The 42,277-nt window shown below is 70.2% G+C and carries 36 protein-coding genes and 1 tRNA gene; 15 read left to right on the forward strand and 22 right to left on the reverse strand.

The genetic code is table 11. The features are described from left to right. On the reverse strand, positions 1 to 1,088 hold a 1,088-nt coding region (locus KGQ19_RS21555), incomplete at its 3' end, for a TerB family tellurite resistance protein (RefSeq protein WP_212011013.1). Positions 1,089 to 1,152: 64 nt separating this feature from the next. Next, positions 1,153 to 2,886 carry a 2-isopropylmalate synthase gene (gene leuA / locus KGQ19_RS21560; RefSeq protein ID WP_212011014.1) on the reverse strand — a complete coding sequence of 578 codons (1,734 nt, stop codon included), beginning with the start codon at positions 2,884 to 2,886 and terminating at the stop codon, positions 1,153 to 1,155. Between the two features lie 306 nt (positions 2,887 to 3,192). On the opposite strand from leuA, the gene KGQ19_RS21565 reads away from it, so the two are divergent. From KGQ19_RS21565 to KGQ19_RS21580, 4 genes are all read left to right on the forward strand, one after another. Next, positions 3,193 to 4,278, forward strand: coding sequence for a M4 family metallopeptidase (locus tag KGQ19_RS21565; protein WP_212011015.1), 1,086 nt, complete (start codon positions 3,193 to 3,195; stop codon positions 4,276 to 4,278). Between the two features lie 124 nt (positions 4,279 to 4,402). Next, complete coding sequence (locus KGQ19_RS21570; RefSeq protein WP_212011016.1) at positions 4,403 to 4,846, forward strand: HIT family protein; 444 nt, start codon at positions 4,403 to 4,405, stop codon at positions 4,844 to 4,846. 193 nt (positions 4,847 to 5,039) lie between these two features. Further along, positions 5,040 to 6,020, forward strand: a complete 981-nt coding sequence (locus tag KGQ19_RS21575) for a GNAT family N-acetyltransferase (RefSeq protein ID WP_212011017.1) — start codon at positions 5,040 to 5,042, stop codon at positions 6,018 to 6,020. Between the two features lie 58 nt (positions 6,021 to 6,078). Beyond that, positions 6,079 to 7,683 carry an AbeC-like domain-containing protein gene (locus KGQ19_RS21580; RefSeq protein WP_212011018.1) on the forward strand — a complete coding sequence of 535 codons (1,605 nt, stop codon included), beginning with the start codon at positions 6,079 to 6,081 and terminating at the stop codon, positions 7,681 to 7,683. On the opposite strand, the gene KGQ19_RS21585 is transcribed toward KGQ19_RS21580, so the two are convergent. The 7 genes from KGQ19_RS21585 to KGQ19_RS21615 all read right to left on the reverse strand — a co-directional run bounded on the left by KGQ19_RS21585 (position 7,655) and on the right by KGQ19_RS21615 (position 14,688). Next, complete coding sequence (locus tag KGQ19_RS21585; RefSeq protein ID WP_212011019.1) at positions 7,655 to 9,616, reverse strand: hypothetical protein; 1,962 nt, start codon at positions 9,614 to 9,616, stop codon at positions 7,655 to 7,657. The genes KGQ19_RS21580 and KGQ19_RS21585 overlap by 29 nt on opposite strands. Before the next feature lie 262 nt (positions 9,617 to 9,878). Then, on the reverse strand, positions 9,879 to 11,006 hold the full coding sequence (gene era, locus KGQ19_RS21590; RefSeq protein ID WP_212011020.1) for a GTPase Era: 1,128 nt from the start codon (positions 11,004 to 11,006) through the stop codon (positions 9,879 to 9,881). A 27-nt stretch (positions 11,007 to 11,033) separates the two neighbouring features. Then, positions 11,034 to 11,363 carry a cytidine deaminase-like protein gene (locus tag KGQ19_RS21595; RefSeq protein ID WP_212011021.1) on the reverse strand — a complete coding sequence of 110 codons (330 nt, stop codon included), beginning with the start codon at positions 11,361 to 11,363 and terminating at the stop codon, positions 11,034 to 11,036. A gap of 63 nt (positions 11,364 to 11,426) precedes the next feature. Next, positions 11,427 to 11,499 (reverse strand) — tRNA-Gly (locus KGQ19_RS21600). Between the two features lie 189 nt (positions 11,500 to 11,688). Beyond that, positions 11,689 to 12,966 carry a hemolysin family protein gene (locus KGQ19_RS21605; protein WP_212011022.1) on the reverse strand — a complete coding sequence of 426 codons (1,278 nt, stop codon included), beginning with the start codon at positions 12,964 to 12,966 and terminating at the stop codon, positions 11,689 to 11,691. A gap of 49 nt (positions 12,967 to 13,015) precedes the next feature. After that, positions 13,016 to 13,495 (reverse strand): rRNA maturation RNase YbeY, encoded by a 480-nt coding sequence (gene ybeY, locus KGQ19_RS21610; RefSeq protein ID WP_194897457.1) that lies wholly within the window; start codon positions 13,493 to 13,495, stop codon positions 13,016 to 13,018. A 5-nt stretch (positions 13,496 to 13,500) separates the two neighbouring features. Further along, positions 13,501 to 14,688 carry a PhoH family protein gene (locus tag KGQ19_RS21615; protein ID WP_212011023.1) on the reverse strand — a complete coding sequence of 396 codons (1,188 nt, stop codon included), beginning with the start codon at positions 14,686 to 14,688 and terminating at the stop codon, positions 13,501 to 13,503. Between the two features lie 189 nt (positions 14,689 to 14,877). Here KGQ19_RS21615 and KGQ19_RS21620 point away from each other — a divergent pair, with 189 nt between their 5' ends. From KGQ19_RS21620 to KGQ19_RS21630, 3 genes are all read left to right on the forward strand, one after another. Beyond that, on the forward strand, positions 14,878 to 16,053 hold the full coding sequence (locus KGQ19_RS21620) for a hypothetical protein (RefSeq protein ID WP_212011044.1): 1,176 nt from the start codon (positions 14,878 to 14,880) through the stop codon (positions 16,051 to 16,053). 30 nt (positions 16,054 to 16,083) lie between these two features. Continuing rightward, on the forward strand, positions 16,084 to 17,439 hold the full coding sequence (locus KGQ19_RS21625; protein WP_230419113.1) for an adenylosuccinate synthetase: 1,356 nt from the start codon (positions 16,084 to 16,086) through the stop codon (positions 17,437 to 17,439). A 1,042-nt stretch (positions 17,440 to 18,481) separates the two neighbouring features. Then, entirely contained in the window at positions 18,482 to 18,931 is a 450-nt protein-coding gene (locus KGQ19_RS21630) for a GNAT family N-acetyltransferase (protein WP_212011025.1), read from the forward strand. A gap of 608 nt (positions 18,932 to 19,539) precedes the next feature. Here the strand turns inward: KGQ19_RS21630 and KGQ19_RS21635 are convergent. Beyond that, positions 19,540 to 20,097 carry a hypothetical protein gene (locus tag KGQ19_RS21635; RefSeq protein ID WP_212011026.1) on the reverse strand — a complete coding sequence of 186 codons (558 nt, stop codon included), beginning with the start codon at positions 20,095 to 20,097 and terminating at the stop codon, positions 19,540 to 19,542. Between the two features lie 118 nt (positions 20,098 to 20,215). Next, on the reverse strand, positions 20,216 to 20,578 hold the full coding sequence (locus tag KGQ19_RS21640; RefSeq protein ID WP_212011027.1) for an HIT domain-containing protein: 363 nt from the start codon (positions 20,576 to 20,578) through the stop codon (positions 20,216 to 20,218). Positions 20,579 to 20,634: 56 nt separating this feature from the next. Here KGQ19_RS21640 and KGQ19_RS21645 point away from each other — a divergent pair, with 56 nt between their 5' ends. Both KGQ19_RS21645 and KGQ19_RS21650 read left to right on the forward strand, forming a co-directional pair. Next, positions 20,635 to 22,179: a N,N-dimethylformamidase beta subunit family domain-containing protein gene (locus tag KGQ19_RS21645; RefSeq protein WP_212011028.1), complete on the forward strand. Its 1,545-nt coding sequence runs from the start codon at positions 20,635 to 20,637 to the stop codon at positions 22,177 to 22,179. After that, positions 22,176 to 22,667 (forward strand): GNAT family N-acetyltransferase, encoded by a 492-nt coding sequence (locus tag KGQ19_RS21650; protein WP_212011029.1) that lies wholly within the window; start codon positions 22,176 to 22,178, stop codon positions 22,665 to 22,667. The genes KGQ19_RS21645 and KGQ19_RS21650 overlap by 4 nt, the downstream gene beginning before the upstream one ends. A gap of 10 nt (positions 22,668 to 22,677) precedes the next feature. Here the strand turns inward: KGQ19_RS21650 and KGQ19_RS21655 are convergent, their stop codons facing one another. From KGQ19_RS21655 to hrcA, 4 genes are all read right to left on the reverse strand, one after another. Next, complete coding sequence (locus KGQ19_RS21655; protein WP_212011030.1) at positions 22,678 to 23,001, reverse strand: hypothetical protein; 324 nt, start codon at positions 22,999 to 23,001, stop codon at positions 22,678 to 22,680. Between the two features lie 113 nt (positions 23,002 to 23,114). Then, on the reverse strand, positions 23,115 to 23,858 hold the full coding sequence (locus KGQ19_RS21660) for a 16S rRNA (uracil(1498)-N(3))-methyltransferase (RefSeq protein ID WP_212011031.1): 744 nt from the start codon (positions 23,856 to 23,858) through the stop codon (positions 23,115 to 23,117). A 171-nt stretch (positions 23,859 to 24,029) separates the two neighbouring features. Then, positions 24,030 to 25,151 carry a molecular chaperone DnaJ gene (gene dnaJ, locus KGQ19_RS21665; RefSeq protein ID WP_212011045.1) on the reverse strand — a complete coding sequence of 374 codons (1,122 nt, stop codon included), beginning with the start codon at positions 25,149 to 25,151 and terminating at the stop codon, positions 24,030 to 24,032. Between the two features lie 68 nt (positions 25,152 to 25,219). Beyond that, complete coding sequence (hrcA, locus tag KGQ19_RS21670; protein ID WP_212011032.1) at positions 25,220 to 26,251, reverse strand: heat-inducible transcriptional repressor HrcA; 1,032 nt, start codon at positions 26,249 to 26,251, stop codon at positions 25,220 to 25,222. Between the two features lie 243 nt (positions 26,252 to 26,494). On the opposite strand from hrcA, the gene KGQ19_RS21675 reads away from it, so the two are divergent. Both KGQ19_RS21675 and KGQ19_RS21680 read left to right on the forward strand, forming a co-directional pair. Then, positions 26,495 to 27,349, forward strand: coding sequence for an MBL fold metallo-hydrolase (locus tag KGQ19_RS21675; RefSeq protein ID WP_212011033.1), 855 nt, complete (start codon positions 26,495 to 26,497; stop codon positions 27,347 to 27,349). A gap of 20 nt (positions 27,350 to 27,369) precedes the next feature. Then, positions 27,370 to 28,206 (forward strand): DUF3097 domain-containing protein, encoded by an 837-nt coding sequence (locus tag KGQ19_RS21680; protein ID WP_368862136.1) that lies wholly within the window; start codon positions 27,370 to 27,372, stop codon positions 28,204 to 28,206. A 73-nt stretch (positions 28,207 to 28,279) separates the two neighbouring features. Here KGQ19_RS21680 and KGQ19_RS21685 read toward each other — a convergent pair whose 3' ends face one another. The 5 genes from KGQ19_RS21685 to KGQ19_RS21705 form a co-directional block, all read right to left on the reverse strand. Further along, positions 28,280 to 28,807 (reverse strand): DUF4232 domain-containing protein, encoded by a 528-nt coding sequence (locus tag KGQ19_RS21685; RefSeq protein WP_212011035.1) that lies wholly within the window; start codon positions 28,805 to 28,807, stop codon positions 28,280 to 28,282. A 24-nt stretch (positions 28,808 to 28,831) separates the two neighbouring features. Continuing rightward, positions 28,832 to 29,518: an MOSC domain-containing protein gene (locus KGQ19_RS21690; protein ID WP_212011036.1), complete on the reverse strand. Its 687-nt coding sequence runs from the start codon at positions 29,516 to 29,518 to the stop codon at positions 28,832 to 28,834. A gap of 13 nt (positions 29,519 to 29,531) precedes the next feature. After that, positions 29,532 to 30,758, reverse strand: coding sequence for a radical SAM family heme chaperone HemW (gene hemW / locus KGQ19_RS21695; protein WP_212011037.1), 1,227 nt, complete (start codon positions 30,756 to 30,758; stop codon positions 29,532 to 29,534). Positions 30,759 to 30,779: 21 nt separating this feature from the next. Continuing rightward, positions 30,780 to 31,640: an SDR family NAD(P)-dependent oxidoreductase gene (locus tag KGQ19_RS21700; RefSeq protein ID WP_368862135.1), complete on the reverse strand. Its 861-nt coding sequence runs from the start codon at positions 31,638 to 31,640 to the stop codon at positions 30,780 to 30,782. 110 nt (positions 31,641 to 31,750) lie between these two features. Continuing rightward, complete coding sequence (locus tag KGQ19_RS21705) at positions 31,751 to 32,977, reverse strand: MFS transporter (RefSeq protein ID WP_307856471.1); 1,227 nt, start codon at positions 32,975 to 32,977, stop codon at positions 31,751 to 31,753. A 173-nt stretch (positions 32,978 to 33,150) separates the two neighbouring features. On the opposite strand from KGQ19_RS21705, the gene KGQ19_RS21710 reads away from it, so the two are divergent. Together KGQ19_RS21710 and KGQ19_RS21715 are read left to right on the forward strand one after the other, a co-directional pair. After that, positions 33,151 to 34,911, forward strand: coding sequence for an RNA ligase family protein (locus KGQ19_RS21710; protein ID WP_212011039.1), 1,761 nt, complete (start codon positions 33,151 to 33,153; stop codon positions 34,909 to 34,911). 6 nt (positions 34,912 to 34,917) lie between these two features. Next, positions 34,918 to 37,908 carry an RNA repair domain-containing protein gene (locus tag KGQ19_RS21715; protein ID WP_212011040.1) on the forward strand — a complete coding sequence of 997 codons (2,991 nt, stop codon included), beginning with the start codon at positions 34,918 to 34,920 and terminating at the stop codon, positions 37,906 to 37,908. 71 nt (positions 37,909 to 37,979) lie between these two features. On the opposite strand, the gene KGQ19_RS21720 is transcribed toward KGQ19_RS21715, so the two are convergent. Then, positions 37,980 to 38,687: a PhzF family phenazine biosynthesis protein gene (locus KGQ19_RS21720; protein WP_212011041.1), complete on the reverse strand. Its 708-nt coding sequence runs from the start codon at positions 38,685 to 38,687 to the stop codon at positions 37,980 to 37,982. 102 nt (positions 38,688 to 38,789) lie between these two features. Further along, a complete protein-coding gene (gene lepA, locus KGQ19_RS21725; RefSeq protein ID WP_307856472.1) occupies positions 38,790 to 40,643 on the reverse strand; it encodes a translation elongation factor 4 in 1,854 nt (617 codons plus the stop codon). Positions 40,644 to 40,939: 296 nt separating this feature from the next. Here lepA and rpsT point away from each other — a divergent pair, with 296 nt between their 5' ends. Continuing rightward, entirely contained in the window at positions 40,940 to 41,206 is a 267-nt protein-coding gene (gene rpsT / locus KGQ19_RS51140) for a 30S ribosomal protein S20 (protein WP_212011042.1), read from the forward strand. 205 nt (positions 41,207 to 41,411) lie between these two features. After that, on the forward strand, positions 41,412 to 42,277 hold an 866-nt coding region (locus KGQ19_RS21735; protein ID WP_212011043.1), incomplete at its 3' end, for a serine/threonine-protein kinase.

Consider the following 42,277-nt stretch of genomic DNA (forward strand, 5'->3'; position numbering starts at 1 on the left):
GGCTGGGGCTGCTGGGTGGGAGCCGGGGGCTGCGCCGGAATGAGCATGGTCTCCATGGAGGACGGGTGCTGGGGCGCGACATCCTCGGCGGCGGCCGGCGAGGCGGGCTGCGGCGTTTGGATCAGCATCGTTTCCATGCCAGAGCCCGCGTTCGGCGGCACAGCATCCTGTGCGCCGGTAGCCGCTGCAGGCTGCGGCGCTTGGATCAGCATGGTCTCCATGCCGGAGCCAGCCTTCGGCGGCACAGCATCTTGCGCACCAGTTGCCGCGGCAGGCTGCGGAGCCTGGATCAGCATCGTCTCCATGCCAGAACCAGCCTTCGCCGGCACAGCGTCCTGCGCACCAGTAGCCGGGGCAGGCTGCGGCGCCTGAATCAGCATCGTCTCCCCACCCGCAGCAGCCGCCGCACTCCCCCAAACCGGAGCCTGCGCCTGCGCCTGCGGTTGTGCCTGCGGTTGTGCCTGCGCCTGCGCCTGCGCCGCGCCCTGCCCCGGCGCCACCGCCGCGACAATCCCCGCCACATGCGGCTGGCTCAGTCCCAGCGAGGCGCCGACGGCGTCGATGATCGCGCGCTCGGCCGGCTGGATCGGGCCGTCGGCGGCGGCGACCCGGGTGGCGCCGGTGACCATGGCCTCGCGGCCGGTGTCCGGGAGCTGCTGGGCCAGGGCGGCCAGCATCTGGGACAGGTCGTCGGGGACCACCTGCATGTCCTGGGCCAGGTTGGGTTCGGCGTAGCCGACCGCGCCGGCGGTGACGATCTCCTGGACGGCGGTCGCGCGCGCCGCCGGGTGGTCCCAGCCGCCGCGTCGCAGGACGTTGACCATCACGCCGCGGACCGAGTTCTGCAGCAGGTCTGTGAACTGGGCCGCGGTGGGGCGGCTCAGGACCGAGGCTTGGAAGTCGTTCTTGCAGTAGGTGCAGCGGACGAACTCGCCGACCACCTTCAGCGGGATCAGGGGGATGAAGAACAGCGTGAAGAAGCGCTGTGCCTTCCGGCGTTCGTAGTTCCGGTCCGCGCCGCACGCCGGGCAGGAGAACACCCCGCTGCCGATGACCCGGAAGACGGTTTTCCAGCCCCAGATGATCATTGGTACTAATCCCCTCCGTTCCGCGCGGTACGGAACAGAGGGAATCCTTCCACAGTGACCCGGGTCAGCGGAAAGCCCGGTTCACCGCCGAGATGATGGCCTTGAGCGATGCCGTCACGATGTTGGCATCGATGCCCACGCCCCACAGCACCCGGCTGCCGATCGCGCACTCCACGTACGACGCCGCCTGCGCGTCCTCGCCGGAGGTCAGCGCGTGCTCGACGTAGTCCAGCACCCGGACGTCGATCCCGACGCCGGCCAGCAGGTTGGTGAACGCGTCGATCGGGCCGTTGCCCACGCCTTCGAACTGCGTGGTGGCCTCGTCCACGGACAGGTCCACGGTGAGCCGGTCCTTGGCCTCGATCGCCGAGGTGGCGTGGTGGCCCAGCAGCTTGATACGGCCCCAGGGCGCCGCGGGGTTCGGCAGGTACTCGTCGACGAACGCGCCCCAGATCTCCTCCGGCGTGACCTCGCCGCCCTCGGCGTCGGTCTTGGCCTGGATCACCTGCGAAAACTCGATCTGCGCCCGGCGCGGCAGGTCGAGCTGGTGCTCGGCCTTCAGGATGTACGCGACGCCGCCCTTGCCGGACTGGGAGTTGACCCGGATCACGGCCTCGTAGTTGCGCCCCACGTCCTTCGGGTCGATCGGCAGGTACGGCACGGCCCAGACGATCTCGTCCACGCTCTTGCCGGCCGCCGCGGCGTCCCGCTCCAGGTGCTCGAAGCCCTTCTTGATCGCGTCCTGGTGCGAACCGGAGAACGCGGTGTAGACCAGGTCGCCGCCGTAGGGGTGGCGCGGGTGCACCGGCAGCTGGTTGCAGTACTCGACGGTGCGCCGCACCTCGTCGATGTCGGAGAAGTCGATCTCCGGGTCCACGCCCTGGGAGAACAGGTTCAGGCCCAGCGTCACCAGGCAGACGTTCCCGGTGCGCTCGCCGTTGCCGAACAGGCAGCCCTCGATCCGGTCGGCGCCGGCCTGGTACCCCAGCTCGGCGGCGGCCACCGCGGTGCCGCGGTCGTTGTGCGGGTGCAGCGACAGCACGATCGAGTCGCGGCGGTTGAGGTTGCGGTGCATCCACTCGATCGAGTCGGCGTAGACGTTGGGCGTGGCCATCTCCACGGTGGCCGGCAGGTTGATGATCACCTTGCGGTCCGGGGTGGGCTGCCAGACCTCGGTGACGGCGTCGCAGACCTCGACCGCGTACTCCAGCTCGGTGCCGGTGTAGGACTCCGGCGAGTACTCGAAGTAGATCTCGGTGCGAGTGCCGTCGGGGCGGGCCGGCATCGCGTCGGCGAACTGCCGGCACAGCTTGGCGCCGTTCGCCGCGATCTGGGTGATCCCGGCGGTGTCCTGGCCGAAGACGACCCGGCGCTGGAGCGTGGAGGTGGAGTTGTACAGGTGCACGATGGCCTGCTTGGCGCCGCGCACGGACTCGAAGGTCCGCTCGATCAGCTCCTCGCGGGCCTGGGTCAGGACCTGGATCACCACGTCGTCGGGGATCCGGTCCTCCTCGATGATCTGCCGGACGAAGTCGTAGTCGGTCTGCGAGGCGGCCGGGAAGCCGACCTCGATCTCCTTGTAGCCCATCGCGACCAGCAGCTCGAACATCTTCAGCTTGCGGGCCGGGGACATCGGGTCGATCAGCGCCTGGTTGCCGTCGCGCAGGTCCACGGCGCACCAGCGCGGGGCCCGGTCGATCACCTTCGTGGGCCAGTCGCGCTCGGGCAGCGGAATCGCCGCGAACGGAACGTACTTGTGGATCGGCATACCGGAGGGCTGTTGCGGCTGTACTCGCATTGTGCTCAAGACTCCCTGGTGGTCTCCAACGGAGGGGGACGGCCGACGGCGGAAACACGAAACGCCGCGACGAGGGAGCCGGCCTGTGTCGGTACTACAGGCCCTCGCCGCGGCTGCTAAGAAGGAGCAGACCACACTGGCAGGAGTTGCACATAGCGGTGCGACTGTATCCCGATCGTCTCAACGGGCGCACTCGCTGTCCGTGATCCGAGACGGCCGCCAGGCGTCACTCGATCAGCGTAATAGCGGCTCGCCGCCTGTTACGAAACAGTGATCAAAGTCATAAACCCGGCCATACTCACCGCCATGACCAGCGCCACGACCCCGCCCCGAACCGCCGCCGCCCCGGCGTTCTGCGGCATCGTCCCGCCGCACCTGCTCTCCCGCCTGGCGGGTTCGAGCCTGCACGTGGCCCAGGCCGCGCGCCGCACCCTGACCGCCGACGCCCGGCACCGCCAAGCCCGCGGCGCCGTGCCCTGGGTCGGCGAGCGGCACCTGGCCCCGCCGACCGTCACCGGGCGCGCCGACGACCGCTCGATCTTCGACGACCACGACACCGAGCACCTGCCGGGCTCGCAGGTGCGCGCCGAGGGCGGCCCGGCGACCGGGGACGCCAGCGCGGATGAGGCCTACGACGGCCTGGGCGCGACGTTCGACTTCTACCTGAAGGTCTACGACCGCTGGTCCGTGGACGGCCAGGGCCTGCCGCTGAAGGGCACGGTCCACTACGGCGTGCAGTACGACAACGCCTTCTGGAACGGCTCGCAGATGGTGTTCGGCGACGGCGACGGCGCGGTGTTCGGCCGCTTCACCGACGCGGTGGACGTGATCGGCCACGAGCTCACCCACGGCGTCACGCAGTACACCGCGAACCTGGTCTACCGCGGCCAGTCCGGCGCGCTGAACGAGTCGGTCTCCGACTGCTTCGGCTCGATGGTCAAGCAGTACCAGCTCGGCCAGGACGCCGCCGACGCGGACTGGCTGATCGGCGCCGGGCTGTTCCTGCCCTCGGTGCGGGGCGTCGCGCTGCGCTCGATGAAGGACCCGGGCACCGCCTACGACGACCCGCACCTGGGCAAGGACCCGCAGCCGGCCGCGATGTCCGGCTACGTGGACACCACCACCGACGACGGCGGCGTGCACATCAACTCCGGCATCCCGAACCGGGCGTTCTATCTGGCGGCCACCGCCATCGGCGGCAAGTCCTGGGAGGGCGCCGGAGCGGTCTGGTACGACGTGCTCACCTCCCCCTCGCTCCCGGCGGCCGCGACGTTCGCCACCTTCGGCACCGCGACCGTGCACGCCGCCGAAGCGCGGTTCGGCCGCCGGTCGCGGCAGGCGAACGCGGTGGCCGCGGCGTGGCGGGAGGTCGGGGTGTCGGTCCACTCCTGAGCGGGCGTTTTCTGGCGCGATGGGCGTCCGCGGCGGCGGCGGCGGCGGCGGCGGCGGCGGCGGCGGGTGATCGTCCCGGATATCGGCTGGGACCGCGGGCGCGCGACTCGCTAGTGTCGCCGTTGTGACAGACCAGGTTGACCCGACCGGCCAATGTGTCTTCTGCGGGATAGTCGCGGGGACGATTCCGTACGCGAAGGTAGCCGAGGATGCCATGACGTTCGCCTTCATGGATATCGATCCCGGCTCGGACGGCCACCTGGTGGTAATCCCGAAGCGGCACAGCGCTGACCTCTTCGAGATCTCCGCCGACTACCTTGCCGCCACCACACTGACTGCCCAGCGGATCGCCAAAGTCGCGCTGTCCGAGCTCGGCGCCGACGGCGTCAACCTGCTCAATTGCAGCGGTCCCGCAGCTTGGCAGACGGTCTTCCACTTCCACCTGCATGTGATCCCGCGCTACCACGATCGGAGCAAGGACCGGCTGGAGCTGCCGTTCGAGCCCGGCATGCCGGCTGACGCCGAAGCCATCGCCGAACACGCGAGGCTACTCGCCGCCAAGCTCTAGAGGCGATGGGGCCCTGAGCTCCTGAGCTCCTGAGCACAGGAGGGCGCAAAAGGCTCGGGCGAATACAGCCCGGCGGAAATTCGATGGCCGCCGGCGGGGGCACTGCCTAGCATCGGCGGCGATGACGATCACGATCCGGGACATCGACCCCGCCGACCCGGCGACGGGATAAGCCGTGGCCTGGGGAGAAACCGTGCCTTTGACGATCCGTGAACTCCGCGTCGAGGACCCGGCCACCGTGCCGGAGCTGCTTGCGCTGTACCGGGATGCCGTGGCCGCCGACGCGCCGCGGTATCCGGAGCCGACCGAGTCGCTGCTGAGGTGGCTGATGGTGCCGCGCGTCGCCCGGCACCGGAGCTGCGTCGTCGCGTACGACGGAGACCGCCCGGTCGGGTACGGATGCATGAACCACGACAACGAGACCAACCGGGACCTGATCTCCGGGAACCTCTGGATCCGGCCCGAGGACCGGGCCGAGGTCGCCGTTCCCCTGATCGGCGCGTTCAAGGCCTACGCGCGCGGTCGCGGCTGCACCCGCCTGACCCTGCCGTTCGGCGATCACTCCACGGACTACGAGGCCGTGTTCACGGCCGAGGGCGGTCGGCCGGTCGCCCGGGAGTTCCGCATGCAGGTGGATCTCACGGCGATCGACCGCGAGCGGTATGCGGACTTGGCGCAGCCGTCGGAGAAGAACGCGCACTACCGGATCGAGCAGTGGCGGAGCCCGACACCCGAGCACCTGCTGCCGGCAGTGGTCCAGGCCAACGAGGCGATGCGTGACGCGCCGACCGGCGACCTCGACTTCCAGTTCGCGCCGGCGAGCATCGATCGGCGCCGGCAGATGGAGCTCGATGCGATGGCCGTCGGCACCCGGCTCCACATCATCGCCGCGCTCACCGCGGACGCCACGATCGCCGGCTTCCACGAGGTCCTGCTGTTCCCGGGCTGCCGGATGGCCGACGTCGGGCGCACCGCGGTCCCGACGAAGTTCCGCGGCCACGGCCTGGGCCTGCGGCTCAAGGCGGCGCTGACGCTGCACCTGCTGGAGCACGAGCCGCAGATCGACACGGTCAGCACCTGGAACGACTCGGACAACGTCCCCATGCTCCGGGTGAACGGGGCGCTGGGCTATGAGCGGGCCGAGGCCTGGAGCAACTGGCAGTTTGACCTCTAATATCAGAATTCTGCGGCCGGGCTCCGGACCCGCAGGACTCTGAGAGGGGGGACGCCGCGTGGCCGACCTGCCCGCCGCGGACGCCGCCGCCGCCGTCGCCGCGGACGCTGCGGACACCGCCGGCGCCGCCGTCGCCCCGCTGGACGCGACCACGCGCATGGTGTGCGCGCAGGCGTACTGGGACCCGACCTTCGCCGCCCAGGCCGAGGAACTGCTGCTCGGCGACGCGTTCTCGGCGATCGGGCCGCCGGTCGGGCTGGACCTGCCGGTGATCCTCCGGCACGCGCGGCACTCGCTGCGGATCGATCGGCGCCGGGACTGGGCGCTGCTGGCGTGCTGGGTGCTGGTCGCGCTCTGCGTGGCCGGGCCGCTGGTGATCACCCGGGGTACCAAGGACTTCGAGCCGACGGTGTTCGGCGTGCTCTGCGGCGTGGCCTCGGTGGCGACCCTGGCCTGGACCATAGCCACCACGGCGCGCTGGCTCCGGGTCCACGCGGCCTTCGCGCTGCTGCGCACCCCGCCGGCGCCGCCGGTCTCGGCGCCGCCGCTGCCCCCGGACGTGCACGCCGAGATCGTCGCCGACCAGGCCTCGAACGTGGTCTGCTACCCGGCCGGCGCGCCGAACCCGTTCGCCGCCTTCGGGGAGCTGCTGGGCGAGGAGGTCACGGTCCGGCTGCCGCCGGCGCCGGCCCGGGTCGACGCCACCGACCTGCACCTCTACCTGGCCAACGAGCTGGCCCGGGACCCGCGCCTGGCGGACGTGGCGATCGCCGGGAACCTGTTCGTCCGCGGCGACGTGGCCGACGACGTCCCCGGTCTGTGGCCCGGCGGCAAACAGAGCCGGCCGTCCCGCCAAGCCCACGCCCTGATCTACTCCGTGGGCATCAACCCCGGCGACCGCGCACAGACCTATCTGACCTTCCAGACCGCCCGGCACGACGGCGGCCTCATGATCTCGATGCACGTCCGCATCCGCGAACAGAACGAGCGGATCGTCCTGGGCATCGCCTCGACGATCGCGACGCCGCCGGCCGCGAAGTACACCTCGGTCAGCGGCCCCCTCCCCCGCACCCTGGGCCGGGTGCGGGCCCACGCACGCTGGTACACGCTGCTGGAACTGCCCGGTATCGCGACCGAGGCCTGGAGCAGCCCGCTGGTCACCTTCGTCGGGCACCGGCTGAACGTGCGAGCCCGCAAGAAGGGGCTCCGCCGCATCCGCCGCAAGGGCCGGCTCCCGGAGCGCGGCGCCCGCACCTCGCTACGGCGCTGGATCATGGACCCGGCCAAGATCACCGCGCACGACGCCGAGGCCCGCGACGTCCTACGGCTGCTGCGCGAGGCGCTGTTCGAGCACCTCGTGCGCTACTTCCAGGCGCACGAACTGCCGACCGGCGACCTGATGGGGGTGCGGGACGCGGTGCTGCGGGTGGAGGGGACCGTGCGCGCCGGAAGCGTTGTGGAGACTGGGAAACCCGATTCGGATCGGACGGCCGACACGCATCAGAAAGCTGACACAGATCAGAAGACTGACACGCGCCGGAGAGCCAAGGCGGATCGGAAGGCCGACGCGGAGCGAAGAGCCGCCGCGAACCGGAAAGCTGAAGCGGAGCGAAGAGCCAGAGCGGATCGGGACTTCAGGGCAACCGGGCGGCCTCGGCGATGAGGTCTTCGTATCGGGCGTCCGGCGTCGCCTGGAGCAGGGCGGCGAGGTGGAGCCAGCGGTCGGGGCGGCCGTCGAGATGGGCCCGGACCAGGTTCTCCAAGGGCCGGTCGAGCGGGTGGTCCAGGTCGATTCCGTCCCGCCACGACGGAAGGTTCCGCGGCCACTGCGCCGAGAACCCCCGGGCCGCCTCGATCAGCGGTTCGGCATCGCCGGCGGCCATCGACTCGCGGACCCGCGGTGCCATCGCCTCAAGGCTTCCGGCCAGCTCCAGCTCCAGCGCCCAGACCGCTTCCACCCCGATCAGCTCGGCGAGCAGCGCGTAGGCCGCCATCCGGCCCCGCTGAGCGTCGGCGCGCCACCTGGGGATGGTCACACGCAGGACACTGAGTACCCACGCGGGATCTTCGGCCATGTGCCGAAGCGCGTCCAACGCCTCGGCCGGGTCCTGCCCTGAGATCCACCGCATCACCTGGTCGTCACGCGGGGCCAGGGCGTACGCCCGCTCGATGATCTCTCGGCCGACGGCCGTGGCGCGCCCCATGATCCGCAACAGGAGGTGGGGGTCCGCCGACTCGTCCATCAGGCGGGCCAGGACCGGATCGGGTGTGGCACCGTTGGCGGCCAGTTCCCTGCGCTGCTGGAGGGTACCGTCGGCGACCACATGATCCACCAACGCCCGGCACAGCGGGGTCAGACCGGCCGCGGCCGTGATCGTCTCGTCCCACGTAGCCGGGTCGGCCAGAGCGCGGGCGGCGACATCAGCGGGCGCCAGAGCCAGGAGTATGTTCGCGGCCTCGCGAGCGCCGTCGGGCAGGGCTTCGACTGACACGAAGTGGTACCGGACAGCGCTGTCCGGCTTCGCGAAGAGTTCGAGGATGGTGCCTTTGTAGGTGTACATCCGCGAAAAAGCCTGCCCCCAGCGGTCCGGGTCGTCCGCCAACCACTCGGCGGCGTATCCGGCAATGCAGAAACGCATATCGTCTGCGGCCCGCTGCTCTCCTGGGAGATGTCCGCCACCATCAGAGACGGCGAGCGACATCGCGAGTGCGGCCGGCCGGGTGTGTTCCAGAACTTCGGCGGGGGACATGGTGCCGGCTCGCAGCGCGGCCCAGGCCAGCACGCGAAGCCGATGGGCCGCCTGCGGGCTTTTGAGGGACGCGGCCTCACCGACGAGTTCGCGGTACTGGTCCACGGATACCGCTTCCATGCTCTCTTGCACGGGAGTGATATCGGAGCGGAAGGTGTAGACCCAACTGAGATTATTGATTCGCGGGAACCCCAGACGGCTGAAGGCGCTGCCCCTGCACTCCCACAGCCCGCGATTCCGCTTGACCTCGGCCCGGAGACCGTGCGCGTCCAAGGTCGCGATGACCCGCGCCGCCTGCCGCCCGGTGAGCCACGCGGCATGGGGCATCAGCGCCAGGAGCAGTTCCGGGTCGTCCGCGTCGGCCACCTCGTCCCACCAGTCGGCCTCCTGGAGCCGCGACTTGGCCCTGGTGAGGGCGAGCAGGCGCCGCCTGACTCCGGGCGCGACGACCGCGTGGCCGTCCGGCCCCTGCCGATCCCGCAGGATCGCCCGGCGCGCCCGGTGTACCCGCGGATCGGCCGAATTGAAGGTGAAGAACACCTCGTCGGCTTCCGGATCGAAGCGCGTCAGGACCCGGTCGATGATCCAGTCGGGGTCTTCACCGCGGCCGCGAATGGCCTGGCGGGCCGAGGCGGCCAGGGCCGAGGCAGGGCCCCTGGCGAGGATGTGGTCCCGGGCCGCCCGGGTGAGCCGGCCCTCCATCGCCGTGACGGCCTCGGCGAGGTCCGCCTCCGGGAGCGCGGCCAGCACCGCCGGGATGTCCGCCGGCCGCGCTGATTCGAGGAGCCGGAAGAACCGGAGCAACACCTTTTCAGGCGCCGGGCCCGCCGAACTCGCATCCGGCACGGCACCAGTCGGCGGACCCGGCATCACCCACCCCACTTACCCCACCGCGCTAACGGGGATACGTCTTCAGTCTGTATCGGCTCAGTTTCTCAGAAGACGCAGACGGTCCCGGCATCTGACGAGGATGCCGGGACCGTCGGGCCCTCTACCGAGGCTCAATCGTGAGACTCACCGGGAGGGGCCATGGTTGTGCTCGTCGCGATACAGGGTGTGAGCGCCGGGCCCACGCCGCTTCTCAGAGCCCTCAGAACTGTCAGAACTCTCAGAACCCGAGCTTGGCCAGCTGCTTCGGATCCCGCTGCCAGTCCTTCGCTACCTTCACGTGCAGGTCCAGGAACACCGGCGTGCCGAGCAGCGCCTCGATCTGCTGCCGAGCCCGCGAGCCGACCTCGCGCAGCCGCTCGCCGCCATGGCCGATGACGATCGCCTTCTGACTGGGGCGCTCCACATACAGCGTGGCGTGCACGTCCAGCAGCGGCCGGTCGGCGGGCCGGTCCTCGCGCAGCGTCATCTCCTCGACGGTGACGGCCAGCGAGTGCGGCAGCTCGTCGCGCACGCCCTCCAGCGCGGCCTCCCGGACCAGCTCGCCGACCATGACCTCCTCCGGCTCGTCGGTCAGCTCACCGCCCGGGTACAGCGGCGGCGACTCCGGGAGCTGCTTCACCAGCAGGTCCTCCAGCAGCTGGATCTGCTGGTCGCGGACCGCCGAGACCGGGATCACCTCGGCCCACTCCACGCCGACCTCGCGGCCCAGCTCGACCAGGGCCAGCAGCTGCTCGGCGATCTGCTCCTTGGAGGCCTTGTCGGTCTTGGTGAGGATGGCGATCTTCGGGGTGCGCCGGACCTCGGCCAGCTCGGCGGCGATGTACCGGTCGCCGGGGCCGATCTTCTCGTCGGCCGGCACGCAGAACCCGATGACGTCCACCTCGGCCCAGGTGGCGCGCACCTCGTCGTTGAGCCGGGCGCCGAGCAGGGTGCGCGGCTTGTGCAGGCCGGGGGTGTCGACCAGGACCAGCTGCGCGTCGTCGCGGTGCACGATGCCGCGCACGGTGTGCCGGGTGGTCTGCGGCCGGCCGGAGGTGATCGCCACCTTCGCACCGACCACCGAGTTGGTCAGCGTGGACTTGCCGGCGTTGGGCCGGCCGACGAAGCAGGCGAAGCCGGCGCGGAAGTCGTCCGGGAACTCGTGGCGGGGCGGGGAGTCGTCACGGACGCCGCGGCCGTAGGCGGTCGGCGCCGGCTCCGAATCCCGGACCTGGTCGGTCGTGACGCGCTTCTCGGCGAGCTTCTGGCTGCGCTTGACGCGCTCGGCCTTCTTCTTCGCCGCCTCGGCGTTGGCCGCCTGGCGGGACCGCGATCGTCCACTTCCGCTGCTCGTCATGGGGACCATTCTCCCTTACTCGGGACGGTCCGCCGCTCAGAGCTTCGGATCGGCCAGGAACAGCCGCGGCGGGGTGCCCGAACCCTTCAGGTCGGCGACCACGTCCAGGTCCTCCTGCCGGAACCCCTTATCCGCGCTGACCAGCACCGCGGCCTCCAGCGACTTGGCTCCGCCGACCACCGCCATCGCGACCGCGGCCTGGAGCGCCGAGAGCTGCAACGCCGGCAGCTCCACGGTGGTCGCCACGTAGGTGCGGCCGGTGTCGTCACGGACCGCCGCCCCCTCGGCCGCGCCGTTGCGGGCCCGCTGGGCCTTGGCGAGGGTGTGCAGCTTGGCGTTCTCGGGGTCCAGCTGGGTGTCAGTCATGGCACAACGCTATCGAAAACGCAGAAGGCCCCGGATATCTGTCCCGGGGCCTTCTTTTCGCTGAGCGGATGACGAGATTCGAACTCGCGACCCTCACCTTGGCAAGGTGATGCTCTACCAACTGAGCCACATCCGCATTCGCCGACCGGGTTTCCCCGGCGACGAGGAAAACTATAGCCCATGTGCGGAGTGGGTTCGCCACCTGGTTACCCGGACGTGTCAGGCGTCGCCTAAGGCATCGGGCCGGGTATCAGGTCAGGTATCACGTCAGGCACTTGCCCGCACATCCGTCAGCATCACGTCAGGCATCAGGTCAGGCATCAGGTCAGCCGTCACCCTGCGGAACCCGCTTCACCAACACGGTGCCGATCCGGCGCCGCCGGCCCTCCGCGGACTCCGCGGTCAGCCGCAGCCCCTCGACCTCGATCTGCGCGCCCGGGATCGGCACCACGCCCAGCCGCTTGGCCATCAGGCCGCCGACGGTCTCCACGTCGTCGTCCTCCAGGTCCACGCCGAACAGGTCGCCGAGCTCGTCCACGCCCAGGCGCGCGGTGACCCGCGCCGCGTCCGGGGACAGCCGCTCCACCGAGGGCCGCTCCACGTCGTACTCGTCGGCGATCTCCCCGACGATCTCCTCCAGGATGTCCTCGATGGTGACCAGCCCGGCGGTGCCGCCGTACTCGTCGATCACCACGGCCAGGTGGATGTGCCCGGCCTGCATGTCCCGCAGCAGCTCGTCGGCGGGCTTGCTGTCCGGGATGCAGACCGGGTCGCGCATCGCCGACTCCACCAGCTCGGTGGTCTCCCCGCCGGGGTGCTCGTGGATCCGCCGGACCAGGTCCTTGAGATAGACGATGCCGACCACGTCGTCGGCGTTCTCGCCGACCACCGGGATCCGGGAGAAGCCGCTGCGCAGCGCCAGCGACAGGGCCTGGCGCAGGGTCTTGTGCCGCTCGATGAAGACCATGTCGGTGCGCGGCACCATCACCTCGCGCACCAGCGTGTCGCCGAGCTCGAAGACCGAGTGCACCATCCGGCGCTCGTCGTCCTCGATGACGCTGTTCGCCTCGGCCAGGTCGACCAGCGCGCGCAGCTCGGCCTCGGAGGCGAACGGGCCTTCGCGAAAGCCCCGGCCCGGGGTCACGGCGTTGCCGAGCATGATCAGCAGCTGCGCCAGCGGCCCCAGGACCTTGGTCAGCAGCGCCAGCGGGCCGGCGAAGCGCAGCGCCACCTTCACCGAGTGCTGGCGGCCGATGGTCCGCGGCATCACGCCGATGAAGATGTAGGAGACGGCGATCATCACGCCGATCGCGGCGAGGCCGGCGCCCCAGACCGCGTCGACGCGCCGCATGAACAGCACGGTGACCAGCACCGTGGCCGCGATCTCGCAGCCCACCCGCAGCAGCAGGACCAGGTTCAGCACCCGGGCCGGGTCGTCGACCAGCTCCTTGAGCCGGGGCGAGCGCGGCACGCCCTCCTCGACCAGTTCGGCGGCCCGCACCCGGGAGACCCGGGACAGCGCGGCGTCCGCACAGGCGGAGACCCCCGCGACCGCGACCAGCACCACGACCGCGACGATCTCCCAGAACAGCAGGGCACTCATCGGGCCACCCCGTGGCCCCGGCCAGTGCCCTGCCGATGTCTATGACCGCTCATCGAGCGCCTGACCTGGCCTTCCATCCTCGTAGCAGCTGTTTTTGGAGGCCGAACATCTCGGCCTCCTCCTCCGGCTCGGCGTGGTCGTAGCCCAGCAGGTGCAAGATCCCGTGCGTGGTGAGCAGCCGCAGCTCCTCGGCCGTGGCGTGGCCGGCGTCCTTGGCCTGCTTCTCGGCCACCTCCGGACACAGCACGACGTCCCCGAGCAGCCCGGGGACCGGCTCGTTGTCGTCCTCGGCCCGGGCCGGGCGCAGCTCGTCCATCGGGAAGGAGAGCACGTCGGTCGGGCCCGGCTCGTCCATCCACTGGATGTGCAGCTGCTCCATCGCGGCGGTGTCGACCAGCAGGATGGACAGCTCGGCCATCGGGTGGATGCCCATCTCACCGAGCACGTACCGGGCCACCCCGACCAGTTCCTCGGCGTCCACACCCTGCTCGGTGCCGTAGTCGGTCTCGTTGGCGATGTCGATCGACATGGGGGTCAGTGCCTCTTCCTCTTGGCGTCCCCACCCCGGGCGTCGTACCGCCCGTACGCGTCGACGATGTCCCCCACCAATCGGTGCCGCACCACGTCGGCACTCGTCAGCTCGGCGAAATGGATGTCCTCCACACCGGACAGGATATTGCGCACCACCCGCAGCCCGGACTCGGTCCCCCCGGGCAGGTCGACCTGGGTCACGTCGCCGGTGACGACGATCCTGGAACCGAAGCCGAGGCGGGTGAGGAACATCTTCATCTGCTCGGGGGAGGTGTTCTGGGCCTCGTCGAGGATGATGAATGCGTCATTGAGGGTGCGGCCACGCATATATGCCAGTGGTGCCACCTCGATAACCCCGGCCGCCATCAACCGGGGAATGCTGTCCGGATCGATCATGTCGTGCAGCGCGTCGTACAACGGCCGCAGATACGGGTCGATCTTCTCGTACAGCGTCCCGGGCAGGAAGCCCAGCTTCTCCCCTGCCTCGACCGCGGGCCGGGTCAAAATGATGCGGTTGACCTGCTTGCTCTGCAGCGACTGCACCGCCTTGGCCATCGCCAGGTAGGTCTTGCCGGAGCCGGCGGGCCCGATGCCGAACACGATCGTGTTGCGGTCGATGGCGTCGACGTAGTTCTTCTGGTTCAGCGTCTTGGGGCGGATGGTGCGGCCGCGGTTGCTCAGGATGTTCTGGGTCAGCACCTCGGCCGGGCGCTGCCCGTCGACGTCGGCCTCGCCGCTGCGCAGCATCTGGATCGAGCGCTCGACGCCGTCCTCGGTGAGCGGGGCGCCGGTGCGCAGCATCAGCAGCATCTCGCCGAAGAGCCGCTCCACCAGAGCGACCTCGCTCCGGCTGCCGGAGATGGTCACCTGGTTGCCGCGGGCGTGGATGTCGGCGCCCGGGAAGGCCTTCTCGATCACCCGCAGCAGGCCGTCGCCGGCCCCGAAGACGGAGACCAGGGGGTGTCCGGACGGTATTTCGATCTTGGCCTGGACGACGCCGGGGGCGACTTCCTCGGCGTCGGTGGCGCGCGCGGCGCCAGTGGAACCTGCCCCGGAGGCGGGCTTGGAGGACCCGGAGGACGCCCCTGCCCCGTTCGCCCCGGCGCGGCCGGCCCCGGCCGCCCTCCCGTTGCGGTCCGCGGCGGAGGACTGGCGGCCCTTGCCCGAGCGCGGTGCGGTGTTGTCTGCCATAGGAACGGCCATACGGCCTTTGATCACTCTCCTGTCTCCGTGGTGGTTCCATGCTAGCCCGCACCCCCGCGACCAGGGCGGGAGATTTTGCCCCGGCGCCCTTTTCGTCATCCTGACGCTATGCTAATCTCGAATCGTTATCGTCAGATGGACGATAACAACGGGACGACGCGTGAGAAGGCGATGGGGATGGGTAGCGGACGCTGGGACTACGACGCATACGAGGCGGCTGAGGCCTACCGCAGGGCGAACGGCCGCAGCGCCTTCGACTACAACGACCGGGTGCTCAGCCGCACCCCGCGCAACCAGTGGCGCGCGCACCCCGACCTGGAGCCCTACGGCGTCGGCGTCCGGGAGAGCCGGGACAGCGCCGAGCACCCGACCTCGCTGGCGATCTCGGTCCTGTTCGACGTCACCGGCTCCATGGGCGGGGTCCCCCGGGTGCTCCAGACCAAGCTCGCCGACCTGCACGGCCTGCTGCTGCGCAAGGGCTACGTGGACCACCCGCAGATCCTGTTCGGGGCGATCGGCGACGCCTACTCCGACCGGGTGCCCCTGCAGGTCGGACAGTTCGAGTCCGACAACCGCATGGACGACCAGCTCGGCGACATCGTCCTGGAGGGCGGCGGCGGGGGCCAGATGCGCGAGTCGTACGAGCTGGCGATGTACTTCATGGCCCACCACACCTCGCTGGACTGCCACGAGAAGCGCGGCAAGCGCGGCTACCTGTTCATCATCGGCGATGAGATGCCCTACCCGAACGTGAACCCGCAGCAGGTGTCGCGGGTGCTCGGGCACCGCCTCGACGGCCCGGGAGGCGCCGGCCGCCCCAGCCACCCCGGCCGCCCCGGCGAGTGGCCCGGCGGGCACCTCGGGCGCGGCGGCTTCCCGACCACCCCGATCGAGGACGTGGTCCGCGACCTGACCCGCAAGTTCGACGTCTACTACATCCTCCCGGAGGGCTCCTCCTACGTCGGCAACGACGAGGTCCTCGGCGCCTGGCGCGCGCTGCTCGGCCAGAACGTCATCCAGCTCGACGACCTGGACGCGGTCTGCGAGACCATCGCGCTCACCATCGGCCTGGCCGAGGACCGCATCGACCTGGACGGCGGCTTGGAGGACCTGCGCGAGGTGGGCTCCGGGGCGGGACGCTCCGTGCAACGCGCGCTGGGCGAGCTGGACACGCACCACGGCACCCGGCGCGACCGGCGGGGTGATCCGCGGGGCGACCAACGAGGTGACCAGCGGGGCGACCGACGCGGCAGCCGCGCCACCCACGACCCGGACGTCCGCTTCCTGCGCGCGCAAGGCGTCGGCTACACGTACGACTCCGGATACGACAACCGCCCCGAAAGCCGCTGGTAAGAGAGCACTTGTTCAATGGACTTGATCGGCATGAAGCACGCGATCGTGGTGGACCTCGGCTACGGCGACGCCGGCAAAGGCTCGACCGTGGACTGGCTCTGCTCCCCCGCCCGCTCCGAGTCCCGCGCCGAGACGCGGTTTCGCCATGAGGCACAGATCCGCGCGGTCGTCCGCTTCAACGGCGGCGCCCAGGCCGGCCACAACGTGGTCACCCCCGAAGGCCGCCACCACACCTTCGCGCAGTTCGGCGCCGGCACCCTGCACGGCGTGCCCACGCACCTGTCCCGCTTCATGCTCGTCGAGCCGTTCGCCCTGGCCGCCGAGGCCGCGCACCTGGCCGCACTCGGCGTCCCCAACCCGTTCGCCCTGCTGTCGGCGGACTCCCGCGCGCTCATCACCACCCCCTACCACCGTGCCGCGAACCGCGTGCGCGAGTCCGCCCGAGACCGCACCCCCGGGTCGACCCGCCACGGCACCTGCGGCATGGGGATCGGCGAGACGGTCTCCTTCTCCCTGGCCGTCTCGCCGGATAAGCCTGCGCGCGTCGGGGACTGCCGGGACCGCGGCACCCTCATCAGGAAGCTGACGGCCCTGCGCGACCGGATCGCGGCCGATCTGGAGCTGTCCGGACTGCACCTGCCCGCCGACCTGCCGAGCCCGGAGTTCTGCGCGGACGTGTACCAGGCGTTCGCGCAGCGCGTACGGATCGTGGACGAGGAGGACAGCGGCTATCTCGCCGCACTGCTGGAATCAGGCCCCTGCGTCTTCGAGGGCGCCCAAGGCGTCCTGCTCGACGAGTGGTACGGCTTCCACCCGCACACCACCTGGTCGACGACCACCTTCGCCAACGCCGAGGCGCTGCTGAAAGAGTCCGGCCAGGCACCCGACACCGCGCTACGCCTCGGCGTGGTCCGCACCTACAGCACCCGGCACGGCGCCGGACCGTTCGTCTCCGAAGACGCGTCCCTGACCCCGATGCTGCCGGAACCGCACAACGAGACCGGAACGTGGCAGGGGGCGTTCCGGATCGGCCACTTCGACGCGGTGGCACATCGCTACGCGCTAGACGTGTGCGGCGGCGCCGACGCATTGGTGGTCACCCACGCCGACGCCGAGCCGACCGCCCGGCGCCTGTGCCGGGCCTACCAGGCCGCCGCCGACGTCCCGGCGATGGAGAAGCTGCCCCGCAGCCTGATCCCCGACCTGGACTACCAACGGCTGCTCACCAAGACCGTGTCCCGCTGCACGCCGGTCTACGAGGACGGCCCACAGGACCCACGCGACTGGCCGGACGCCATCGGCGAGGCGCTGGGAACGCCGGTCGGCGTGGTCTCCAGCGGGCCGACTTGGCGGGACAAGGCCGCGCGCCTGCCCTGCGCGAAATAGTGCGGCGCGGGGCTGGCGCGCGGGGCTGCGGCGCGGGGAGGGCGCGGGCTGCGGAACGGCGCTGCGCGGGCGCGGGCTGGTAGGGGCGCTATGGCTTGGCTTGTTTGGGGTTCGGGTCTTTTTGGACGAGGCTGGGGCTTGCGGGCCGGGTTGCGATTGGGTTGTGGGTTGAAAGGCGATTTTTACGGCCTTCGGTCATAGTTGTGCCGGTTCGGGGTTCGGGTCGGCGGGTTTGTTTGTCGGCTGCCGGTTTACGCGTTCACAACCCCGCCGCACCTCAGGCCTCTTCAACTCCAGCAAGTCCGGGCAAGGACAAGATCAACAGCAAAGTCAAGATCAAGAGCTAGCCGGAAAATGAGGGTGACCCAGGGCACCATGAAATGGCCCGGCCTCCCAGGCGATGTTGGTGCAGATGGCAGTCAAGGATCCGTGCCGTCGCGTGAAGCTTCGGGTTCAGTTCGCGAACCGCTCCGATATCGCTGCGTCGGCTCAGTGTTCGCAGGATCATGACGAGCGGGGCGAGGTGAGCCGTCAGCGACGTTGACAGCACCTCTCGGGGTCATTTTCGCGCCGACACGACGGCGCTGCAACGCGCCAGACCACTGTGATGAAGAGCCGGGCCTCCGGCGGGCCTCGGCAACCTCAGGGAAACTAGCGCCGCTCCATCGGGTGGCCGATCTAGTCTCAGCGGCGGCGGTCCCTGAGGTGGTGCGGTCCGTTCCCCACGGTCGCGTCGTCAGCCCGATGGGTACAGCACCGGTGTCCGGGGGTAAAGTCCGCGCGCTTGCGGTTGGGTGCCTGAGCTGCGGTTTCGTGAAGCGCGAACTTGACCCCCGGCCACCGGCACTGTAGGCGAAGCCCTGCCGACGCGACCGAGGGGAACGAACCGAAAACCAGCCGGAGAAGTACAAAGCCCAGTGGTTCGGTACCGGCGACTCGCCGAATTCGGCCGCCGGTGTCTTCGGCTTGCCGGCGAGGTGGTGGTGATCGGAAGAAGCTTGCCAATGCCCAGCTCGCAGGGCGGACGCGCTAACGTGAGCCCGTGCTTGTCTTCCGCGAGGCCGGGTTTGACGACTTCGAACACGTTCAATGCCTTTACCGGCAACTGAACCCGGACGACCCGATCGTCACGGACGGCTCGGACGCAGCCGCGTTCGCCGCGATCATCGATCGACCGGGCCTGCACCTGTTCGTCCTCGACGACGATGGCGCCATCGTCGCCACCACCTACCTGAACGTGATCCCCAACCTCTCGCGGTCGTCGTCCCCCTACGCGGTGATCGAGAACGTGGTCGTAGAGAAGGCGCTGCGTGGGACAGGCCTGGGCAAACGCATCATGGCGGCAACGCTTCAGGTCGCATGGGATGCCGGCTGCTACAAGGCGATGCTGATGACCGGCTCCCGCAGGCCATCGACCCTCGCGTTCTACAAGGCATGCGGCTTCAGCCCCGACGCCAAGAGCGCCTTCCTCGCCCGTCCACCACAGACATGATCTGTTAACCGCGCCTGCGCGAGCGGCAAGATTAGTCCGAACAGAATCCCGCTAGGCGACCGGAACAACCTTGCCAACTACAACGTGAGCGAGGCCACGGCTGGCAATGTTCCTCCGGAACGGACAGCCGGTACTAGAGCGGGCAACGCGATAGTCCAGGAGCGTGCATTTGGGTTGGCAGGCGCGGACCGGCCCGACTGCCAAGCCCGACTGCCAAGATGGACACCGGCGGATGGCGCATTGGCCTCGCAGCCAAAGTCGCACCGGCACCCGCACCAACCAACCTGCGTCCTCGGTCCCTGTGATTGCTTTTCTTCCGGCTGGTTTTCGGTTCGTTCCCCTCGGTCGCGTCGGCAGGGCTTCGCCTACAGTGCCGGTGGCCGGGGGTCAAGTTCGCGCTGCACAAAACCGCAGCTCACACGCCCAACCGCCGCGCGCGGACTTTACCCCCGGACACCGGTGCTGTACCCCCCGGGCTGACGACGCGACCGAGGGGAACGGACCGCACCACCCCACAAACCGCCGCCGCTGAGACTAGATCAGCCACCCTAGGGAACCGCGCTAGTTTCCCTGAGGTTGCCGAGGCCCGCCGGAGGCCCGGCCCTTCATCACAGCCCTTGACTTTGATCTTGCCTGTGGCTCTTGATCTTGCTCTTGATCTGGCCTTTGTCCTTGTTCTGACTTGCTGGAGTTGAAGAGGCCTGAGGTGCGGCGGGGTTGTGAACGCGAAAACCGGCAGCCGACAAACACACCCGCCGCCCCGAACCCCGAACCGGCACAACTATAACCGAAGGCCGTAAAAAGCTTTGAAACCCACACACAAACCGCAACCCGGACCCCGAACCCCAAACACCCCCAGCCGTCTCCGACAAAGCCCGAAGCGCAACCACCGCCACCACACCGGCCGCGACCACGTTGACCGCCATCACCAGCCGCAGCGCCCAACGCAGCGGCACCCGGGACAGGAGCCACAGCACCAGCCCGGCCCACACCACGACCACGGCTCCGGCTCCGGCTCCGGCCAGCGCCAGAACGGCTTCCGGAAGCGCCACCCACCGGGCCAGCGGTGCCGCCGCGAGGGCGGCCACGCTGCCGAGGACCGCGCAGTAGGCCGCGCCGACGCGCAAGCTCCACCGACCCAGCTTCTCGCCATCGAATCCCGCCATGCGCTGGCGCCTGTTCCTCAGCTCGCCCAGCTCTCTGCTGCGAACCCCACCCACTCGCGCTCACTCACCGAGATCCCACGTCCACGAGGCCCCCGCGCTGCTCAGGTCCCGAAGCCGCTCAGGTCCCGAAAGTGCTCAAGAAGTCGCCGCCGAGCACGTGTGCGTGCACATGGAAGACCGTCTGCCCGGCGTGGGCGTCGGTGTTGAACACGATGCGGTAGCCGCCGTCCGCGATGCCCACCGCCTTCGCGACTTCGGCTGCTTCGGTCAGGAGGGCGGCGGCCAGCTCTGGTGCGTTGGCGGCCAGTTCGGCGGCGTTCCGGTAGTGCGCGCGGGGCACGATCAGGTCGTGGACCGGGGCCTGCGGGTTTATGTCCTTGAAGGTGAAGGTGAGGTCTGTCTGGCGGACCACCGTTGCCGGGATCTCGCCGGCCACGATCTTGCAGAAGAGGCAGTCGGGTTGTGCTTGGCCGTCGGCCATCGTGTCCTCCTTGGACGCCCGTTGGTCGGGGTTTTCCGGCGATAGGCTACGGCACCATGCGCCTCCTCGACGGGTTCGACCCGGCCGCCGCCGCGATCGGCACCCTGCCCGACGTCCCGGACCTGAGCGACGATGCCCGGGCCGCGGTCAAGGGCTTCGCCTCGGCCACCGCGGTGGCTCCCGGGGAGTCGGTCGACTTCCACATCGACGTCGCCGAGCCACGGGAGGTCGTTGTCGAGATCTACCGGGTCGGCGCGTATGGGGAGCACCGGACCGCGCTGCTCGGCAGCAGCGAGCCGGTCGCCGTGGTGCCGCAGCCCGGGCCGGTGACGGATCCGGAGACCGGGATGGTCAGCTGTCTGTGGGAGCCGGCGTGGCGGCTGAACGTGCCTGCGGACTGGAAGTCCGGGGCGTACCTCGCGGTGCTGCGCGCCAAGGGCAGTGCTGACGGCGCTGAGGGTGAAGAAGGTACAGACAGCGCGACCAGCGCAGCGGGCGCCAACTACGTCCCCTTCGTCGTCCGCAACCTGCGCCGCCGCACAAGCTGGCTGGTGGTCGTCCCGTTCGCCTGCTACCAGGCGTACAACATGTACCCCTTCGACAACGCGCGCGGTAAGAACCTCTACTACGGCTTCGACGCGAACGGCGAGCAGAGCAGCAAGCTGCGTGCGTCATCGGTCTCCTTCCGACGCCCCTACGAGCTGACCGGCATGCCGCGCGAGGCCGAGCGGGTCCACGACTTCGTCGTGTGGGCCGAACGTCAGGGCTATGACATGGAGTACGCCGCGAGCGCCGACCTCAACGAGGGCCGCGTCGACCCGCTGAACTACAAGGGCCTGATCTTCCCCGGCCACGACGAGTACTGGTCGGCGGGGATGCGCAAGACGCTGGTGAAGGCCCTGGACTCGGGTGTCTCGACGGTCTTCCTGCAGGCGAACAACGTCTACTGGCACGTCCGCTACGAGGGCTCGACGATCACCTGCTTCAAGTCGCGCCAGGACCCGGTCAAGACCAAGCGCCCCGGCCAGACGGTCATGTGGCGCGATCTGCGGCTGCCCGAGCAGGAGCTGCTCGGCGCGCAGTACATCAGCCTGGTCAAGGGCGACGCCCCGCTGGTCGTCACGAACGCCGACCACTGGTTCTGGCAGGCGGCCGGCGTCAGCGCCGGGGACACGTTCCCCGGCCTGGTCGGCGGCGAGGCGGACAGCGTCCAGGACAAGTATCAGAAGGCTGAGGGCACCGAGTTCACGATCCTGGCCCGCTCGGCCTACACCGACGGCGCCGACGGCACCCGCGAGCAGCAGACGGTGCTGCACCGCAAGCCCAGCGGCGCGTGGGTCTTCGACGCCGGCACCTTCTTCTGGCCGATGGCGCTGGGCCGCGAGGGCTTCGCGGACCCGCGGATCGAGGCCGCGACCGCCGCGCTGCTGGCCCGCATCGCGGCCGGGGACGGCCTGGGGTCGCGGTCGGCACGCCGCCGCGCCGCGATGACCGCGGCCCTGAAGCGCGAGGCCAGTCCGTCGGCGGTGTCGGCGAAGACCAAGCCGGTGGTGAAGCGGGTGGGTCGGAAGGTGAAGCACACGCTGAAGAGGTCTTCATGACGGTGAAACCCACCAGGAACGTCCGCCTGGATCCGATGACGGCGCAAGAGTTCGGGCCGTGGCGGGCGAAAACCGCTTCCGACTACGCGATGGCTCAGGTCCGAGAAGGACACTGGTCCATCGAGACGGCACAACAGCAGGGCTGGGACGTCACGGAAGGTCTGTTGCCCGCGGGTCCGGAGACCTACGGACAGCATCTGTGGATAGCCCGGGACGTCGACACCGAACAGCGGGTGGGCTCCCTGTGGGTAGCGCTGCGAACAGCCGGCCCCACCACGGAGGCCTTCGTCTACGACGTCCACGTTGAGGAAGAGCTGCGAGGCGTAGGCTACGGCCGGGCGATCATGGAGGCCGCGACGGCTGCGGCCCGTGCGCTCGGCGCCGAGTACATAGCCCTGAATGTGCACGGGTCGAACGACCGGGCGTACCAGCTCTACAAGGGTCTCGGCTACGAGGTGACCAACCTCCACATGCGGCTGGGGTTGTAAGTACGGCTGGTCAGGCACCCCAACCGTAGGCATCGCCGGTGGCGAGTCCCTGCCAGAAAACAGCTTCCGGCTGTCCTGTCACCCCGATGGCCTCCATCAACGGCTGGATCGCGGGCTGCTGCTCGGCGAAGAACGCCTCGAAGCTCTCGCTGTCGGGCCACTCGTCGAGCGCCATGAGGCTGCTCCCGTCCTGGGAGCCGTAGAAGCGGTGCGCGATGAGGCCATGGCGCTTCGCCCCCTCAACGATGCCCTGCAGCTTCTCCGGGTTTTCCTTTGCGTACCGCTCCATCGCCTGTGGATCACCGGGGATCTTCAGTGTCACGAATACGGACATGACGCTCCTCTCAGCGCGCTCGGGCGCGCATCGAATTCGCTCATCCGTTCTATTCGATCGCTTCCACGGCCCCGGCGGGTTGCTCAATGCGCCATCCGGAGGACCTGTCCCGGCTATCCCCAACGCCCCGACTTGGCCAGCACCACCGTCGCGGCGGCGGTCCCGGCCGTCGACGTCCGCAGCACCGTCGGCCCCATCTTGTAAGCGCGCGCCCCGGCCGCCTCGAACGCCGCCAGCTCCTGCGGCGCGATCGACCCCTCCGGCCCGATCACCAGCACCACCGAGCCCGCGTGCGCCACCTCCAGCCCCGCCAGCGGCGTCTGAGCGTCCTCATGCAGCACCAGGGCCTGATCGGCTTCCGCCAGCAGCTTCACCACCTCGGCGGTCGAGTGCAGCGCCGCCACGGTCGGCCACCAGGCGCGGCGGGACTGCTTGGCCGCCTCCCGCGCCGTCGCGCGCCACTTGTTCAGCGCCTTCTCGCCGCGCTCGCCCTTCCACTGCACGATCGACCGACTGGCCGCCCACGGCACCACCGCGTCGACGCCGATCTCGGTCATCGTCTCCACGGCCGTCTCGCCGCGATCGCCCTTGGGCAGCGCCTGGACCACGGTGATCCGCGGCGTGGGTGCCGGTGTGCGCACCACGTCGCGGACATCCAGTTCCAGCCAGTCCTTGTGCGCCACCGCCACCACGCACTCGGCGACCACCCCCGCGCCGTTCGCGAGGTCCACCCGCTCCCCGGCGGCGAGCCGGCGCACGAGGGCGGCATGCCGCCCCTCGGCACCGTCCAGACGCACGCGAGCACCGCGGCCGGCCGTCTCAGTGTCCTGCCAGAAGAAGACCGGTGCGGTGCTCAAGTGCTTCCTTAACGGGTGAACGGCTACAGCGGGCGGCGCGGATGCGGATGCGGATGGCCGGCCGCGGGCGTCAGCGGTCGGCCCTCACCCATCGGCGAGCAGCGGGCAGCGGCAACGGTCAGCTGGTCAGCTGCCAGCGATCAGCAGTCCCGCGGTCAGGCGGTCAGGCGGTCAGCGAGCGTTGAAGGCGTCCCGCAGCCGCGAGAACAGCTTCTGCTGCCCGGGCGCGAACTCCCCGGACGGACGCTCCTCACCGCGCAGCTTGGCCAGCCGGCGCAGCAGATCCTCCTGCTCGGCGTCCAGCTTCGACGGGGTCTTCACCTCGACGTGCACGATGAGGTCGCCCCGGCCGGTGCCGCGCAGGTGCTGGATACCCCGGCCGCGCAGCGTGATCGCGTGCCCGGACTGGGTCCCGGGGCGGACGTCGATCTCGGCCGGGCCGTCCAGGGTCTCCAGCGGCAGCTTGGTGCCCAGCGAGGCGGCCGTCATCGGCAGCGTCACCGTGCAGTGCAGATCGTCGCCGCGGCGCTGGAATATCGGGTGCGGCAGCTCGACGATCTCGATGAACAGGTCGCCCGCGGGACCGCCGCCGGGGCCGACCTCGCCCTCGCCGGCCAGCTGGATCCGGGTACCGTTGTCGACGCCCGGCGGGATCTTCACGGTCAGCTTGCGCCGGGTGCGCACCCGGCCCTCGCCGCTGCACTCCGGGCAGGGCGAGGGGACCACGGTGCCGAAGCCCTGGCACTGCGGGCACGGCCGCGAGGTCATGACCTGGCCCAGGAACGAGCGGGTGACCTGGGAGACCTCGCCGCGGCCGTTGCACATGTCACAGGTGACCGGGTGGGTGCCCGGGGCCGAACCCTCGCCGGAGCAGGCGACGCAGATCACCGCGGTGTCCACGCTGATCTCCCGGGCCGAGCCGAAGGCCGCGTCGGCCAGCTCGATCTCGATCCGGATCAGCGCGTCGTTGCCCTTGCGCACCCGGGAACGCGGGCCGCGCGCGGTCTGGCCGCCGAAGAAGGCGTCCATGATGTCGGTGAACCCGAAGCCGGCGAAGCCGCCCGCGGCACCGCCGGCGCCCCGCGGATCCCCGCCGAGGTCGTACATCTGGCGCTTCTGCGGGTCCGACAGGACCTCGTAGGCCATGCCTATCTCTTTGAACCGCTCCTGGGTCCCCGGATCCGGGTTGACGTCCGGATGGAGTTCACGGGCCAGGCGCCGGTACGCCTTCTTGATCTCGTCCTGCGTGGCATCGCGCCGCACACCCAGGACCGCGTAGTAATCCGTCGACACCGACATGCCCTCGCTAGACTCCGCCCAGAAAAAACTTCATCGAATACACGCTACGTGGAACCAAGAGCTTAGGTCTCAGCCAGTATGCGCCCCACATAGGCGGCTACGGCGGTGACCGCGCCCATCATGCCGGGGTAATCCATCCGGGTGGGCCCGAGTACGCCCAGGTGAGCGACCACATCCCGCTCGCCCCGACCGTATCCGGTGCTCACCACCGAAGTGCCGACCAGACCCTCGTGCGCGTTCTCGTGGCCGATCCGCACCGTGAGTCCGCCCTGCGCCTCTCCGAACAAGCGCAGCAGCACCACTTGTTCCTCCAGCGCCTCCAGGACCGGATAGACCGTGTCCGGGAAGTCGTGCCGGAACCGGGCCAGATTCGCCGTGCCGGCCATCACGATCCGCTCCTCGCGCTGCTCGACCACCGCGTCCAGCAGGGTCGCGATCAGCACCCCGACCCAGTTGCGGTCCTCGGCGGCGAACCGCTCGGAGAAGTCGGCCAGCAGGTTCGGGACGTCGCCCAGGCGCCGCGCGCCGACCTCGGCGTTCAGCCGGGCCCGCACGTCGGCCAGGGTGCCCTCGGGCACCATGGTGCCGCAGTCCACGATCCGCTGCTCGACCCGGCCGGTGTCGGTGATCAGCACCAGCATCACCCGGGAGGGGGTCAGCGGGACCAGTTCCACGTGCCGCACCGCCGACCGGCTCAGCGACGGGTACTGGACCACCGCGACCTGCTGCGTTATCTGGGCCAGCAGCCGCACGGTGCGGGCCACCACGTCGTCCAGGTCGACGGCGCCGTCCAGGAAGGAGTGGATGGCCCGCTTCTCGGCCCCGGACAACGGCTTGACCTGCGAGAGCCGGTCGACGAAGAGCCGGTAGCCCTTGTCCGTGGGCACCCGGCCGGCGCTGGTGTGCGGCTGGTGGATGTAGCCCTCGTCCTCCAGGGCGGCCATCTCGTTGCGTATCGTGGCCGGCGACACACCGATGTTGTGCCGCTCGACCAGGGCCTTGGAGCCGACCGGCTCCCTGGTGGCGACATAGTCCTGCACGATGGCGCGGAGCACGTCGAGCTTGCGCTCGTCGAGCCTGCTCTCGGTCGTCACACCCGCCTCCGCTCTCCTCGGCCCGGCTGGCCCTCCCTGGCACTCACCGCGGGGGAGTGCCAGGGCATTCCTTTCAGTGTAACGGCGAGTAGCGGGGAATGGTCCGTCCCCCGGCGCCGTAATGGCTGCGGCCCAGGTCGTGTCCATCGCGCGACGGCTGTGTCCGCCTGAGCCCCTCCCCCTATTACCGCCCGCGCGTTCGGTATCCGTCCCCGATCTGCCCGCTGCTGGCAGGATCGAAGCATGAGTGCCTGGACCGAGATCGCCGAGGGCGTCTTCACCCGCCGCTTCGAGCCCGTGAACATCACCGTGACCGCCGTGCTCGGCGGGGAGGGCGTCCTGGTGGCCGACACCCGGTGCAGTGTGCGGGAGGGGCGGGAACTGCGCGCGGAGTTGGCGGAACTCACACCGCTGCCGGTGCGCTGGGTCGTCAACACCCACACGCATTTCGATCACATGTGGGGCAACGCGGCCTTCGACGTGCCGCACCTGGTGCCGCCCGCGGACTTCTGGGGCCACCGGAACATGCCGGACTTCGACCCGGACGATCCGGAGTTCGTGGCGTTCCGGGAGACCGTGCGGAACGAGAGCCCGGAGTGGAAGGCGAAGATGGACGAGTTGGTGGTCCGCAAGCCCGATCACCTGGTCGCCGACCGGCACGTCCTCGACCTCGGCGGCCGATCGGCCGAGCTGCGCCACGCCGGGCGCGGCCACACCGACAACGACCTGGTGGTCTGGCTGCCGGACGCGGCGGTCGCGATCAGCGGGGACCTGGTCGAGCAGTCCGGCCCGGTGGCGTTCGGCAGCGACTCCTTCCCGCTGGACTGGCCGGGGACGCTCGCCGAGCTCGCCGGCTTCACCGCCGAGACGACCACCTACGTCCCCGGCCACGGCGACCCCGCGGATCGCGGATTCCTTCAGGGGCAACAGGAATTCGTCACCTCTGTTGCCGCCCAGATCAGGGCCCTGCACGCGGACGGCGTCCCGGTCGAGCGCGCGCTGGCGGCCGGCACCTGGCCGTATGAGGACACTTCCTGGTTCGCCAACGCGGTGAAGCGCGGCTACGCCCAGCTCTCCGGCGGGCTCGGCGTAATCTAGCGGGCGTGCCAGAGCCCGACATCCGCAGCAAGCAATACACCGCCGACCTGTCCGCGACCCGGCGCCGGCCGGTCTCCACCGAAGTGGAAGCGGTCCGCGACCTCGTGGTCGAAGACGTCGAGACCGGCTTCTGCGGCGCGGTGATCCGGGTCGAGAAGATGCCCGGCGGCCCCACGGTCACCCTGGAGGACCGGCTCGGCAAGCACCGCGTCTTCCCGCTCGGCCCCGGCTTCTGGATCGACGGCCGTCCGGTCACCCTCATCGCCCCGAAGACGTCCCAGAGCCCTGCGACCCCGCAGCGGACCGCCTCGGGCTCGATCGCGGTCCCGAAGGCCCGGGCCCGGGTGGCGCGCGCCGGCCGGATCTACGTCGAGGGCCGGCACGACGCCGAACTGGTCGAGAAGGTCTGGGGCGACGACTTGCGGGTCGAGGGCGTCGTGGTCGAGTACTTGGAAGGCGTGGACGATCTCGCGGCGATCGTGGACGGCTTCCGCCCGGGCCCGGACGCGCGGCTCGGCGTGCTGGTCGACCACCTGGTGCCGGGCACGAAGGAGGCGCGCATCGTCGAGGCGGCGATGCGTTCGGCGTATGCCGAGCACCTGCTGGTGGTCGGCCACCCCTACATCGATGTCTGGGAAGCGGTGAAACCAGCCGCGGTGGGCATCCAGGCCTGGCCGCGGGTCCCGCACGGCCGGCCGTGGAAGGAAGGGGTCTGCGAAGCCCTCGGCTGGCCGGTGAACACTCCGGCGGCCTGGAAGCGGATCCTGCGTTCGGTGCGCGATTTCCGGGACCTGGAACCGGAGTTGCTGGGCCGGGTCGAGGAGCTGATCGATTTCGTGACGTCGCCGGGGGCGTAGACCCGACGCCTCACAGCGGTTCACCGCGGTTCAGTGCGCCTCACTGCGGTTTACCGCGGTTCAGTGCGGTTCACTACGGCGCGGCGTAGGACCCGGCGGACCAGTTCTCTTCGTAGGCGCCGTCGTTCGCGCAGTGGGTGCCGCCGTCGAAGGGCAGGACGACGCCGGGCGGGGTGACGCGCACGTAGGCGATCTTCGTGTCGCAGGGCGGGTTGCCGTCGGTGCCGTAGCCGATGGCCATCGCGGCCCAGGCGCCCGGCTTGAGCCGGTAGGACGGCACGCGCTGATCGGGGCTGAGCGCGACCGGGATCCGCAGGTGGTCGGCACCGAGGTAGTCGAGCTCGGGCTGCCCGGGCAGGGTGCAGCTGGTCTTGCCGCGGTTGACGATGACCAGGTTCGAGAACGTGGTGCCGGCCGCGGCGCCGCGCAGCGGCACGATCTTGGCAACCAGCCCGGCACAGGACTCCGTGGTCACAGCGGTCCCGATTCCGGTCGCGACGCCATTGGTCCGCGTCGGGTCGGGATCGGAGCCCGCGGTCGTCAGGGCGCTGACAGCCGCTACCGCCGTGAGCGCTCCGGCGCTGCGGGAGATCGGATGCATGGTTCCTCCTGGCAGGGAACCCCCCTACGGTTGTCCGGCCTCGACCTCTTCCTCGGGGATCCCGAGCCGCTTACGCGCCCACTGCTTCAGCGGCGGCGCGAGCTCGGAGACCGCCAGCAGCCGCTCGGCCTCGGCGCGGTCGCGATGGAAGATCCGGGAGGCGTCGGTGACCGTGAAGCCGTGCTCCGGCCGCGACAACACCTCGACCGGGTCGCCGGCCCCGACGTCGCCCTCGGTCACCACCCGCAGATAGGCGCCGGGCCGCAGGGCCTGCTCGAACCGGCGGGTCATGCGCTGATCGCCGGCCCGGACACCGAGCTTCCAACACGGGATCCGCGGCTGCGCCACCTCGAACTCCACGCCGCCGACCCGCCAGCGCTCGCCGACCACCGCGTGGCTGACGTCGTAGCCGCTGATGGTCAGGTTCTCGCCGACGAACCCGTCCTCGATCTCGCGGCCGAGTTCGGCGGCCCAGAAGTCGAGGTCTTCGCGGGAGTAGGCGTAGACCGCCTTGTGCACGCCGCCGTGGTCGACCCGGTCGGCCTGCCGGTCGCCCTCGACGTGGTGGTCGACGACCTTGACCCGGCCGGGCACCGGATCCTTGAAGATCGCGGTCTGCCGGACCTCCCCGTTCAGCTCCACATCGCGGGGCACTCCGACGTTGACACTGATCAGGAGACCGCCGACGGCGTCCGGGCGCGCAGTGCTCATGGCGCCCATCCTCTCAGTCGACGAGATCGCGGACAACCGCGTCTGCCAGCAGTCTTCCCTTCAGGGTAAGGACCGCAAACCCTTCGGCCAGTAACCGCGGATCGAGCAGGCCCTCGGCGGCAGCGCGGATCGCGGCCTTGCGTCCGGCCGGCTGCAGGATGCTGATATCGCAGCCGGAGTCCAGCCGCAGTTCCAACAGGATCCGCTCGACCCGCCGGTCCTCGGCGGCCAGCACTTCGCGGGCGTGCGCCGGGGAGTGGCCGGCGGCGACGCGCTGCGAGTAGGCGCTCGGGTGCTTCACGTTCCACCAGCGCGTGCCGCCGACGTGGCTGTGCGCACCGGGGCCGACTCCCCACCAGTTCGCGCCGGTCCAGTAGAGCAGGTTGTGGCGCGAGCGGCCCTGCGGCGAGGCGGCCCAGTTCGAGACCTCGTACCAGGAGTAGCCGGCGGCGGCCAGGCGCTCTTCGGCGATCAGGTAGCGGTCGGCGTGCACGTCGTCGTCGATCATCGGCAGCTCGCCGCGCTTCACCCGGGCCGCCAGGCGGGTGCCGTCCTCGACGATCAGCGAGTACGCCGAGACGTGGTCCGGGGCCGCGCCGATCGCGGCGTCCAGGGAGGCGCGCCAGTCGTCGTCGCTCTCGCCGGGGGTGCCGTAGATCAGGTCGAGATTGACGTGCTCGAACCCGGCCGCACGGGCTTCGCGGACGCAGGCCTCGGGCCGTCCGGGCGTGTGCCGGCGGTCCAGGATCTGGAGCACGTGCTCGCGCGCGCTCTGCATCCCGAACGAGATCCGGTTGAACCCACCGGCCCGCAGCTCCGCCAGGTAGGCCGGGTCCACCGACTCGGGGTTGGCCTCCGTGGTGACCTCGGCGTCCGGCGCCAGCCCGAACTCGTCCCGGACCGCGCCGAGCAGCGCGACCAGATCGCGGGCCGGAAGCATGGTCGGCGTGCCGCCGCCGAAGAACACGGTCCGCACCGGCAGGTCCGCGCCGCCGAGCACCTTGCGGGCCAGCCGGATCTCCTCGATCGCGGTGGCCGCGTAGGTGGCCTGGGAGGCACCGCCACCGAGCTCGGAGGCGGTGTAGGTGTTGAAGTCGCAGTAGCCGCAGCGGGTCGCGCAGTACGGGACGTGGATGTAGAACGCGAGCGGCGTGCGGGACAGGTCGGGCTCGGCGAGGGCCTGGGGCGGCAGCGATCCGTCTGTGGGGACGGGTTCACCGTCGGGAAGAACACCTGGCATGCCTTTATTGTCTCTTACAGGTCAGGTCGCCCCGACCCACTGCGCCATCGTGGCCTGCACCGCGGAGCCGTCGATGTCGGCCAGCTTGGCCCCGACGAACCCGCGGGCCCATTCCGAGGTCTGGACCCGGAACGGCGGGTCCGCGGCGTCCAGCACCTCCGCAATCGTCGCGGCGGCCGCCTCGGCGCTCTGCGCGTTGCCGAAGGACTGGCGCGCACGCTCGATGTAGGCGTGCAGGGCGGGGCCGTAGGGACCGGCGTCGGCGACCATGGCCCGCACGTCCAGCCGCTGGCTGGCGACGAACTCGCTGGCCACCGCGCCGGGCTCGACCACCGTGACCCGGACCCCGACGGTGGCCGCGACCGAGGCCAGCGCCTCCATGAAGCCCTCGACGGCGAACTTCGCGGCGCAGTACGCCTCGTTGAACGGCTGGCCGACCGCGCCGCCGACACTGGTGACGGTGACCAGCCGGCCCCGGGAAGCGCGCAGGTGCGGCAGCGCGGCCTTGGTGACCTCGACCACGCCGAAGTAGTTGACCTCCATGGCGGCCCGGACCGGATCCATGCCGCTGACCTCGATCGTCCCGACCAGCCCGGCCCCGGCGTTGTTCACCACCGCGTCCAGCCCGCCGTGCGCGGCCGCCGTCCGGGCCACGCAGGACCGGATGCCGTCCGCGTCGGTGACGTCCAGCCGCTCCACGTGCACCCGGCCCCCGACGCCCACGGCACCGGCCTCGGCGAGCAGTCGGCCGGCCTTACCGGGGTCGCGCATGGTGGCCACCACATCCCAGCCGGCGCGGGCGGCGCCGACCGTCGCGGCCAGGCCGATGCCGGAGGAGGTACCGGTGATGAGGACGGTCTTCGACGCGGTCATGGGCATCATCGCACCGGAGCGGCGCGGGATTCGCAAGCAGACGGCGCCCGGGCGATCGACGGCGGGCTGTGGGTCTACGCGACTGCGCGGGCCTACACGATCAGCCGCGGGCTGCGGACCTACGCGGTCGCGGCTACCGCCGCACCCTGCTCCTCCGCCACGGCCAGCAGCGCCGGCGGCCGGATCCGCACCGCCAACGGCATCGCGCAGCCGGCGGCCGCGAACACCGCCCCGATCACGAACCACCCGGCCGGGGCCCAGTCCACGCAGGTGAGCGAGTAGATCCCCGGCGCGAGCGACATCGCGGCCCCGGTGATCATCCCCAGCAGCCCCTGGTACTGCCCCTGCGCGTGCTCGGCCGCCAACTCGTATCCGAGCTCGAACACCCCGGCCTGCTGCACGATCTCCCCGATCGAGTGCACGGCGGCCGCGACCAGCAGCAGCACCACCGCCGCCCAGGCCGGCACCCACCCGATCGAGCCGAACAACACCGCGGCCCCGGCGAAGACCCACCCGGACCGCACCGTCGCCCGCACCGCCTTGGCGATCGTGTCCACGCCCCGGCTCATCCGCACCTGCAACCCCGCCACCAACACGGTGTTGATCACCAGCACCGCCCCGACCGTCCAGCGCGGCGCGTGCCCCAACTTGGCGATCCACAGCGGCGCGGCGAACAACAGCACCTCGAACTGCATGCTCATCACGCCGATCAGCGCCGCGCAGGCCAGGAACCGCCGGTCCGCCAACGCGAGCCACCGGTTGGCCCCCGGCGGGACCGGCAGCGGAGCCATCCGCGGCACCCGCAGCGCGATGGCCGAGGAGACCAGGAACGAGGCGGCGTTGAAGCCGATCAGGCCGACGTACCAGGCCCGGGTGTCGAAGACCAGCCCGAGCCCGCCGGCCACGCCGCCCAACGCGATCCCGACGTTGGTGACCGACCGCAGATACGCGCGGAACACGGCCTTGTCCGCGCCCCCGAACCGCGCGATCATCGCCCCGCGCGCCGCCCGATTGCTGGAGGCGACCAGGTTCTCGACCACTGCCACCCCGAGAAACTGCCAGAAGCTGTGGACCATGGTGAAGCCCACCATCACCAGCCCGGACATCACCCCGAGCACCACACTCACCTCGCGCGGCCCCCGCCGGTCCGCCAGATGCCCGACCGGTACTCCCGCGACCAGCCCGAACAGCCCGGCGATGGTCAGCCCGAGCCCCACCTGCGCGGCCGGCAGCCCCACGGACCGCGTGAAGTACATGACCATGACGGTCATGTACATGCCGTTGCCGATCGTGTTGACGAACGTGGCTACGGCCATGGTCCGCTGGACCCGGTCCTGTGGCAGCACGCGCAAAACACCCTCCCGTGGCGATCTCCCCAACGCCTGAAGTGCCGAGCTTAGCGTCATGCCCAGTCACGCCGGAAGGGTATTACAACTGCTCATCGCGGACGGTGCGCGGCGTGGCTCGCGCGGGTGGTTATTCCGTAGAACGCCGCGCAAGCGATCCCTACAGTGGCGCCATGCGAGTCCACTATCCCCGCACTGCTCACCTGCCCTGGTCGCCCGGCGCCACGGCGGATGATGTGCGTGCCCGCGATTTGTCGGGGCTCGAAGGCCGATACGTCGTCGTCACCGAGAAGATGGACGGCGAGAACACGACTCTCTACAGGGACGGCCTCCATGCGCGCTCTCTAGACTCCGCGCATCACCCTTCGCGCGCTTGGGTGAAGGCGCTTCACAGCCGCATCGCCGCGCGCATTCCTGAGGGGTGGCGGATCTCTGGGGAGAACCTGTTCGCGCGACATTCGATCTCTTATGGGGATCTGGACGGGTACTTCTACGGCTTCTCTGTATGGGACGGCGATCAGTGCCTGGACTGGACGTCCACTGTGGCGTTCTTCCAGGACCTCGGAATCCCGACGCCACGGGTGCTCTGGGCCGGCCCGTTCGACGAGAAGCTGATCCGGAAGCAGCTGAAGCTGGACCTGACGCGCCAGGAGGGGTACGTAGTACGGGCCGCGGAGGGATTCGCCTATAGCGAGTTCGCGGAGCGGGTCGCTAAGTGGGTTCGGCCGTCGCATGTGCAGACTGATAAGCACTGGATGCACGCCGAGGTGGTGCCCAACCAGCTGGGAGCCAAGGCGCCGTTCTGGGCTGTGCGCAGTGGGGTCGACGTCAGCGCTGAGGACTTGACCACTGCGCTCTCTGTAGAGCCGGTGGAGCAGGACGACCTCTTGTTTGATGCTTACTCCCGCCTCGATGCCGCGAACTGCTACGGCAACACACGCTTGGTCGGAGCTACAGCTTCCCTTCTGCATTCCCGACCGCGAGCGGCGCTTATGGCGGGCCTTGCAGCGTCTCTGGAGATGCCGACTGTGCGACGTATCGCGGATGCTGTGGGCCTCGCGCCTCGTCTGCATACGTCCATTGACGACGAATACCGGCGTGCGGGGCTTGCACGCATGTCGTTCGGTACGGACTTGGCCATGCTTCACTCTGTTGCCGCCGCTACGGCTTCGGACAGCGCTGCTATGGAGAACGTCACGTGGTCGCTCTTGTTCGCCGAGGACTGCGGGCTGCTTCCCGGATCGCCTATACAAGGGCTCCGCTCGGCTTGTCGTGATGCCTTCGCCGAGCTGTCGCCGCTGGCTGCCGACCGTTGCTGGGGCGAAGCTCGTCTGCTGTTCGCTGAAGGCCGCATCTCGTCCGCGGAAGAAGCTGCTGCGGCCACTTGGCGATGGCGTGACGGCGATTTCCCGCGGTTGCTCCACCTGGTGGGCGTGTCCGGCAGCGGCAAGAGCTCGACGGCCTCCGCTCTCGCAGGCCGGGCCAATACCGATACCGATAGCACTGTGCTCGTCAGTCTCGACGACCTCCGCACCGCGCGTGGGTCGCGGGCCGATCAGTCGGCTAACCAGGAAGTGCTCTCTGCCGGGCTGCGGCTGCTTGACGAGGCCTTGGCGCGCGGAGCTGATGTGGTCTGGGACGCGACGTCCCTGACCCGCCAACAGCGAGGACTCGTGGACGGGGCCGCTCGACGCCGCAATGCCCTGATTGAGCATCGGGTGCACTTGGCACCTGCCGCTGTGCTGGAAGAGCGGAACGCTCAGCGTGCGAATCCCGTCCCCGCGAAGGTGTTGACCGCCCAGGTGCGCCGCTTCGATCCGCCGTACCCCGGCGAGGCGCACCGCGCGACGTACGTCGACACCGTCGACGGCGATGCCTCATTCGATTGCGATGCCTCGTTCGACAGCCTCGCGTACTCGATCTGGGAGGGCTGAGCGGCGATGCGTACCAGCCAGGAGATCTACCACCGGGTGCGGTGGGACGCGCGCTTCGACGCGTCGCGGTTCGTGCTCGGCCTGGAGCAGCGCGGGCGCGGGCCGAAGCGGGTACCGCTGCCTTCGTTCGATCCGCACGGCGACATCCCGTGGCACCGCGTCCTGTTCTTCGAGGCCGACGGCCGGCTGGTCTGGGACCGGGCCTCGGGCCTGGACGCGCTGGACGCGTCCGGCGCGGGGCTGGCGCGGCGGGAGCGGCTGTTGGCGGCGCCGTTCTTCGAGCCGCGGACGCCGCATGCCTTCGCGGAGGGCCGGTGGCAGCCGGTCGCGGATTCGGCCTCGTCTTCATCTACGGCTTCGGCTTCGGCTGGATCCGGGTCGTCCGGGTCCGGGTCCGGCTCGGGGACTGATTCGGAGCTGCGGGTTCTGACATGGAACACGCTGTGGGATCGCTATGACAAGGAGCTGATCCACACCGCCGAGCGCCGTCCGATGCTGCTGGCTGCGTTGCGGGACGCGGACGTCGACGTCATCGCGTTGCAGGAGGCCGAGCCGGCGCTGGTCAAGATGCTGCTGGCCGAGGAGTGGGTGCGCGCCGAGTGGACGCTCGGCGGCGATCCGCGCTCGTCGGATGTCGCCGACAGCGGTGTGTTCGTACTCAGCCGGCTGCCGGTGATCGAGGCGGGATGGCATGAGCTGGGTCGCTACAAGGCGGTCACAGCGCTGGTCGTCGAGACGGCCGCGGGGCCGGTTGTCGTCGCCGACACGCACCTGAGCAGCGATCACTCCGCGAACGGCGCGGGGCTGCGTGCCGAACAGCTCGCGCAGCTCGCGGACGGATTCCGCCCAGCATCCCCGGCCCCGCTCAAGACGGTTCCGGTACCCGTGGTGCTGGTCGGCGACTTCAACGACGACACCGAGGCACCGGCCACGCGTCTGGGCCTGACGGACGCGTGGACGCAGGTTCACGGCACGGCCGACGACACCGCGACGTTCGACCCGTCGGTGAACCCGCTGGCCGCGATCTCGTCCCTGACCGGGCAGGCCAAGCGCCTGGACCGGGTGCTGCTCCTCGGCGCCGAAGCCTCCCAGGCCCGGCTGGTCGGTGACGCGCCGGACGCGGACGGGCTCTACGTCTCCGACCACTACGGAATCCGCGCGGTGGTGACGCCTTCTGCCTCGATGCCGAGCCCGAGCCCTGAGGCCGCCGCGACCGTCCCCGCCGCCGCGACCGACACGGCACCGACCGCCCGCACCGCTGTCGCCTGGCTTCCGCCGACCTCGGTTTGGGACCCGATCCAGGAGGTCCGGCACCGGCTCGATCCCCAGGTGCTGCGCTGGCCACCCCACATCAACCTGCTGTTCGGCTTCATCCCCGAGTCCGAATTCGACGCCGCACTCCCCCGGCTCGGCAAGGCCGCGGCCACAGTCGGCGGCTTCGCAACAGAGCTGGCGGAGGTACGGCACTTCACCCATCGCCACGACAGCACCCTGTGGCTCCACCCCACCGGCGGCGCTTGGCAGACGCTCCACGCGGCGCTGCTCGAGATGTTCCCGACCTGCCGCAACCGCGACGCCTTCACGCCGCACCTCACGATCGGCAAGGTCGCGGACCCGAGCCGCACGGCGGTCAAGCTCGCGCCCGTCACGGCCGAGGTCACCGAGCTGGCGCTGCTCTCACGACGCGGCGAGGGCCCGATGGAGGTGCGCGCGATGGTCGAGCTGGGCAGTGGCGCGATTCGCTGGATGGATGCCGCCGCCGGCGCTGTCCCGCACGACGCCGCCACCGCTGCCTCACATGACCATGCCGCCACCGCTGCCCGTATCTCGCACGACGCCGCCGCTGCTGCCTCGCACAACCATGCCGCCACCGCTGCCGCCGCCTCGGACAACGCTGCCGCCGCCACCCTCACCGCCCGCATCACCCAAGCCCTCCCCGAAGCCGTCGTCCACACCGTCGGCTCCCGCCGCACCGGCACCCACCTCCCCGGCGCCGACCTCGACCTCGTCGCGGCCGTCCCCGGCGCCCCGGACATCGACGCGCTCCAGCGCCGTGTCATCGCCGCGCTCGGCCCCGGGCACCGCGTGCGGCAACTGGTCGCGGCACGGGTGCCGGGGCTGCGCATCGTCGCGCCGGGACTCAACGCCGATCTCGTGCTGGCCCCGACCGGCGACATCGCGCCCGCCGAGGCCGTCGCGCGCCGCGCCGAGCTCGGCGAGACCATCGCCAGCTCCCTGTCCGCGGTCTCCGACGCCGAGGCGATCCTCGCCCTCCGGCCGGGCCCGCATGTCCGGGTGGCCAAGGCCTGGGCCCGCGCCCGGGGCCTGGACGCCGCGCCGCTCGGCGGGCTGCCGGGACTCGCGTGGGCGCTGATGGCCGCACGCTGCCGCGACCTCACCGACTTCTTCGAGACCTGGGCCGCCCACGACTGGCGCGAGCCGATCCCCACCCCCACCGCGCCGATCCGTGACCTGACGCTGCACCTCACCCCGGCGATGCGTGACCTGGTCAGCGAAGAGCTCTACAGCGCGTGGGAGACCGTCACCTCCGCGCCCGATCCGCTCCCGCTCCTCCTCGCGCCGCCACCGATGCACCGACGGCACCGGCGCTGGGCCGTGATCACCCTCGGCGCGGACGGCATCGAACAGCGCGACGTGCTGGAGGGACGCGTCCGGGGCCGCACCCGCAGCCTGCTGTCAGCCCTCGACGAAGCCGGGATCACCGACGTCCACGCTTGGCCCCGCGCCTTCCACGCCACCGCGACCAGCACGGGCATCAGCGCCGGCATCAGCGTCAGCACCGGCACCGGCACCGGCACCGACGTCAGCACCAGCACCAGTCCCGCCACAGCCGCCGAACTCCGCTTCGCGATCGGCCTGGGCCGCACCCCGCCGACCCGCGATGAACTGGCCGGGATCGCCAAGCCCTGGCTCCGCGGCCTCAACGGCGTCACGGTCGAGCTCGCCGACAACGGCAGCGTCCCCACCCTCGTCTGACCGCGACGTGCGTAGAACTACGTAAGTTGTTGCGGGCCGGGCAGGCCGGGCGAGCCGCCGGCCCCGGCCGCTTAGGCCATCCCTCCAACCGTCACAGTCCGCATGCCGTCCCCGGCGACCCGCCCCCCGATCTCAGCCCACCCGGTCACCTGCGCCGGCCGAGCCAGGATCTCCGATCCCCACCCCTGCCGAATCACCAGCGGCCGCCGCAACGCGCCGACCTGCCGCATCGCCGCCGACCCGGTGGCCTCGTCCTCGTCGACCCCGCTGTCGGCCGCGAACACGCGGGCCCGCATGACCCCGCGCGGCTCGTCCAGCCAGGCCCAGAACTGGTGTCGGCGGTACTCCGGCCCCGGCGGCACCGACAGCGTCTCGACCGTGGCCTCGTCGGCGACCTCGACCAGGCCCCAGGCCGGGGCGTCGTCTATCCGGCCGCGGATCCAGGTGCGGCCGTCCTCGGACCAGGTCTGGACCTCGGCGGCCTGCTGCGGGCGCAGTGTGGGCACCTCGCGGCCGGTGAGCCGGGACAGCAGCCAGGCCGTGCCGACCAGGGGGTGCCCGGCCAGCGGCAGCTCGGCGGCCGGGGTGAAGATGCGCAGCCGGGCCTCCTCGACGTCGTCGACGAAGACCACCTCGCTGAACCGCAGGTCCGAGGCCAGCTTGCGGCCGGCGTCGGCGTCGAGCTTGCCGGCGCCGAGCACCACGCCCAGGTTGTTGCCGAACAACCCGTGCGCATCGGTGAACACCCGGACTATGTGGACGTCGGCCATCACGCTCATGCCGCCAGGCTACTGCCCGCGCCCGGCCGTAAGCGTGTTACTTCGCGGCTTTACCCCTCGGCGTTACCTCTTGCGGTTACTTCTTGGGGTTACTTCTCGGCGCTACTTCTTGGCCTTGTCACCGGTCTCGTTGGTCAGCGCGGCGATGAAGGCGTCCTGCGGCACCTCGACCCGGCCGACCATCTTCATCCGCTTCTTGCCTTCCTTCTGCTTCTCCAGCAGCTTGCGCTTGCGCGAGATGTCGCCGCCGTAGCACTTGGCGAGCACGTCCTTGCGCATCGCCCGGACCGACTCGCGGGCGATCACCCGGGAACCGATCGCGGCCTGGATCGGCACCTCGAACTGCTGGCGCGGGATCAGCTCGCGCAGCCGCTCGGTCATCCGCACGCCGTAGGCGTAGGCCTTGTCCTTGTGCACGATCGCCGAGAACGCGTCGACGGTCTCGCCGTGCAGCAGGATGTCCACCTTCACCAGGTCGGCCTGCTGCTCGCTGGTGGGCTCGTAGTCCAGCGAGGCGTAGCCGCGGGTCTTGGACTTCAGCGAGTCGAAGAAGTCGAAGACGATCTCGGCCAGCGGCAGCGTGTAGCGGATCTCGACGCGGTCCTCGGACAGGTAGTCCATGCCCAGCAGCGCCCCGCGCCGGCTCTGGCACAGCTCCATCACCGCCCCGACGAATTCGTTCGGGGTCAGGATGGTCGCCCGCACCACCGGCTCGTGGATCGCCGTCACCTTGCCGCCGGGCATCTCCGAGGGGTTGGTGACGATGTGCTCGGTGCCGTCCTCCATCTCGACCCGGTAGACCACCGAGGGTGCGGTGGCGATCAGGTCCAGGTTGAACTCCCGGTCCAGCCGCTCGCGGATGATCTCCAGGTGCAGCAGGCCCAGGAAGCCGCAGCGGAAGCCGAAGCCCAGGGCCGCCGACGTCTCCGGCTCGTAGACCAGCGCGGCATCGTTGAGCTGCAGCTTGTCCAGGGCCTCGCGCAGCTCCGGGTAGTCCGAGCCGTCGATCGGGTAGATGCCGGAGAACACCATCGGCTTGGGTTCCTTGTACCCGCCGAGGGAGTCGGTGGCGCCCTTGTGCTGGGTGGTGACGGTGTCACCGACCTTGGACTGGCGCACGTCCTTCACGCCGGTGATCAGGTAGCCCACCTCGCCGGCGCCCAGGCCCTGGGAGGGCGTGGACTCCGGGGAGATGACGCCGATCTCCAGCAGTTCGTGGGTGGCGCCGGTGGACATCATCTGGATGCGCTCGCGCTTGCTCAGGTGGCCGTCGACCACCCGGACGTAGGTGACCACGCCCCGATAGGAGTCGTAGACCGAGTCGAAGATCATCGCGCGGGCCGGGCCGTTCGGGTCGCCGGCCGGGGCCGGGACCCGCCGGACCACCTCGTTGAGCACGTCCGGGACGCCGACGCCGGACTTGGCGCTGACCCGGAGCACCTCGTCGGGCTCGCAGCCGATCAGCCGGGCCATCTCCTCGGCGTACTTCTCCGGCTGCGCGGCCGGCAGGTCGATCTTGTTCAGCACCGGGATGATCTGCAGGTCGTTCTCCATGGCCAGGTACAGGTTGGCCAGGGTCTGCGCCTCGATGCCCTGGGCCGCGTCGACCAGCAGGAGCGTGCCCTCGCAGGCCGCCAGCGAGCGCGAGACCTCGTAGGTGAAGTCCACGTGCCCGGGGGTGTCGATCATGTTCAGGATGTAGGTCTTGCCGTCGTCGGCCTGCCACGGCAGCCGCACCGCCTGCGACTTGATGGTGATCCCGCGCTCGCGCTCGATGTCCATCCGGTCCAGGTACTGCGCGCGCATGGCGCGCTCGTCGACCACACCGGTGAGCTGGAGCATCCGGTCGGCCAGGGTCGACTTACCGTGGTCGATGTGGGCGATGATGCAGAAGTTGCGGATCAGCGCCTGGTCGGTGTTCGACGGCTGCGGGATGTTCGGCGGCAGGGCGGGCAACTCGAGGTCCAGTCTGTCCGGGGCGGCGTGCTGAGGATCTGGGAGCCGGCTCTCTTTGGGAGCTGGCTATTTGGGGCTGGCTACTGGGGGGCTGGGGATCGGCTACAGGGTTTATTACACTGGCACCTATCGTCCCATGACCTACGGGGATAGTGGGACCGGTATATGCGGACGTCACCGGCCACGTGCCCGGTTTGGGTCCGCACACGGGCGCCTGTTAGTCTGGTCCCTTGCGTGGCGCGTGCGTTGCCTCGCGCCCACCACCAACTATCTCACCAAAGCAGAGGCATCTTTCAGTGGCGAACATCAAGTCCCAGATCAAGCGGATCAAGACCAACGAGAAGGCGCGCCTGCGCAACAAGGCCGTCAAGTCTTCGCTGAAGACCGCGATCCGCAAGACCCGCGAGGCCGTCGAGTCCGGCGACACCGCGAAGGCGCAGGAGCTGGCCCAGGCCGCCTCCCGCGAGCTGGACAAGGCCGCCTCGAAGGGCGTCATCCACGCGAACCAGGCCGCGAACAAGAAGTCCGCGCTGGCCAAGAGCGTGAACGCCCTGCAGGGCTGACCCTTCCCTGCCATGCGGTCCCTCTCGCCGCGGTAGAGAACTTCCTCCTCGGCGCGATCCCTTCCCCAAGGGATCGCGCCGAGCGCTTTTGTACCGGTCCCGCACAGCGCGGCCGCCATACCGCGACGTGAGGAGTGGGACCGGCGCGCTACGCTGAGCGCGCTGTCGCAAGCACACGGGTATCACAGGGGGTGGGGACGACTTCATGGAGCCGCTGCGATCGGGAGATCCGCGAAGGATCAGCAGCTACGAGATCCTGAACCGGCTCGGCGCCGGCGGGATGGGCCAGGTGTACCTGGGACGCTCGCCGTCCGGACGCCGGGTCGCGGTGAAGGTCATCCGCCCCGAGCTCACCAACGACGCCACGTTCCGCCAGCGCTTCCGCCGCGAGGTCACGGCGATGCGCCAGGTCTCCGGATTCTTCACCGCCCCGGTGGTCGACGCCGACCCCGACGGCGACCCGGCCTGGCTGGCCACGGCGTTCGTCCCGGGGCCGTCCCTGGAGAGCGCGGTCACCGACGGCGGCGCGATGCCGGACCAGGACGTCCTGCTGCTGGCCGCGGGCCTGGCCGAGGCGCTGAACGCCATCCACCGCGAGGGCCTGACCCACCGCGACCTGAAGCCGGGCAACGTCCTGATGGCCGACGACGGCCCCCGGGTCATCGACTTCGGCCTGGCGGTCACCGCCGAATCGGCCGGCGCGCACCTCACCCAGGCCGGCACCGTGGTCGGCACCCCGGCCTTCATGTCCCCGGAGCAGGTCTCCGGCCAGCAGGTGGGCCCGGCCTCGGACGTCTGGTCCCTCGGCGCGGTCCTGGCCTACGCGGCCACCGGCGCCTCCCCGTTCGGCGACGGCGGCACCATGGAGACGATGCTGCGCGTGATGAACGGCGAGCCGGACCTGTCCGCGCTCACCGGCACGCTGGCGCAGCTGGTCAGCGCATGCATGATGAAGGACCCGAACGCGCGGCCCACGCCGGCCCGGATCCTGCAGGTGCTGTCGGAGGGCGCCGGGGTACAGCCGACGATGGCTATGGAGGTGCAGCCTCCGGGCGCTGACGGCGCGGGGGC

This window comes from Catenulispora pinistramenti (assembly GCF_018274385.1).
GTDB lineage: Bacteria > Actinomycetota > Actinomycetes > Streptomycetales > Catenulisporaceae > Catenulispora > Catenulispora pinistramenti.

Bases quoted from the DNA above. Each gene is read 5' to 3' on its own strand.
- leuA (WP_212011014.1), bottom strand. From the start codon at position 2,886: ATGCGAGTACAGCCGCAACAGCCCTCCGGTATGCCGATCCACAAGTAC.
- KGQ19_RS21565 (WP_212011015.1), top strand. From the start codon at position 3,193: ATGACCAGCGCCACGACCCCGCCCCGAACCGCCGCCGCCCCGGCGTTC.
- era (WP_212011020.1), bottom strand. From the start codon at position 11,006: ATGGTCCCCATGACGAGCAGCGGAAGTGGACGATCGCGGTCCCGCCAG.
- KGQ19_RS21595 (WP_212011021.1), bottom strand. From the start codon at position 11,363: ATGACTGACACCCAGCTGGACCCCGAGAACGCCAAGCTGCACACCCTC.
- KGQ19_RS21605 (WP_212011022.1), bottom strand. From the start codon at position 12,966: ATGAGTGCCCTGCTGTTCTGGGAGATCGTCGCGGTCGTGGTGCTGGTC.
- ybeY (WP_194897457.1), bottom strand. From the start codon at position 13,495: ATGTCGATCGACATCGCCAACGAGACCGACTACGGCACCGAGCAGGGT.
- KGQ19_RS21615 (WP_212011023.1), bottom strand. From the start codon at position 14,688: ATGGCAGACAACACCGCACCGCGCTCGGGCAAGGGCCGCCAGTCCTCC.
- KGQ19_RS21620 (WP_212011044.1), top strand. From the start codon at position 14,878: ATGGGTAGCGGACGCTGGGACTACGACGCATACGAGGCGGCTGAGGCC.
- KGQ19_RS21625 (WP_230419113.1), top strand. From the start codon at position 16,084: ATGAAGCACGCGATCGTGGTGGACCTCGGCTACGGCGACGCCGGCAAA.
- KGQ19_RS21635 (WP_212011026.1), bottom strand. From the start codon at position 20,097: ATGGCGGGATTCGATGGCGAGAAGCTGGGTCGGTGGAGCTTGCGCGTC.
- KGQ19_RS21640 (WP_212011027.1), bottom strand. From the start codon at position 20,578: ATGGCCGACGGCCAAGCACAACCCGACTGCCTCTTCTGCAAGATCGTG.
- KGQ19_RS21645 (WP_212011028.1), top strand. From the start codon at position 20,635: ATGCGCCTCCTCGACGGGTTCGACCCGGCCGCCGCCGCGATCGGCACC.
- KGQ19_RS21650 (WP_212011029.1), top strand. From the start codon at position 22,176: ATGACGGTGAAACCCACCAGGAACGTCCGCCTGGATCCGATGACGGCG.
- KGQ19_RS21655 (WP_212011030.1), bottom strand. From the start codon at position 23,001: ATGTCCGTATTCGTGACACTGAAGATCCCCGGTGATCCACAGGCGATG.
- KGQ19_RS21675 (WP_212011033.1), top strand. From the start codon at position 26,495: ATGAGTGCCTGGACCGAGATCGCCGAGGGCGTCTTCACCCGCCGCTTC.
- KGQ19_RS21685 (WP_212011035.1), bottom strand. From the start codon at position 28,807: ATGCATCCGATCTCCCGCAGCGCCGGAGCGCTCACGGCGGTAGCGGCT.
- KGQ19_RS21690 (WP_212011036.1), bottom strand. From the start codon at position 29,518: ATGAGCACTGCGCGCCCGGACGCCGTCGGCGGTCTCCTGATCAGTGTC.
- hemW (WP_212011037.1), bottom strand. From the start codon at position 30,758: ATGCCAGGTGTTCTTCCCGACGGTGAACCCGTCCCCACAGACGGATCG.
- KGQ19_RS21700 (WP_368862135.1), bottom strand. From the start codon at position 31,640: ATGATGCCCATGACCGCGTCGAAGACCGTCCTCATCACCGGTACCTCC.
- KGQ19_RS21710 (WP_212011039.1), top strand. From the start codon at position 33,151: ATGCGAGTCCACTATCCCCGCACTGCTCACCTGCCCTGGTCGCCCGGC.
- KGQ19_RS21715 (WP_212011040.1), top strand. From the start codon at position 34,918: ATGCGTACCAGCCAGGAGATCTACCACCGGGTGCGGTGGGACGCGCGC.
- KGQ19_RS21720 (WP_212011041.1), bottom strand. From the start codon at position 38,687: ATGAGCGTGATGGCCGACGTCCACATAGTCCGGGTGTTCACCGATGCG.